The following is a 55,742-nucleotide window of genomic DNA, read 5'->3' on the forward strand; positions in this document are numbered from 1 at the left end:
CTTCGCATAGCTTTCATAAATCCCTTCGTTATGCTCCCACAATCGGGCTTCGATGCTCTGCTTGGTGAGACCGGTGTAATATGAACCGTCTGCGCAACGCAGAATGTAGACTGTTACTTCCATGACTTGCCCCCGCGCGTCTTTGGAAGCTAGATTTTGCGCCAAGCTCGTCTGTCTAACAAGTTGCGATGATCTTCTTGAGATCGCCGACGTTCAGAAAGTTGGAATCAGTGTCCGCAAAATCCCGCATTTCCATCACCTACTGTACCCAATGCAATTGGCTGTTGCGGGCGGCATGGATGGCGCAGGAACTGTTGCAGACATTCGGGCAGGACTTAGGCGAAGTGGCGTTGCGTCCGGGGACCGGCGGGGTCTTTGAAATCCGTGTTCAAATGCCGGACGGAACTGAAGAGCTGATCTGGGAACGCAAGCGCGATGGCGGCTTTCCGGAAGCCAAGGTGTTAAAGCAACGCGTCCGTGATCTGGTCTGGCCGGAACGCGATCTCGGTCATTCGGACAGGCCAGCCAATTCGTGAGCGGTTTCTTACCACTGATCCTTCGAGGCTACGCTTCGCTCCGCACCTCAGGATGAGGACGGCGGCAAGCTCGATGATGTGCCGCCAACGACGTTAAACATCAATGCAGACGATTAAGAAGGGCACTGATTTTCTGAACGAAAGCGGATACGCGTTTCCCTCATCCTGAGGAGGTGCGAAGCACCGTCTCGAAGGATCGAAGGACGAGGGAAGCAGAAGCATGGTCAATCCTCATCCACCACGCGCAAGCGCATTTGGGTCGGGGCGCTTTCCGTCTGCCGCGCTTGCGGGCGGGATGCTTCCTCAGCAGGGAGCGGGCCGAATTCCAGCGCCTCGATCTTCGCGCCGCGCTTCGTGACTTTGCTGGAAGACACAAGAATATCGTCAATATCCTTGTTGGCCTGCACGAAATGGGTTTGCAGCTTGCGCACACGCTCATCAAGACGCCCCACATCTTCCATCAGCCGGATCACTTCGCCCTGAATGACATGTGCCTGCTCGCGCATGCGGGCGTCTTTCAGGATCGCCTGAATAACCTGAATGGAGAGCATCAGCAGCGAGGGTGAGACGATGACCACCCGTGCCCGGTGCGCACGCTGGATCAGTGCTTCGAAATGCTCGTGAATATCGGCGAAGATCGACTCCGACGGCACGAACAGGAAGGCAGTGTCCTGTGTTTCGCCGGGGATCAGATATTTGTCGGAGACATCCTTGATATGGATTTCCATATCGCGGCGGAACTGTGCGGCGGCTGATTTTCTGGCTTCGGGTTGTTCTGTCTCGCGCATGGTGTTCCATGCTTCGAGCGGGAATTTCGCATCGATCACCAGCGAGGGCGCATTGTTGGGCATGCGCACGAGGCAATCGGGACGAGTGCTGTTGGAAAGCGTTGCCTGAAACTCGTAAGCGCCCTGCGGCAGGCCATCGGCAATGATTGCTTCCATTCGCGATTGGCCGAAAGCGCCGCGCGTCTGCTTGTTGGCGAGGATCGCCTGCAACTGCACCACCTGTCCGGCCAGCGACTGGATGTTGTTCTGCGCGGTGTCGATGACCGCGAGGCGCTCCTGCAATTTGGCGAGATTTTCATGCGTCGAGCGGGTCTGTTCGGTCATGGTCTGGCCGATGCGATGCGTCATGCCGTCGAGCCGTTCGCGGATCGACTGGTTGAGTTCCGCCTGCCGCGAGCCGAACACTTCCGCCATGGTCTGCATCCGGCCCTGCATCTCGGCCTGCGCCTTCAGGATTTCCGCCATGCGATATTCCGCGTCGCGGGCACGGTCCTCGGCCTGCGCTTCCGCAACCGCGCGAAGCCGGGCAGAGCGCGTCGCCGCGATCAGAAAAATGGCAAGACACAGCACCAGCACGACGATACCCGCCAGCAGGATATTCCCCAGCGTGAAGGATGTGGCACCGAGCTGCAGAAGCGGCTCATTCAGAAGATTCTGGTTTTCCATGAAGAGAGCTTAGCTGATTCGTATCGTCTTGATGAGATCAAAACGAGAACATTTTGCAAAGTGTAATTGACGATTCTCGCGTGAGCCATTACGTGAAAGCCCATGTCTGTAAAACCGCTTGTCATCCTTCCCGATCCCGTCCTGCGCCAGGTTTCCAAGCCGGTGGAGCGCTTTGACGATCAGTTGCGCAAATTTGCCGGCGATATGTTCGACACCATGTATGATGCGCCGGGCATTGGTCTTGCCGCCATTCAGGTGGGCGAACCGATCCGTTTGCTCGTCATCGACCTTGCCAAGGAAGGTGAACCGAAAGCGCCGCACGTCTTCATCAATCCCGAGATCATCGGCGTAACGGATGAAGCCAGCACCTATGAGGAAGGCTGCCTTTCGATCCCGGATTATTATGCCGAAGTGGAACGGCCAGCCGCCATCAAGGTCAATTACTTCGATGCTGACGGCAAGCCACATACGATTGAAGCCGACGGACTGATGGCCACTTGTCTGCAGCATGAGATCGACCATCTGAACGGCGTGCTCTTCATCGATCATATTTCCAAGCTGAAGCGCGATATGGTCATCAAGAAGTTCAAGAAGCTCGCCAGCCAGCGAGCATCGAAGAAAGTGCTTTAATGCGTGTCGTTTTCATGGGGACGCCGGAATTTTCCGTGCCGATCCTCACCGCCATCATCGGTCACGGTTATGAGGTTGTTGCCGTCTATACGCAGCCGCCGCGTCCGGCTGGCCGTCGCGGGCTGGAGCTGACCAAGTCGCCGGTGCACGAAAAGGCCGAACAGTTCGGCATTCCGGTGTTCACGCCGAAGAGCCTCAAGGGCGCGGAAGAGCAGGACGTTTTCGCAAGCCTCGAGGCCGATGTTGCGATTGTCGTTGCTTATGGTCTGCTGCTGCCGCAGGCCATTCTGGATGCGCCGCGTCTGGGTTGTTATAACGGCCATGCCTCGCTGCTGCCGCGCTGGCGCGGTGCTGCTCCGATTCAGCGCGCCATCATGGCGGGCGATGCGGAAACCGGCATGATGATCATGAAGATGGATGCAGGGCTCGATACCGGTCCCGTTGCCATGGCGGAAAAGGTTGCGATCACGCCTGACATGACGGCAGGCGAACTGCATGATCGTCTGAGCATGATCGGTGCCGACCTGATGATCCGCGCGCTGGGTGCGCTGGAGCGTGAAAGCCTTGCCTTGCAGCCACAGGCAGAGGAAGGCGTCACCTATGCCGCCAAGATCGACAAGGCCGAGGCACGCATCGACTGGTCGAAGCCTGCAAAGGATGTGCACAACACCATTCGCGGACTGTCGCCTTTTCCGGGTGCCTGGTGCGAGATGGAAATCAACGGCACTGTCGAGCGCGTGAAGCTTCAGCGCTCAACGCTGGGTGAGGGCAAGGGCGAGCCGGGTACGGTGCTGGATGATCGCCTGACGGTTGCCTGCGGCGGGGGTGCCGTGCGGCTCGTCACGCTGCAGCGCTCCGGTGGCAAGCCATTGCCTGCGCAAGAATTTCTGCGTGGGCAGCGCGTCACGAAGGTTCTGTAAGCGGTGCCGCGCTACAAGCTCACTGTCGAATATGACGGCACGCCCTATGTCGGCTGGCAGCGGCAGGAAAATGGCCATGCGGTGCAGAATGCCATCGAACTGGCTTTCAAGAAGTTCTGCGGCGAGGACCTGACGCTGAGCGCGGCAGGCCGCACCGATGCGGGCGTGCATGCAACCGCACAGGTGGTCCATGTCGATCTCACCAAAGATTGGGATGCAGGCAAGGTGCGCGATGCGGTCAATGCGCATCTGGTCATGGCGGATGAGCGCGTCAGCATTCTGAATGTCGAGAAGACAACGGACTCATTCGATGCGCGCTTTTCTGCGCGTGCGCGGCATTATCTCTACCGTATCCATAATCGCCGTGCGCCTCTGGCCATCGATTATCAGCGCGCGTGGTGGGTACAGAAGCGGCTTGATGCTGAAGCGATGCATGAAGCGGCGAAGCGGCTTCTGGGCGAGCACGACTTTACGACGTTCCGCGCCACGCAATGCCAGGCCAAGAGCCCGGTCAAGACGCTCGACCGGCTCGATGTCACCCGCAATGGTGACATGATAGAAATGCGCGTTTCGGCGCGGTCCTTCCTGCACAACCAGGTGCGTTCCTTTGCAGGCAGCCTGATGGAAGTGGGCGTTGGTCGCTGGACGGCGGATGATCTGCAGTCCGCTTTGGAAGCCAGAGATCGCAAGGCCTGCGGGCAGGTTGCCCCGCCCTATGGGCTCTATCTGGTCGGGGTGGACTACGCGTTTCCGTTCTAAGATCGAGGCATCCGAGCCATCTTGGCTCAATAAGCGCGGGCGTCGAAGCCGATCCCGAACAATTGCTGCAGCAGGACGGTCAAGAACAGCGAACCGAAGACGGTGCAAGCGAAGAATGGCGCCGTATAGGCATGCGGGCGCTGCAGCGCGACGAAAGTCAGCCGGTAACCCAGCACGATGGATATGCCGAACATGATGATGGCGAACAATGTCGTGATATCAAGCTGTCCGGGAAAGAACAATTGCAGCAACGTGATCGGTGCGAAGATCCACGAAATCAGGGCGCTGCCCCAGTTGGTCGCAATCACGAAGGCCGCATAACGTTTGGCAATGCCAATCCGCTTGGCGAGAAGGCCGATAATAACGAGCGGAATAATCCACGCCGCTATCTCAACCACCGCAGCGCGGGTGACGATGGCGAAGCGCAGGCCTGTCTCGTCACGGCCAGCCGTGAGATTCGCAGCATAGGACACCCAGTTCGCGAACATGGGGGGGAGCGCAATTGCTATCGCAAAAAAGGACGACCAGAAACCCTCGGCGGAAATGTCGAGATAGCCCAGTCCTTCCTTGCGCCCGAGCATCATTTTCCAGACGCCCCAGAAATATCTGAAAATATCATCCAGGCTTGGCATGAGATTCCCAATTTTCGCGTAATCCTGGCGGAAAAGTCATGCGACTTTTCGGGATTATGCGTTACCCAAAGAAATCGGCGATGAAGCGTTCATAAATCTGTGTCAGGCCTTCGAGGTCGGCAAGGGTCACGCGCTCGTCGACCATATGCATGGTCTGTCCGACAAGGCCGAACTCGACCACCGGACAGTAATCCTTGATGAAACGGGCATCGGATGTGCCGCCCGAAGTCGACAGTTCCGGGCGCTTGCCCGTTACCGCTTCGACGGAGGCCGTCAACGTGCCGATCAGTTTTTCGTCACAGGTCAGGAACACGTGGCTCGGATGTTCGCGCCAGGTGAGTTCATAATTGATCGGCGTGTCGCGAGCCGGACGAAGGCGATTGTCGCGAGCGGCTTTTTCCAGGCGCGCGACAATCTCGGCCTGCAAGGTCTCTGCCGTCCATGTGTCGTTGAAGCGGATGTTGAACGAGGCTGTCGCCTTGTTTGCAATGACATTGGTGGCCTTGTTGCCAACGTCGATGGTGGTGACTTCCAGATTGCTGGCCTGGAAATCGGCTGTGCCTTCATCAAAGGCGGGGTAAAGCAGACTGTCGACCAGCGTGGTGATGCCGCGCACCGGGTTCTCGGCCAGATGCGGATAGGCGGCATGGCCCTGTACACCGTGGACGGTGATCGTGCCAGAGAGTGAGCCCCGCCGCCCGATCTTGATCATGTCGCCGAGCGCATTGGGATTGGTCGGTTCGCCGACAATCGATGCGTCCCAGCTTTCGCCGCGTTGCCTCGCCCAGTCGAGCAGCTTGACCGTGCCATTGATGGCCGGGCCTTCCTCGTCTCCGGTGATGAGGAAGGAAACGCTGCCCTTGATACTGCCGTGTTTTTCGATGTGACGGGCGACTGCGGCCACGAAACAGGCGACGCCGCCCTTCATGTCCACAGCACCGCGGCCGTACATCACGCCGTTCTCGATTGCGGCGGAGAAGGGCGGGTGTTTCCAATCGGCTTCGTTGCCGGGAGGGACGACATCGGTATGTCCTGCGAACATGAGATGCGGGCCGTTGCCGGATTTGCGCGCATAGAGATTCTCGATATCCGGTGTGCCTTCGTCGCGGAAGAGGGGCCGTTCAACCGAGAATCCCATCGGCTTCAGCATTGCCTCCAGCGCCGTCAGCGCGCCGCCTTCGGCAGGCGTCACGGATGGGCAGCGGATCAGGGCGGCAAGGTTGTCGGCGGGATTGACAGCTAAACTCATGAGATCGGAACTTCTGAAAAGGGAATCGTTTGGTGACAAGATTATCGCGCATCCCGAAAAGTGCGAAGCGGTTTTCGGATTAAGATGCGCGTGAGAAACAAACTGCATCCCGAAAAGTGCGAAGCGGTTTTCGGAACAAGATACGCGTTGAAATAAACAGATAGATATCACCGGATGAAACAATAATCCGGCGGTTGCGCGCAGGATGCATTTTTCGCCTTTCACTTGTTTTTCTCAAGCGGTTTCAATTTGGGAACGAAATTTCCTTGACCGGAGGCCCCCTGTCATCGTTAGTTAAAAAAAAGTTGATAACGAGACCCGCAAAGGGCCGGTCAACGGGGACTCTTTAAAATGGGAAACTGCGCATGCGTTTTGTCACTTCTGCGATAGCAGGCATGATGGTGCTCTTCGGGGCGACGACAATACCGGCCAAGGCCGCGCAATGGAGTGAAGCAGGCGGGCTAACAAGCATTCCTTACGGACACAAGGAATACTGCGATCGCAATCGGCGCGATTGCGGCGCGCATCGCGTGTTGCCGCCGATGAAGATGACCCCGCAGCGCGCCAAGCTGCTGCAATCGGTCAGCAGTTCCGTCAATCATCGCATCAAGCCTGTTTCCGATCAGGATAATTATGGCAAGCGCGATCACTGGACCATGCCCGTCAACGGCAAGGGTGATTGCGAGGACTATGTTTTGATGAAACGCGCCCAGTTGATGGCGCGCGGCATCAGCCCGTCGCAACTTCTCATCACCATGGTGCAGGGCAGCGAGGCGCACGTCGTTCTGACGGCGCGTACCGATCACGGCGATTATATTCTCGACAATCTGCGCGATGAAGTGTTGCCGGTCGAGAAAACCTCTTATCGTTATATCAAGATGCAGTCGCCCGCCAATTCCGGCCAGTGGGTTTCCATCGCCGGGCGTTCGGTCGCGGTCGCAAACAACTGACAGGGTCACGGCGTTCGATTGAAGGCTGGCTGGTCATTTTGTAAAGCTTTATAAAGCCGCATCTCGATGCGGCTTTTTCTTTGCAGCATGGGCTGATTTGGCCGGCTGATTGATGTCAGCAGCAAATCAGGGTGTCATTTCGACGATGCTGGTTCCGTTTCTACAATGCCAATTTCGCGAAAAATCGTGCCATTGTTCACTCTTATTGGACAATATATTGGGACAGACTGTTCGCGCTTTTTGAACAAAGATGCCTTTGTAACAGTCATGTGATCGCTGGTATATCAAGTAAACAATTGTTATCGCTGAATTTTTTAAATCATCATTATCGTTTCCCAAAATATTGAGGGCACGAATGTGTGATTAAGAAAACATTTTCGTGACTGGAACTTTTACCCACTGTCACCCATTTCAGCAGCATCGGAACGACGAACAAAACGCCGCTCCACTTTCCAAGGAGATAGGAAAATGAAGAAGATTGTTCTTGCTGCCGCTGCCCTTGCTCTTAGCGCCGGTGCTGCCTTTGCTGAAAACCCACATGTCGGCGAACCTGCCGATCTTTATGCAAATGACCGCACGCCGGTTGCAACGCAGAGCGTCGACTATACGGCTCCTGCCTCGATCAACAAGGCAACGGTTTATCAGGATGGCTCGGCTCACCGCTTCGGTGATGCATCGCCTTCCTCTTACCAGAACTAAAAGTCCGTTCGGACTTTTAGCCTCTCCGGTTCATCTGGACCGGGCATGAATGAAATATCCGCATTGCATGTATTCCCGATGGTGTCGGGGCATTTCCTCCCAGATGTGCCGGACACCTTAGGGCGGGCCACGAAGGCCCAGTCAACCGAATGTCCCCGGCAAACTTGAGACGTGGTCTCGAGGTCTAGTCGGTGAAGCACCGATTTCGGGGACGCTATGGAGAAAAGGAATAAAGAAATGAAGAAGTTTGCTCTCGCCGCTCTTGCTGTCGCTCTTAGCGCCGGTGCTGCCTATGCTGAAAACCCGTATGTTGGTGAGCCGCCTGCAATGGCTGCCCAGGACAAGGCTTTCGTTCTTCCCGGCGAAACCCCGGTCGCTTCGACCCGCAGCAACCTCGACTACACGGCTCCGGCTGCTATTCGTCAGTCTGCGCCGGTTAATCAGGACGGTTCGGCTCATCGCTTCGGCGACGCCTCCCCATCCAGCTACCAGAACTAATTTGTTCTGATAGCGGATAGTCCACAGCATATCCCATGCGTTCCTCCCCCTCACGCATGGGATATGCGGGATGGCCCCAAAGCGGTTCGTATTTTTGCCGAAACTGCTCCAAGGCCAGATATTAGGAATCTCCCCGGAGGATGGCGTCAACGTCTCCCCGGATTGCCCGGATCAGAGGCGTTGCGCCATCCGAAGGGGCGACAAGTCTCAAATGAAAAAGGCGACGCCAAAAGCGTCGCCTTTTGTTTTCAGCACGTTGAATTGTCGGTCAATCGCGCAGCAATTCGTTGATGGAGGTCTTGGAGCGGGTCTTTTCGTCCACACGCTTGACGATGACGGCGCAATAGAGGCTTGGGCCCCAATTTTCACCGGGAACGTTCTTGCCCGGCATGGTGCCGGCAACGACAACCGAATAGGGCGGCACTTCGCCATAGAAGACTTCACCGGTTGCGCGATCCACGATCTTGGTAGACTTGCCGATGAAAACACCCATGCCGAGGACCGAGCCTTCGCGCACGATGCAGCCTTCAACGACTTCCGAACGGGCGCCGATGAAACAATTGTCCTCGATGATGGTTGGACCGGCCTGCATCGGTTCCAGAACGCCACCGATGCCGACGCCTCCGGAAAGATGAACGTTCTTGCCGATCTGTGCGCAGGAGCCGACAGTTGCCCAGGTGTCGACCATCGTGCCTTCATCGACATAGGCACCGAGATTGACGAAGGACGGCATCAGGATCGCGTTGGGCGCAATATAGGCCGAGTGGCGCACGATGCAGTTCGGCACGGCGCGGAAGCCGGCCTTTTCGAACTCATTGGCGGTCCAGCCGTCGAATTTCGAGGGCACCTTGTCCCACCAGGATGACTGGCCGGGGCCGCCCTTGATGACTTCCATCGGGTTGAGACGGAAGGAGAGCAGAACCGCTTTCTTCAGCCATTGGTTGACATGCCAGTTGCCGTCCGCCTGTTTTTCTGCGACACGGGCTTCACCGCGATCGAGCAGAATGAGTGATTGTTCGACGGCTTCGCGCACTTCGCCGCGCGTGGCCGTGTTGATACCGTCGCGCTCGTCAAAAGCCTTGTCGATTGTCTTCTCAAGGGAGGCGAGGTCTGGCTTGGTCATAGGGTGCGATCTCCATGGAGGGGCGGCGGATGGCAGGCGCGGACAAGTCCGGCCCGTTTGCTGGGAAATTGATTAAGCGAAGGCGCCATGAGGGTCAATGTTGTTCGTGATCCGATTGCAGTGCCACGTTTGAGACAGATTAAGCATTTAGCGCCAGAATGGATGCTGTTATGCGTTGAATGGCGATAATGAAAGAGCAGGTGAGAGCATGAACCCGATGGAGAAGTCCGGCTGGACGCCGTTCCCGAATTCAGAGGAAGCGGTCAAGCAGGCGCGAACCGTACCACAGACGCCGCAGACCGAAGCCCCTGCCTATCGCCTTGCTTTCACGGACGATGATTTTCTGACGCGGCGCGATCTGCGGCCGATCCGGCTGCAGCTTGAGCTGCTGAAACCTGAAATGATTCTGGCTGACCGGGGCATCAAGTCCACTGTCGTCATGTTTGGCGGTGCGCGCATTCCGGAGCCGGGCGGCGAAGCATGGGCAGCCAAGAACGAGGTTCAGAAGAAGAACCTCGAAGCCAATGCGCATTATTACGAGGAAGCGCGCAAATTCGCGCGACTTTGCTCCGAATATTCCGCGACGACCTATTATCGCGAGTTCATCGTGGTGACGGGTGGTGGCCCTGGCGTCATGGAAGCCGGTAATCGCGGTGCGGCCGATGTCGGTGCCCCGACGATCGGGCTCAACATTGTGCTGCCGCACGAACAGGCGCCCAACGTCTATGTCACGCCAGACCTTTGCTTCAACTTCCATTATTTCGCGATCCGCAAGATGCACTTCCTGATGCGGGCCAAGGCGATCTGCGTCTTCCCCGGTGGTTTTGGAACGATGGATGAGCTTTTCGAGGCAATGACGCTGATCCAGACCAACCGTATGGAGCGGATGCCGTTGATCCTGTTCGGAAAGGAATTCTGGACCAAGGCGATCAATATCGAGTTTCTGGCCGAGCAGGGCACGATTTCGCCTGCCGATATCGAGCTTCTTAACTTTGTCGAAACTGCCGACGAAGCCTGGGGCCAGATCAAAGATTTTTATAAGCTCTGATCGCTTCCGACATTCTGTTCGATACGCCCGGCCAAATGGTCGGGCGTTTCTTTTTGCGGCTCTTCTTCTGCTTGATAAGGCCGAGGGCGGTGAACGAGTGTCACCAGCACGACCGAGATAATCATCAGGAGATACCACGAGCCGAGCTTGCTCATTGATACCAGCTCCCAGCCATTGCGCTGGTTCGGATAAAGCCAGGCTTTCGACCATGTACCGATGTTCTCGGCAATCCAGATGAAGAGCGCGGTCAGCAGGAAGGCGATCAGCAGCGGCATTTTGTGTCGAAGGCGGAAGACGCGGTAATGCATGGTCGTGCGCCAGAAAAGGGCGAAGGTCGCGGCGAACAGCAGCCAGCGCATATCCCAGATGAAGTGGTGCGCGAAGAAATTGATATAGATTGCGGCGGCCAGAATGACGGTCATCCAGAGCGGCGGATAATGGTTCAGCCTTATATCGAAGATGCGGTTGATGCGCGCCATATAGGAGCCGACAGCCGCATACATGAAGCCGGAAAACAGCGGCACGCCGCCGATGCGAAAGAAATTCTCCTCCGGGTAGACCCACGAACCGGCATGGGTCTTGAACACTTCCATCGCTGTCCCGACAATATGGAAGATGACGATGACCTTGGCTTCCTCCCATGCTTCCAGCTTGAAGACCAGCATGGCAAGCTGGATCGCAAGTGCTGACAGGAACAGGAAATCGTAGCGCGTGATGAACCCGGCACCGCCATCCGGCCAGAACCAGCGGGTCATGATGATGAGCGCCAGCATCGCGCCGCCGAACAGGCAGGCCCAGGCCTGTTTCAAGCCGAAGACCAGAAACTCGATCAGCGCATCGGTGATCCGGTGACGGGGCAGGTTGTCGATAAGGCCGTGGGCGGCCTCGTCGATCTTCTGTTCAAGGCCGGTGAAATGCCTATCGGTTTGCAATTATGGTTTCCAGAAACTGGGTCAGGTTATCGGTCACATAGTCCACCTGATCGGTGAACTCGGGATCGCTTTCCCATATTTCGGAAAATGTAGGCTCAAAGTTGTTTGGCACGATCAACACGGTTTTCATGCCGAGAGCCTTGGGAACGACCAGATTGCGCGCCAGATCCTCGAACATGACTGCCTTGCCTGCATCGACGCCGAAGGCACCGAGGAAGCGGTCATAGGTGACCCGTTCCGGCTTCGGTGTCAGGCCTGCCGCTACAATGTCGAAGATATCGTCGAAATCATCAAGGATTCCGAGCTGGCTGGCGGCACGTTCGGCATGACTGCGATCACCATTGGTGAAGATGAAGCGACGGCCCGGCAGCGCCTTGATTGCCTGTCCGAGCGCCGGATCGGGCGCCAGCCACGTATAGTCGATATCATGGACTTGTCTCAGAAAGTCGTCCGGATCGATCTGATGGCACTCCATCAGACCTTTCAGCGTGGTGCCATATTCCAGATAGAACTGCTTCTGGATCTTGCGCGCTTCGTCACGCGGCAGTTTCAGAAGGGTCTCGACATAGCTCGTCATCTTCACGTCGATCTGCGAGAACAGATTGGCGGCGTGCGGGTAGAGCGTGTTGTCGAGGTCGAACACCCAGTCAGTGACATGGGCGAAAGCAGCTCTGTCCGGAATATCGGTCATGATCTATCCTTATGGCACGATCAGCGTGCTTCTTCTTATTACGGCACGATCAGCGTGCCGGCACCATGCTCGGTAAAAAGCTCCAGCAGCACGGCATGCGGGGTCTTGCCGTTGAGGATGACGACGCCTTCCACACCACGGCGGATTGCTTCGATGCAGGTTTCCACCTTGGGGATCATGCCGCCGGAAATCGTGCCGTCCTTGATGAGCGCTTGCGCATCGGCTACCGACAGTTCCTTGATGAGATTCTTGTCCTTGTCCAGAACGCCCGGAACGTCGGTCAGGAACAGGAGGCGCGTTGCGGCGAGCGCACCGGCAATCGCGCCCGCAAAAGTGTCGGCATTGATGTTATAGGTGTGGCCGTCGCGGCCCGGTGCCACTGGCGCAATGACCGGGATCATCTCGGAACGTGCCAGGAGATCAAGCAGGGTGCGGTCCACTTCCGCCGGTTCTCCGACGAAGCCGAGGTCCAGCACTTTCTCGATGTTGGAATCGGGATCGATGACGGTCTTGTGTGCCTTCTGCGCGAAGACCATGTTGCCGTCCTTGCCGCAAAGACCGATGGCCCACTCGCCTTCGGCATTGATGAGGGCGACGATTTCCTTGTTGATGGAACCGGCCAGAACCATTTCCACCACTTCGACGGTTTTTTCGTCGGTGACGCGCAAGCCGCCTTCGAAGCGGGATTCGATACCGAGCTTGGTCAGCATGGCCTGAATCTGCGGGCCGCCGCCATGAACGACGATCGGATTGATGCCCGATTGCTTCAAAAGCGCTATATCGCGCGCGAAAGCCTTGCCCAGTTCCGGATTGCCCATAGCGTGACCGCCATATTTCACGACGACATGCTTGTTCTCGTAACGCTGCATATAGGGCAGGGCCGCGGAGAGGAGTTGCGCTTGCATTTCGGGATTTTCAAGTGTCGTCATCGCGGGCTCCATGGCAGGCGACAGGGCAAAAGAGGCAGGTTCTTCTAGACCGGATTTATCGCAATTGGAATCCGCAGATGCTTATTTTTCGCTTGTCCGTTCGCGATTATTTGAATTTGCAGCCCGAAACATGCCCAACAAAAAGCTGGTCTGCCATCTATGCAGGTCTTTGAACCGGAATGATTTTCAGAGACCGCATCATGCGTAAAATATTCCTTGCCGTCCTCGTCTCCCTGCTTGGCACATCTGCATCCTATGCTGCACCGGCACCAACGACCGAAACGATCATCCTCATCCGTCACGGAGAAAAGCCGCAGGGCGGCATGGGGCAGCTTGGTTGTCGGGGGCTTAATCGCTCTTTGAAACTGCCCGCAGTCATTGCACAGGATTTCGGCAAGCCTGATGCCATTTTTGCGCCCGATCCTGCGAAGGAAAAGAAGGATAAAGGTATTTCCTATGCCTATAACCGTCCGCTGGCGACGGTGGAGCCGACTGCCATCCGTTTTGGAATGCCGGTCGATACGCGCTTTGGCTATGACGAGATCGGCAAGCTGCAGGCGGCGCTTGAGCAGCCGCAATACAGCAATGCGACGATACTGGTCGGCTGGGAACACAAGCAGCTTTTCAAGCTGGCCAGAAATCTGCTGAAGGACAATGGCGGCGACAAGGCCGCGGTGCCGAAATGGCGCGGCGATGATTTTGACAGTATCTACGTGCTGCACATCCGGCGCGGTGACGGGCATGTGAGTGCCCGTTTCGAACGATTGAACGAAGGGTTGGATGGGCAGCCGGAAAGCTGCCCGAGCTGATTATCAGTATTCTTTCAGCAGCAGTGCAATTGCTGCACGCAGCTCGTCGAAACCTTCGCCTTTTTCCGACGATGTCGCGATGATACCGGGAAAGCAGGCGGCGCGCTTGTAGGTCAGCTTGTGCGTTTCTTCTATCAGGCGCGGTACGCCCGCAGGCTTGATCTTGTCGATCTTGGTCAGCACGATCTGATAGGACACAGCCGCCTTGTCGAGAAGGTCGAGCACTTCCGCGTCGTTCTTCTTGATGCCATGGCGGGCATCGATCAGCACATAGACGCGTTTCAGCGTGGTGCGTCCTCGCAGATAATCGAACACCAGGCGCGTCCAGGCATCAACTTGTGCTTTCGGAGCCTCGGCAAAGCCGTAGCCCGGCATGTCGACCAATGCCAGCGGCGGCAGATCGCCGTTTTCGCCGGAATAGCCGTCTGGCACGAAATAGTTCAGTTCCTGCGTGCGGCCCGGTGTATTGGACGTACGCGCAAGGCCCTTTTTGTTGACGAGCGCGTTGATGAGCGAAGACTTGCCGACATTGGAGCGGCCTGCAAAGGCGATCTCCACCGGACCTTCGGGCGGCAGGAAATTCATCGACGGGACGCCGCGAATGAAAATCCATGATTTCTTGAAGAGCAGGCGTCCTTCCTCGGCGAGTGCCGCCTGGGCTTCCCGGACCGCGTCTGCCGCTGCCTGAGCGGCCTCGATCGCCGCCTGCTTCTTATCCTGCTCGCTCAATGGTTCTGTCCCGGTCGGTATGTTCTCTTGCGTACACGCATCAATGTTATGAGCTGCATTGTCAACATGACGGCACAAAAAACCCCGCCGAAGCGGGGTTCTTTCAAGTCTATTTCTTCGCTTCTTTCGGCTTTCGCTTGAAGAGGCCCTTGAGATTATCGAAGAGCTCGATCTTCACGCCCTGGCGCTTCATGATGACGCCCTGCTGGGTGATGGAGAGCAGGTTGTTCCACGCCCAGTAGATCACCAGACCGGCCGGGAACGAAGCCAGCATGAAAGTGAAGATCACTGGCATCCAGGTGAAGATGGCTGCCTGCGTCGGATCCGGCGGCGTCGGGTTCATGCGCATCTGCAGGAACATCGTGATGCCCATCAGGAGCGGCCAGACGCCGATCATCAGGAAGTGCGGCACGGTGTAAGGCAGAAGACCGAACAGGTTGAAGAGCGAGGTCGGATCGGGTGCGGCAAGATCATGAATCCAGCCAAAGAACGGCGCGTGACGCATTTCGATGGTGACATACAGAACCTTATACAAGGCGAAGAACACCGGAATCTGCACCACCACCGGCCAGCAACCGGCCAGAGGATTGATCTTCTCCTGCTTGTAGAGTTGCATCATCTCCTGCTGCTGCTTCATCTTGTCATCCGCATATTTTTCGCGGATTTCAGTCAGCTTCGGCTGCACCAGCTTCATGCGCGCCATCGACTTGTACGACTTGTTGGCAAGCGGGAAGAACAGACCCTTCAGCAGAACGGTGACGACCAGAATGGCGACGCCGAAATTGCCCGAGAATTTGTAGATCCAGTCGATGAGATAGAACATCGGCTTGGTGATGAAGTAGAACCAGCCCCAGTCGATCAGGAGTTCGAACTGCTTAATGCCAAGCTTTTCTTCATAGTTCTTGATGTTGGAAACCACTTTTGCACCGGCGAAGACGTGGTTTTTCAGCGTCTGTGCCTGGCCGGGTGCGATGGTCATCGGTGCGCCGAGGAAGTCGGTCTGATAGCGCGGACGATCATTGGTAAAGTGCGAGAAACGACCGGTGAACTTTTCGTCCTGTGGCGGTACGAGCGTTGCGGCCCAGTATTTGTCGGTGATGCCGAGCCAGCCGCCCATGACGTCCTTGAACGAGATGTCCTTGTCGTCTTCGACCTTGGAATATTTGATTTCCTGCAGGCCGTCCTGCCCCATGACGCCGATCAGGCCTTCATGAAGCACATAGGTCGCGCTTGCATGTTCCGGCTGATTGAAGCGGGTCACGCGGCCATAGGAAGCCAGCGAGATCGGTGCGCCGGTATTGTTGGTGATGGTGTCTTCAACGGCGAACATATAGGCGTCGTCAACCGAGATGACGCGCTTGAACGTGATGTTCTTCTCGTTGGTATAGGTCAGCGTGACCGGCGTGGCTTGGGTCAACTTGTTGTTGCCCTCCACGGTCCAGACAGTGTTCGGACCCGGAACCGGGCCGGTCGTGTCATTGCCGGTGAAGCCGAGTTCAACGAAATAGCCCTGCTTCAGCGCCGAGGGTGCGAGCAGTTCGATATTCGGAGAATTGTCGTCGACGGTCTCGTGATAATTCTTGAGGAAGAGATCATCGAGGCGCGCGCCGGTCAGGTTGATCGAACCGCGCAGCGAAGGCGTATCGATTTCGACGCGCTGCGTCTGGGCAATGGCTGCTTCACGGGTCAGCGTGCCGCCTGCGGCTGCAACATCGCCGTGGCCGGGTATGTTCCCGGAGGTGGCGGGCATCTGCGGCGTGTCGCCACTTTGAGCCTGCTGTTGCGTCGCCTGTTGTTTCTGTTGCTGCTGCTCCTCAATGCGCGCCTGCTCCCGCTGGGCTTCCGTTTTGGGACCCAGATAAAACACTTGCCACAGCGTTAGCACGAGGATGGACAGGGCAATGGTGATGAAGAAATTGCGATTATTTTCCATTGACGGGTCCTGATTCCGGTCTTTCCGTTCGGCGTTTCCCATCGCCCCGCCGTTCACCCTTTGCCTTGATGCGGCGGGAGAGTTCTTCGGTCAGTCGCGAAAAGGGCGCAGTGAGGGCTTGCTCGCGCGCTACGATCACATAGTCGGTCGAAGGCGCCATGTCACGCCCTGCGTGACAACGAACCGCTTCTCGCAGCCTGCGGCGGATGCGGTTTCGTATCACGGCGTTGCCGTTTTTCTTTGTTACGGTGAAACCGGCACGGGGTTTTTCGCCGATTTTGGCGGTTTGCGATTCTTCTTCGGTCCGCTCGCGGACTTCGAGAAGAAACAGTGGACCACGTCGCTTTTCACCATTCCTCAAAGCCAAAAACTCCGCTCTCTTGCGAAGGCGGAGTATTTGTTTCGGCTTGTTCATATCTTCATTCACCGCGCGACAGCGCGGGAAAAGATTAAGCGGAAAGCCGCTTACGGCCGCGCGAACGGCGAGCAGCAAGAACCTTGCGGCCGCCGGTGGTTGCCATGCGTGCACGGAAACCGTGGCGACGCTTGCGGACGATCTTGGATGGCTGGTAAGTGCGCTTCATTTATTTAATACCGCGGTGTGCGGCCCTTCTTAATTCTGTTTTTCCGTTGAACACGATCTTGTCCGAAACCATTTTTCACTTTTCGGGATCATGTTCTATTGAACAGGAGCTGGTTCTTGTCCCGGCAGTGGACAGCACAAAACCATCCGTAAACCGCGCGGGCGAACGTGACGCGGCTTATAGGGGGAGGGGGGCAAAGAGTCAATGGTGATGGGCGCTAAAGCTTGTCTCCCAAAAGTGGGAACCGGTTTTGGGATAAAGACATGCCTGATATGATCACAGTTGCGCTTCAATCGCTGCCTTGTCGATGACCGACCAGACATTCCTTATCAGTGTGTTCTCGAATTCATAGAAAACATTCTCGGCGAACTGGATTCGTTTGCCGTTGACCGGAAGCCCAAACAGCATCGCCTTCGGCGTACAGTCGAATTGAAGGCGGCTGGCGATATGGGGCGGTTCGCTGACAAGCAGCTCAATGTTGAAGCGCAGATCGGGAATCGCCTCGAAATCCTGTTCCAGCATCGTGCGGTAGCCGCCAAGTCCCAAAGGTCGGTCGTTATGCGTTGCCGCCTCGTGGACATAAAGCCCGAGGTTGTCCCAATCCTGCCGGTTCAGGCATGCAATATAGTCGCGATATATCTCTGCGAGTGGTTCCGACATGATCCTCCTCCTCTTTTTACTGAAATTGCATCATTCAGGCGGGTAATGGCATTGCCAAAGCAAACTAGGGCTTTAATAAGGATGCGCAACATTTTCACATGCGGGACCATTTCCGCAGAAGAGCATTATTGAGAGGAGTTCACCATGAGCATCCGTCGCATCGGAGTCGGCCCGCGCATGAGCCAGGCCGTTGTTCACGGTAACACCGTTTATCTCGCCGGTCAGGTGGGAAATCCGGGGGCCAGCGTCACCGAACAGACCAAGGCCGTTCTGGCCGAGGTGGACCGTCTTCTCAAGGAAGTGGGTTCCGACAAGACCAAAATCCTTCAAGCCATCATCTGGCTCGCCGACATGAAGGACTTTGCCGAAATGAACGCTGTCTGGGACGCATGGGTCGATCCGGCACACACACCAGCCCGCGCCACCGGCGAAGCAGCGCTGGCAACGCCTGACTACAAGGTTGAAATCATCATCACCGCTGCGGTGTAATTTCTTCATATCGATGCAAACCCCGTCGAAATTTCGGTTTCGGCGGGGGTTTCTAGAGCGGTTCCAGTTAAAACGGAATCAGTAGAACCGCTCTATCCTTTTGTTTTGACGCATTATCCTACGCAAAACCGCTTCGCACTTTTGCTGGAAATGCTCTATTTGCGGATTCGTTCCGAAAAGCCGTCGCGTCCGCCTGCCAGCGCTCTTGCATCGATCGACGCGCGTTCCCGTGTTTCCTCCAGCGTGCCGCCATTTTCGATCCAGCCGTGATCGTGCAGATAGCCGGGCAGGTAGCCCGACAGGAGAATGCGGTAATCGAACGGGAAAGTCGGGTCCAGCACGCGCGCCATGTGGAAGATGATCGTGGTGCAGTTCGCCGTCAGCGTATTGTAGAATTTCGGCTGTTCAGCCAGTTGATTGCCAAGCTCCACATAGGACAGGAAGAGTTCGCGCGCGCCTGCCTGCGGCAGTTTCACGCGATAGCGATAGACGTTTTCCTTGCGGACATTGGTGCGCAGATAGATGATGTCGCGCTCTTCGGCGGCAATCATCGCCAGCTCATATTTGCGGAAGAAACCGGCAATCGGCGAATAAACCTCATGGTGTTCGCGGCGGATCTCACCGGAAAAGACCACATGGCGACCATCCTCAAACCCGAATGACAGAAGCGTGTGGGCGATTGCAGGGCCTGACCAGTAGGAAAGAAAGACGTCCACGGACGTGATCTTGCTGAGGTCGTAGCTTTCCTCTTTCCAGTTGGGCGTAAAATCTTCCGTTGTCCGCCAGATGAAGTCGCGGACATTGGAAAGGGTGACAATGTCGCCATTGATCTGCCCCGTTACCGTGCGGGCGACATCGGGCGCCCATATACGGTTGAGGGATGGGCGCACCGTCGACCATGCCCCCAGCATCACCAGCGCCAGAAGGCAGAAGACCAGTCGCCTGCGCCAACAGCTATAATGTCTTTCGCCCGCAATCACCCCCAGCGCGATCAGAAGCCAGACGGCGATGACCGATCCGCGCACGGCGTCGCCGAAGGGCAACTGGAACCACATGGCAAAGCTGGCCCATATCGCAAAGATAAGGGCGAATAAAATGAAGACGAATTTGCCTGCGATGCGGACGGGAGCCGATTTCAGGAGAGAAGACATATGCATTCCGTATTCGTCGGTTGCCGCTGTCTGGAATTATTCAGCGTGCGGAAATCGTCGGGATACTGACATGATTTGCATCGTCATGTCATGGGGGTATCCCTTAGAATAGGAAATTTAAGTTTCTATATTAGAAACTGTAAAAAGTTGCTCTGCATTTCGGGATTATTTCTTGAGCGCCATTGCTTCGCCGCGCGGGCGGGCAACAGGCTTGCGGTTGCGGGCGTGCGGGCGCACCAGACGCCACAGAAGCAGCGCGCTGACGATCCCGGCATAGATAACCGGTTCGGCGGGCCAGCTCTTTACCGACATGATGAAATGGATGGCGCCGCCCGCTATCGCGACATAAACCAGTCTGTGCAGGCTGTTCCAGCGGCGACCGAGTTTACGAATCGACCAGTTGTTGGAGGTGAGCGCCAGCGGCACCAGCAGGACCAGACTGATCATGCCGATGGTGATGAAGGGCCGTCGCACGATATCGGTAATGATGGCGGAAATATTCAGGCCTTGATCCAGCACCATATAGGTGGCGAAGTGCATCAGCGCATAATAGAAGGCAAGCAGGCCGAGTGCCCGCCGGTAGCGTAAAAACGCGATGCCGGTCAGGTCACGGATCGGCGTGACCATGAGGGTCAGAATCAGAAAGCGCAGAGCCCAAAGGCCAAGCATGTGTTCGAAGGTCTTGACCGGATCGGCACCGAGATTGCCGCTTGCGCCCAGATAGAACGTCCAGACTGCCGGAACGAAACCAGCCGCATAGAGCAGCCAGATTTTCCATTCACCGGGCCGGGTTGTTTTCTTCCTAGCTGTCTGGTTGCTTGTCTGGGTCGCTGCTGCCATGTCAGTAATTCGCTTTCAGGTTCAGGCCCGCATAGAGCGACGCGACTTCGTCGCCATAACCGTTGAATGGCAATGTCGGGCGACGGCCCGAGCCGAGAAAGCTGCCTTCGCCGATACGCCGCTCGGTCGCCTGGCTCCAGCGCGGGTGATCGACCTCCGGGTTCACATTGGCGTAGAAGCCATATTCGTTGGCGGCCTGTTGCTGCCATGAGGTCGGTGGCTGCTTTTCGACAAAGCTGATCTTCGTGATCGCCTTGATCCCCTTGAAGCCGTATTTCCACGGCACCACGAGCCGGATGGGCGCGCCGTTTGCATTCGGCAGTGTCTCGCCGTAAAGGCCGACCGAAAGGATGGTCAGCGGATGGTTGGCCTCATCAAGACGCAGGCCCTCGATATAAGGCCAGTCGAGAACCTGAAAGAGACCGGTCTGGCCCGGCATTTCTTCCGGTCGCACGAGGCCGGTAAAGGCAATGTATTTGGCGGAACCAAGCGGCTCCACCTGCGACAGAAGACTTGCAAGCGGAAAGCCGATCCAGGGAATAACCATCGACCATGCCTCGACGCAACGCATCCGATAGATGCGTTCTTCGAGCGGCATCTTCGCAATCAGGTCCTGAATGTCGAATTCTTTTGGCTGTTTCACAAGGCCATCGACCGTGAGCTTCCACGGCAGCGGTTTATAACTGCCGGAGTTGGCGGACGGGTCGCTCTTGTCCGTGCCGAACTCGTAGAAGTTGTTATAGGTCGTCACCGCGTCCTGCGGGGTCAGTTTTTCATCGACCTTATAGGCGGAAGCCCTGGCCTTGAGCGGTTCAGCGAAGGCGGATGATGCGACACCGGCAGCGGCCAGCGCACCCGCTCCGACCATGAACGCGCGCCGGTTCAGGTAGAGGTTTTTGGGCGTCACCGCATCATAAGTGAGACGAGCGGATGAAAAACGCCCAGGTTTGAAGCTGCTCATGGTCACTCCCACTTCCAAAACAATCGACCCTCAACTTGTAGATACGATCCCACGTAAACGCGTCAAAAGCATGGATAATTTGCGAACATGATGTTGTTCACGCATTGTTGAAGCTGCGTGAAATTGTAACAGAATTGTAACACGATGTAACTTTTCGTGCGTTCTGCCATATTCTCGCTAAAACTCGGCTGTTAACGGCATTATATTCGTGCATCCCGAAAGAGCCTGAAGCAATTTCGAACAGATGTGTCGGGTCATGTGATTATCGCCGGCAGGGGTGGGGACGCACCCGGGAAGAGCTGCCTTCAAACCTTCGTTAACGTCTCATTGGCTATGTTGAGATCATGGTAAAGAAGATGTTTATTGCCGCTTTGGCGGCGGCTGCACTCACGGTGACGGCTGGCTCGGTTTTGGCCGAAGGACAGCCCGTTTCGACGAACGGTCAGGGCAAGGTTCTGAACGCTATTGCCGCGTCGATGAAGGAAGAGCAGGGTGCTCCGAAGCTTGGTGAAGGCGTGACAATGCGCGAGAAGAAGATGGATACGCAAACCACCCCTGAACAGAATTTCTCGCGCAGCAAGCAGTTCATCCACCGCTTCTACAAGCCGGAAAAGGCTTCGAATGAACTGGTGATTCTGCTGCATGGTTCGGGCGGGAATGAAACCAGCCTTGTACCACTGGCTTCCAGGATATGGCCGCGCGCCACATTGCTCGGCATTCGTGGCCGCGTGATGCAGGATGGCGGTACGCGCTGGTACAAGCGCATCTCGCCGGTCAAGTTCGACCAGAAGGACGTTAAGCTCGAAGCCAATGCCTTCGTGACTTTTCTCACCCGTCTGGCCGACGAAAAGGACCTTGATCTTACCCATGCAACTTTCGTGGGCTATTCGAATGGCGCCAATCTTCTGGCTGCAACCATGATACTTCACCCCGATCTGGTGAAACGCGCTATCCTGATGCGCTCGATGCCGGTTCTGGACAATGCTCCGGTCGCCAATCTGAGCAAGACGCGTGTTCTGACGATTACGGGCGACGAGGACAAACTCTATTCACCGTTTGCGCCAGCGCTTTCCGCACTGCTGCGCTCCGGCGGCGCGCGCGTCGATGCCCGCACGATCGACGCGGATCATATGCTGGGTGAAAAGGATATCGCTGCCATCAGTCAATGGGTAGCATCGCTGGGACCAGATGGAGCGCCAGCGGTTTCTATGAAAGCGAAGTGAGTTCAGTAGGGGAATAGGGGAATAGGGGAATAGGGGAATAGGGGAATAGGGGAATAGGGGAATAGGGTGCGGGCAGGTGGTGGACAAGGCAAGTAAAATATTTGCTTTGTCCGAGAATAAGCGGTCTTCTTCCCTTACTCCCTTACTCCCTTACTCCCTTACTCCCTTACTCCCTTACTCCCTTACTCCCTTACTCCCTTACTCCCTTCACATGAACGGTCTCCGGCACAGGCGTCAGCGCCGAACCAGTGTCGAACCACGCGATGAGATTGTCGATCACCAGATTGGCCATGTCGCGGCGGGTTTTGACCGAGGCAGAGCCGATATGAGGCAGCAAGACCGTGTTGGGGGCATTGAGCAATGCCTGTGGCACGTGCGGTTCGTTTGCAAAGACATCGAGACCGGCTGCGGCAATCGTTCCGTTCTGTAGCGCTTCGGCAAGCGCATCTTCATCCACCACAGAACCGCGCCCGATATTGATCAGTACGCCTTCCGGTCCGAGCGCCTTCAGCACTTCCGCATTCACGGCCTTGGCTGTTTCTGCGCCGCCCGGCGCGACCAGAATGAGTGTGTCTACGGCCTCGGCAAGTTCCTTGAGGCTCGGATGATATTCATAGGTGACATCAGCGGACTTGCGGCGATTATGATAGGCAATTGGCAGGCCAAATGCTTCGATCCGGTGGGCAACCGCCTTGCCGATGCGGCCGAGCCCGAAAATGCCGACCTTGCGTCCCCGCAATGAAAGCTTCGACAGCGGGTAGCGGCCTTCCTTGACCCAGTTGCCAGCGCGCAGGAAGTCCTGTGACTTCGACAGTTCGCGCACCGTGTCGATCAAAAGACCGATGGTCGTGTCCGCCACTTCATCCGTCAGGACGTCAGGCGTATTGGTGACCATGACATTCTTCGTACCGGCATGTTTTGCATCCACCGCATCGTAACCGACACCGAAATTGCCAACGATTTCAAGATCGGGCAATGCGTCGATCAGCGCTGCATCGACGGTCGACATGCTGGCAATGCCCTTTACGTCCTTCGCCCAGGCCGCATCCAGAAGTGCAGTGTCGCCGCGCGCAATACGCTGGACATTGAACTCACCCGAAAGCCTCTGCACGGCATAATCATCGAAGTTGCCGAGCACCAGTATAGTCGCGTCGCGTTTTGTCATGGCATTCCTCATGTCACGGAGCATTTCCGGCAAAAGTGCGTAGCGGTTTTGCCTGGGAGAATGCGTAAAGAAAACCGGTCCGCCAAGAGGCCACCGGTGCGGGGAAAATCAGCCGTGTTTTGGCTTGGATGTCGATTGCCGGATATGCAGTTCCGGCTTGATGAGTTCCTGCATCGAAGAAACCTCCACACCGTTCAACTGGTCGAGCAGCGCGCGGGCGGCACGGCGCCCCACTTCGCGCTGCCCGTTCCAGACGGTCGTGAGCGCAGGCGTCGCGATGGCCGCTTCCTCAAGATCGTCATAACCGGTCACGGAAATGTCCTCGCCCGGCACCAGCCCGGCACGGGCAATGCCGTTCATCAGGCCGATGGCCGTCAGGTCGTTCCAGCAGACCGCAGCCGTCGGCTTGTCCTTCAATGCCAGAAATTGTGGCGCGACTTCAAAGCCGCCTTGCTTCGTGCGCGGCCCGGCAATACGCCAGTCGGGACGAACCTCAAGGCCGGCCTTGTCCATGGCCTGCACATAGCCGCGATAACGATCACGGCCTGTCGAAGTCTGGTCCGTACCGCCGATCATGGCGATGCGCGTATGTCCGAGCGAAATCAGATGATTGGTGGCAAGGCCGATGCCGTAGGCATCGTCACCCCGGAAAACCGGCGCATGAACACCATCGACGCTACGCGCGATCAGCACGACCGGCAGGCCGTTATCTTCCGCAAGCTGGATATCTTCGGGCGGCGTGCCGATAGCCGGCGACATGATCACCCCATCCGCGCCGAGCTGCAAAAGCGTGTCCATGAAGGTACGCTGCTTTTCGAGCTGGTCGTAATGGTTGGACAGGATGAAGGTCTGCCGCGACCGGTCCAGTTCCGTTTCGATGGATTTGAGAATTTCCGCAAAGAACGGGTTCATGATGTCATGCACCACGACGCCGACGATGCCGGAGCGTGATGTGCGCAAGCTCGCGGCGCGACGGTTATAGATATAACCGATCGTGCGGGCATGCTCCTTGATCTTCTCGCGGGTCTGGTCGGCAACGAGGGGGCTGTCGCGCAAAGCGAGCGAAACTGTGGCTGTCGAAACACCAAGCGCATCAGCGATGGTCGATAGCTTTATTTTCTGGGCCAAGTCGCCTCCCCAAATTGGTCCGTGCCGCAACCGGAGACGCGGCCGCAACCTGACAAGGTGTGACGCGACCGTTCGTCCTGCGAACGGTTATGCCATTGCAATCCTTGAATTGGAAGCATTTTCGATAGCAGGCATCTTGAAAAGTGTTTAACGGTTTCCAGCCAAGATACGCATCAAAACAAATAGTTAGAGCCCGATAAACGGCAGGCTTATTCCACGTCGTCCTCTTCAGGCACGTCCGTTTCAGGCTCGTCGGGAAGGCGTGTGACACCGCGAAGCGCAAGATTGCTTTCCATCCGGCTCAACATCTTGAGGAAGGTCTTGCGGTCTTTTTTATCGAGGCTCTTCAGCATGTCCTTTTCGGTCTTGCGAATGGATTTCTCGATTGCCTTGATCGTCTCGAGACCGGTCTGTGTCAGATAGACATGCGACTGGCGCTGGTCGGTTTCCGAGGCGCGTTTTGCCACGAAACCTTGGCTCTGCAGGCGCGCAATGGTTTTGGTGATGGTGGGCGGGCGCACACCCAGCCGCTGTGCAAGAACACCCGGCGTCAGCCCGTCTTCCGCAGCCAGTTGCAGCATGACTGCATCCTGCCCTGCATAGAGCCCCTGTTCCAGAAGCCGCGTGGCCAGCACCGTCCGCGACAGTCGTGCCACGGATTGCAGCCGGTAAAGTACAACCGCCTTATTGTCCTTGCTCATCGCCACCTCGCCCTTGTTTTTTGACTTTAGAGCGCATCCCGAAAAGTGTGAAACAGTTTTCGGACGAGATGCGCGTTAAAATGAAATAGTTCCTGTCGCCTGATCGATAGTCCCATCCATCCATATATCGTAAAATATTGTCCGACTTATGAAACAACAAGGCCCGGTTGCTGTCATGGCTAACGAGCGTTAGGGTCTCAGGCTCGAAGAAAAGAATAAAGCGAGGAAAACATGACCGATCTGCGCGATCAAAACAGCGACATGATTGTCGTTCTGCCCCTTGGCGCTCACGAACAGCATGGGCCTCACCTGCCGTTTGAAACGGATACGATTATCGCCGAAGGCATTGTCGCGCGCGTTAGCGATGCGCTGCCTGCCGAGCTGAATGTCAACTTTCTGCCCGCCCAGCCGGTCGGCTATTCCATCGAGCACATGGATACCGAAGGAACACAGAGCCTCGCTTTCGCCGAGGCCGTGAACCAGTGGGTCGGCATCGGCGAAAACCTTCATGCAGGCGGTATTCGCAAACTGGTCATGCTGAACGCGCATGGCGGAAATTCGCCGCTGATGACGATTGTAGCGACAGAACTGCGCACACGGCTCGACATGCTTGCTGTCGCCACAAGCTGGACCCGCTTCGGCCTGCCGGAAGGCCTGATTACGCCAGAGGAAAAAGCACTCGACATTCATGGCGGCTTGATCGAGACATCGGTGATGCTGGCGCTGCGCCCTGATCTGGTGGATATGTCGAAGGCACGCAATTTCTCCAACGCCCAGTCACGTTATGCCGAGGAATTCAAGTTTCTGCGCGCCTATGGCCCTCATGCCTTCGGCTGGAAGATGCACGATCTCAACCCGGAAGGGGTTGCAGGCAACGCTGCTGCCGCAACGGCTGAGGCTGGAGAAAAACTGATCGCTAATGCGGTTGCAGGCTTTATCGACTTGCTGCGCGATGTCGACAGGTTCGATCTTGACCGGTTCAAGTCGCAGCGCCTCGCCAGTCAGGCGGGTTAAAGCGTGTTGCATCCCATTATATTCAGGGAACACGCTTTAAGCTTTGTTTTCACGCATGTCTTTATCCCATCGTAGCGGGACCAGAAATCAGTCCAGTGGACTGATTTCCCCGCGAAGGCGGTTCCCGCTTTTGGGAGACATGCTTTAACCCCGCAAAACCTGTGCACCAACTGGCGTGAATGTGATTGGGTGGATGTAATATTATAGCATTGCATATGGCATTCACGTTGCCCTTCCCTTATATGAATTGTCCTATCCGAGGTTTCGGTGCTGTGCCGCTTCATGCTGGCCACACCGGGCCACAACTTCAAGAGGCATGACCATGAGCCAGGCTGAAGCCCAAACCGAAGCTCCGTCTGAAAGCACGACGACCACTGAAGCTGGCCGCATTCCCGTGACCGTTCTGACCGGTTATCTGGGTTCGGGTAAAACCACTCTTCTCAACCGCATCCTGACTGAAAATCACGGCAAGCGTTATGCCGTCATCGTCAATGAATTCGGCGAGATCGGTATCGACAACGACCTGATCGTCGAGTCGGACGAAGAAATCTATGAAATGAACAATGGCTGCATCTGCTGCACCGTGCGCGGCGACCTGATCCGCGTGGTGGAGGGCCTGATGCGCCGTCCGGGTCGTTTCGACGCCATCGTGGTGGAAACCACCGGCCTGGCCGATCCCGTTCCGGTCGCGCAGACCTTCTTCATGGACGATGACGTGCGCGCCAAGACCGGCCTTGACGCGGTTGTCGCCCTTGTCGATGCCAAGCATCTGCCGCTGCGCCTGAAGGACAGCCGCGAGGCGGAAGACCAGATTGCCTTTGCCGATGTGGTGCTTATCAACAAGACAGACCTCGTGACGCCGCAGGAACTGGCTGCCATCGAGGCGACCGTGCGCGCCATCAACCCGCATGCCATCATCCATCGCACGGAGCGCGCCTCTATCCCGCTCGACCGCGTGCTGGATCGCGGCGCCTTCGACCTGAAGCGTGTTCTGGACAACGACCCGCACTTTCTCGACCACGATCATCCCGATCACGTATGCGGACCGGATTGCGACCACGACCACGACCACGACCACGATCACGATCGTGATAATGATCACCATGGGCACGACCACCATCATCATGACCATGATCATGTCTGCGGTCCTGATTGCGACCATGATCATCATCACGATCATGCATCACCGATCCATGATGTAACGGTGAAGTCGGTGTCGCTCAGGGCTGGTGAAATCGATCCGGCGAAATTCTTCCCGTGGATCCAGAATATCACCCAGACGCAGGGGCCGAACATTCTCCGCCTCAAGGGTATCATCGCTTTCAAGGACGATCCGGATCGCTATGTGGTGCAGGGCGTGCACATGATAATTGAGGGCGACCACCAGCGCGCGTGGAAGGAAGACGAAAAGCGTGAAAGCCGTCTCGTCTTCATCGGTCGTGAACTCGATCCTGCTGCCTTGAAAGCCGGCTTCGAAAACAGCCAAGTCAAGTAAACAAGAAATACCGGAAGCCGATGCCTACAGTAGCTCCGCTCGACCTCGAAGGTCATTGTCTTTATGCGCGCTTTGTCGGCGGCATTCCCTTCTTCGCCATGGCGGATGGTTCGATCCATCAGCTCAACAACGGAACCAAGACCTCGGCAGCTCATGATGGGCTGCTGAGCGCGACTGTGTCCGTTGATGGAAAGTCGCTCATCACCGGCGGCGAAGATGGTCGTGTCTGCCGTACGGACGCCGATGGAACAGTGAGCGAACTTGCGAAGATACCGCGCAAATGGATGACGGCGGTGGCAAGTGGTCCCGGCGGAACTGTCGGCTTTGCATCGGGTCGCACCGCCTGGGTGCGCACCTCCGACGGCAAAATTCAGGAATTTGTACAGGAACGCAGCGTCGAGGGCATCGCCTTTGCGCCGAAGGGCCAGCGACTGGCTATTGCGCGCTATAATGGTGCAACCCTGATCTGGACCGGAACGGCGGCGAAACCCGTTGAACTGGAATGGAAGGGCGCGCATATCGGCGTGATCTTTTCGCCTGACGGACGCTTCCTCGTCACCTCGATGCAGGAAAACGCCCTGCATGGCTGGCGTCTCGAAGACACCAAGCATATGCGCATGACCGGCTATCCGGCGAAGGTGAAAGACTGGTCGTGGAGCGCCAAGGCCAAGTGGCTCGCCACGTCCGGCGCGCCTGCGGCAATCGTCTGGCCCTTTGCAGGCAAGGACGGCCCGATGGGCAAGGCTCCTCTGGAGCTTGGCCTGCGTGGCGACAGTATGGTGACATCCGTCGCCTGCCATCCGGTCGAGGATATTGCAGCCATTGGTTATAATGACGGCATGATCCTGATCGCACGTTTCGCCGACAGCAAGGAAGTTCTGCTGCGCCGCCCGGGCAAGGGCGCAATCACCAGCATGGGCTGGGATGAACAGGGCCACCGCCTCGTCTTCGGCTCGGAAGCCGGGGATTGCGGTGTGGTTGCGATCGCTGAGTAAGGGAGTAAGGGAGTAAGGGAGTAAGGGAGTAAGCTGAAAATAACTTGCTTTAACTTATCCGATTCTTTCAAATTCCCCTATTCCCCTATTCCCCTATTCCCCTAAACTATACTTTCGCACGGCATCGCCGAACGCCTCGAAGATCTTGCGCGACGGGGCATCGGAATGCGCCCAATATTCCGGATGCCATTGGACGCCGACGACAAATCCCTTCGCGTTCTTCACCGATACGGCCTCTACCGTGCCGTCTTCGGCGATGGCTTCGACCTCAAGCTGCGGGGCAAGCTTGTCGATGGCCTGACGGTGAACGGAATTCACGCGCACGCTTTCTTCTTTCAGGATTTCCGCAAGGCATGAGTTCGGGTTGAGCTTGATCGGGTGCTGGATGGCGAAACGCTCGGCCTGACTTTCGGATTCAGGCGCGCGGTGGTCCATCCGGCCTTCGAGCTCCTGAATTTCGGTGGCGAGCGTACCGCCAAGCGCGACGTTCAGTTCCTGTATGCCGCGGCAGATGGCCAACACCGGAACACCCTTTTCAATGGCGGCGCGGATGAGCGGCAGTGAAGTCGCGTCGCGGGCATTGTCATAGGGTTCGAACGCGGCGCTCGGTTCGACGCCGTAGAGCGCCGGGTTAACGTTCGATTTGGAACCTGTGATGAGAACACCGTCGACGGCATCCAGAATGGCGTCGAGGTCCATCTTGTCGCCGAAGCTCGGCACCAGCAGCGGGGTTACTTTCGCAACATCGATTGCCGCTGCCAGATATTGCTGGGGCGCTGCATGCCAGGTGTAGTTTTCAAACGGCTTCACATCGGTCGGCACGGCGACGAGAGGGCGAGAAGTCTTGGGCATAATGTTCGTTTCCACCAGTCGGATTATGCGCTTAAAGCATTTCCAGCAAAAGTGCGAAGCGGTTTTGCGTAGGACAATGCGTAAGAACAAAGAATTAGAGCATTTCCAACGATGCAATTTAAACTGGAAATGCTCTACTTGCGTTGACACTTACTTCTCCGCAATAGCGCGCGCAATCACGAACAGGTGTCGCCTATCGGCTACGCCATAGGTCTTTCGTCGTGCCTTCTGTGTATTGTGTTGATTTGAACCGATTTTTACGGTCGAAGATGGTTCAAATGCTGCTCCCGATAATCTAGGAACAGATAAAGAGAGATTGGCAGTTGAGGGGACAAATGACTGACGATCAGCTGTTCTCCGTCAGGGGCAAGGTTATTGCCGTGACGGGAGGTTCTTCGGGGTTGGGCCTCAGAATGGTCCATGTGCTGGCGGGGCATGGTGCGCGGGTGATTTCGATCTCGCGCACACATGCGGGTGAAAGCATCTGCCCGTCGGGGGGCGAGGTTCTGGAAATCATGGCGGATGTAACCCATCCGGATGAAATCATACGTGCTTTCGATGAGGCGGAGGCGCGTTTCGGGCCGGTAACGACGCTCTTCAACAATGCCGGCGTCGCCCATATGGCGCGCGCGCTCGATACGACGCGCGATATGCTTGAGCATATATTCGAAGTCAATGTTGCCGGTGCCTTTTTCGTGGCGCAGGAGGCTGCCCGCCGCATGATCGAGCGCGGCGAGGGCGGTTCCATCGTCAATACGACCAGCATTCTGGGCGAGCGTCCACAGAAAGGGGCTGCAGCCTATTCGATGTCCAAGGCCTGTGTTACCCAGATGACGCGGGCACTGGCGCTGGAATGGGCTGCCCACGATATTCGCGTCAATGCGATTTCGCCGGGATGGTTTCCGACCCGAATCAACGAAGAGCAACTACAGGGTCCTGCGGGCGGCTACTTCAAAGGTCGAAACCCGATGCGGCGCCTTGGCGAGCCGGAGGATCTGGACGGGGTTGTGCTGATGCTGGCTTCCGATGCGAGCCGCTATATGACGGGCTCAATCATTACCATTGATGGGGGGCATCAACTCTGACAGAGTTGGAAAGTTTCTCGGGCGACTATTTCCCGCATCGTGACTTGTGGGACAGGTTTTTCCTCTAGCCGGTGGGGGTCTGGCAGTAGAATATCCACTTCGACTAATTTGGATTAATTCTCGGAAACAGGGAAACTAACCTGTTCCTGTTCTCCCATTATAGGCATTTCAGTAATATTGGGACGACTAAAAGATGAATGCCTATGGTTGTAATTGGCCTTTGAGGGTTGTGCGTCTGTGGGTTTCCTTAAAAAATATCTGAATACATCTTATGGTGGTTGCCATGACAGCTTGTGGTTTAATATCCCGAAAGATATTTTTAAGTCATTAGTGCGATATTGCCTCCCCGTGTAAGGGATTAATGCATCGAATGTGGCAAAGCCGTAAACCTGAGATACCTGCAGATGTGCGGCTATCTTTTCTCAGAGCGCTGTACGGCAATCGTACGACGCTTTGGTTCGGCTTGCTCGCGCACGTTGTAGCCTGCGTCGTTATCTATGTAAAAACTGACGACTGGCGCTATCTGGTCTTTGCCGGTGTCTTCGCCGTCATAGCCGTCGGTCGCATCTTCGACATGCACAAGTTCGATCAGGCAAAACAGCAATCGCTTTCCCATGCCGATCTCGACCGGTGGGAAACGCGTTATCTGATTGGCGCATCCGCCGTCTGCCTGACGCTTGGCATGTTGTGCTTTTTCTCAAGCTATGTGCTGCGGGATTCTTTCGCCGAGCTTGCCAGTTTGACCGTGCTGCTGGCCTCGGTCGTTTCCATTGTGGGCCGCAATTATGCTTCGGCGAAAGCCGTCGTCCTGATGTCGGCCTGCACGCTTATTCCGGTTCTGGCCGGGCTCATTCTGGCCGGAACGCCGTTTCACGTCATTATCGGTCTGCTGCTGATCCCGTATTTCCTGTCCAATATCCAGATGGCCAATGGCCTGCGCGAGTTTCTCTTCGCCGCGGTTATGGGCAAGCGGCGCCTCTCAATCGTGGCCGGGCGTTTCGATGCGGCGCTCAACAACATGCCGCAGGGCCTGCTGATGTTCGACAGCCAGCACCGTATCGCGGTCATCAACAACAAGGCCAAGGCGATGCTGCAGATCGCCGAACACACGAAGCTGCATGGCCGCAAGCTCGACGTTCTGCTGCGCTACTGCGCGAAGAAGGGGCTGTTTCCGCAGAAAGATTTGAAGAGCGTATATGTGCGCATGCAGGATCTTCTGCTCGGCAAACGTACCCGCGACATTTTCCAGCTTTCGAACCAGCGTTATATCGAATGTATCGGCAACCAGACCCTCAATGAGGGGGCGGTCCTGATGTTCGAGGATGTGACGCAGCGCGTGGAAGCGGAAGCGCGCATCCAGCATATGGCGCGCTACGACGGTCTGACCGGCCTGCCGAACCGCAATTATTTCGAGACCCTGGTACGAGCCATGCGTTCCCACCAGCAAATGGGTACGCGGGCTGCTCTCATCGTCATCGACATCAATCATTTCAAGCATGTCAACGATACGCTGGGACATCATACAGGTGACGTGCTGTTGCGCCTGTTTGCGGAGCGGCTCAGTTCGCTCGATCCGCAGCGTTTTATCACCTCGCGGTTCGGCGGCGACGAATTCGTGGTGTTTGTCTTCAACTTGCGCAGCGAGGCTGAAGCGGCAGGTGTGATGGATCACATCATGGCCGTTGTGACCGGGGTTTATGATCTCGACGGCGATCAGGTCCATATCGATATCAGTGCAGGCATCGCGATCGAGGATCTCGAAAGATGCGATGTCGGCAGCATGCACATCAATGCCGATCTGGCGCTCTACGAAGCCAAAAGCAGGGAAGACAAACCCTGGTCGATCTTTGTTGATGCGATGGATACCAAATATCGCGGACGCCAGAAACTCAAAGCCGATCTGCGACTTGCCATCGATCACGGCGAGATCAAGGTGGTCTACCAGCCCATTGTCAGCGCGCAGTCCTTGCGCGTTGTCGCATGTGAGGCGCTGGCGCGATGGGAGCATCCGGAACTTGGTTTCGTGCCGCCTGCCGAGTTCATTCCGCTTGCGGAAGAGATGGGCATCATTACCGATATTACGCGCTTCATGCTGGCCCAGGCCTGTGCCGATTGCCTGTCATGGGGGGACCGGATCGGCGTTTCCGTCAATCTGTCGGCCATTGATCTGAAAAGCAGCGACATTGCCCGCGACATTGCGAATGCTTTGCAGAAATCAGGGCTTCCGGCCCACCGTCTTGAGGTGGAAGTGACGGAAAGCGCCATCATCTCCGACCGTAACAAGACCTCGATGGTGCTACAGCGGCTCAAGAATGCCGGGATCAATATCGCGCTGGACGATTTCGGAACCGGTTATTCCAGCCTCAGCTATCTCAACACCTTGCCATTGACCAAGGTGAAGGTCGACCGCTCTTTCGTCCGCGACATCACCAGCGACCGGCGGTCATTGATGCTGCTTCGCGGTGTTACCCAGCTTTCGCATGAGCTTGGGCTGGGTGTGACGGTCGAGGGCGTGGAAACCGAGGAACAGCTTGCGCTGATCCGCGTGGCGGCGGGTGCTGATCTCGTTCAGGGCTATCTTCTCGGTATGCCCGTGCCGGTCGAAGCGATCACCGCCATGACCACGAAAGCCGCAGCACGACGCGACGGCGGGCGAACCGTGGCCTGATTTTTCCTGCATCTAACCCTTTGTAATCATCGCTATTTTCGCGAGTGCTCACGGCACTGCATGATACTCTAACGTGTCTCGACTGCGACGCTTTAGACATCTGCGACAGCTTGTCTAGCTCACTGGAATTTGAATATAAAACAAATAATAGGGATATTTTTATGTATTAGTATCATGCTCTTATTGTCTCAGGAGGAGATATATAAGTATTTCGTCATATTCTTATAAATTAGTGATCAATTTAATTTGGTGGTTAAAGGGGAGGCAATGAAAAGCTTTTTTCGTTACACTTTATATGCTCTGATCGGGCTTGTCGTTATAGCTGGTGTCGGTACGGCGGTCTTCTGGAAGAAGATTCATGAGACATGGGCCGTCTATCAATATGCCCAGATGTTCAAGGGACCTGAGATTTTCGAGAATTTCCGCAATGTTTACAAGCGGTATCCTTCCGTACGCATTCCGCATGAAGGCGAGGTCAGCCAGCTCGCCAAAGCGGAACGCCCTCTGCCGGAGACGTTTGTTTACAAGGGCGAGACCCGCAAGGTTTCCGACTGGCTGAAACGTGGTGGTACAACCGGCTTCATCGTTCTCAAGGATGGTGTCATCGTTCATGAGGAATATGATCACGGCAATACCGAAAACACGCAGGCGGTCGCGTTTTCCGTGTCGAAATCCTTCGTTTCCTTCCTTATGGGCAACGCCGTTCGTGATGGTCTGATTGACATCAACCAGACAGTCGACCACTACGCGCCGGTGCTGGCTCAGGGCGGCTACAAGGGCGTTACGGTCAAGAACGTGATGCAGATGGCTTCCGGGATCGGGTTCAGCGAGAATTACGGCGATCTCAACTCTGATATCGTTCGTTATTCCTCGGCTCTTTTGACCGGATCGATCATCGATTTCACGGCGCATCTGAAGAATGAACGTCCGCAGGGAACGGTCAGCCATTATGTGTCGGCGGATACGCAGGTGCTCGGCCTGGTTCTGGAGGGCGCGACCGGCATTCCGCTTCAAAAATACATGGAGGAAAAGCTGTGGTCGAAGCTCGGTGCGGAAGCTGATGCCTACTGGGTCACCGACCCGACCGGCGAGGCTGCGGCTGCCGTTGGTCTCAATGCCGTGCTTCGCGACTATGCGCGTTTCGGTCTGCTCTATCTCAATGAAGGACGCAACTTCAAGGGCGAGCAGCTTGTTCCGGCGCAGTGGGTGCATGATTCGGTGACGCCGGATGCGCCCTATCTCATGCCCGGTCGCAAGGATGCGCTCGGCAAGATCCCGTTCGGTTATGGCTATCAGTGGTGGACGCCGGTTGACTGGCAGGGTGACTATAGTGCTGTCGGCATCTATGGGCAGTTCATCTATGTCAATCCTGCCAAGGGTGTCGTCATTGCCAAGACCTCCGCGCATTCCAGTTTCAATGTCGACGGACAGGATATGAAGGACGAGTCGATGCACGCATTTCAGGCTATCGCCAATGCGCTTTGACGCCCCGTTTTCAAACTAAGGCAAAGTCGTGAAATGGCCCGTAATTGGGCCATTTTGCATTTCCAGCCTATTTGTCGTGCGCAAAAGCGCAATTCAATTGTGGCGACGGAGTGTTGATTGCAAGGCAATAAGAAGGCAGCGCACAAAGTTATATCTTTACACGCTGTTAAAGGTGCATATTCTGCGCACTGATTTGTGGGGTGCGGAAATCGATTGCATGACGAATACGGCTGTTACAGGCGAAAAACCGCCATTGTCCAATTTCGCGCGACAGCTGTTGCAATTTCTTGATCGGGTTGAATATCGCCGGATCGTCCATGCTGAGGATCTGGAGGAAATCGGTCGTCTGCGCTACCGTTCCTATCGCACCCGCAATGTCATGCATGAGGCGGAAGTGCCGTCCATCGTGGATGACATTGACCGTGACAGCCATGCCTTTGTCTATGGCGTGCATGTGGACGGGCAACTGGTGAGCACGCTGCGCATCCATCACATTACGCCCGATCATCGTCGCGGCACGAGCTATGCACTGTTTCCGGATATTCTCGATCCGCTGCTCAATAGCGGCATGCATTTTGTTGATCCGACGCGCTTTGCCGCTGATCCGGAGCTGTTGAGCGAATATCCGGCCATTCCTTATATCACCTTGCGCATTGCGGCGATGGCATCCGAATTTTTCGCGGCAGACCAATGCCTTGCCTCGGTAAAGCCGGAGCACATGGCCTTCTACAAGCGCATTTTCGGCACATCCATGATGGCCGATGCGCGCGAACATGAAGGCTATGGAATTAGAGTCGGGCTCGGTGCTGCTCCCATCCGCAATATCCGCGATGCGGTGGCCGTGCGCTTTCCGTTTTTCAAGTCGCAGCCGCATGAACGTCGCGCCATGTTTGCCGATATGCACGGCAGTTCCGTGCCGCTGACAATCCTGCCGACTGCAAAGTATACCGGTCTCGGCGTGTAAGTGTCTGATCCAAGGCCGCTGCTGTAGCCTAAGATTGGAAAAATCTTCCGCCAGATTAAACAATTAAATATAGCCAGAGGGGTGGTTTCGCTTTACGAAGATTGCGGAACCGCTTCTTGCGGAGAGAGGGTAGCTGCGACGAAAAGCCTTGCTGTCAATGCATGGGTTTAGTCGGTCGCACATTGAAGATTGCAGGTGTTTTCGCTTAACATCATCAATGTTGGGTGGAAAATCTGAATGGGTGGAACGAAAATGGCAGAACATCATACGACGGCTCCGGCTGAACTTGGCGCACCGATGGACTATGCTGAGCATGAGAAAACTTATGCCGGTTTTGCGGGCCTGGTGAAATGGGCCACGGTGGCGCTCGTTGCCCTTATGATTGCCATGGCGTTCGGCTTTTTTGCTGGTGGTTTCTTCTCCGCGACCGTTCTTTTCATTCTCGTCTGTGTCGCTGCCTGGTTCATCCTCTAGCGCATCCTGTCGCTGCCAGATGGTGACATCTGGTGGCGCGCCGATGCGGCTTCAGAACATCTGAACCCGGATTAACCCGCACAATTTGATCGAATGCCTTGGCATGGGGTACCGTGCCGAGGGTTTATGCATGTCTGTAGTTCATTTTTTTAAAAGGCTTCTTCCCGGAAGCCCGCAATTCTGCCCGACCGGTATCAAATCCGGAAGAACGCCACGAAAGGGAAACCAGCTTGGCCCAAACGTTATTTATCCCGAAAGAGAGTGATCCCAACGAGACACGCGTTGCGGCATCGGCGGAGACGGTGAAGAAATTCATCGCGCTCGGCTTTGATATCGTGGTGGAAAAAGGCGCTGGCGAGAAATCGCGCATTCCCGATGCCGAGTTTACGGCAGCCGGTGCCTGTATCGGCACGGCGACAGATGCCAAAACGGCAGACGTTATTCTCAAAGTACGCCGTCCCACGGATACGGAACTCAAAGGGTATAAATCGGGAGCAGCACTTTTCGCCATGCTTGATCCCTATGGTCATGAAGATGCGGTGGCGGCACTTGCCAAGGCCGGGATTTCGGCCTTCACCATGGAGTTCATGCCGCGTATCACTCGTGCGCAGGTGATGGACGTGCTGTCGTCGCAGGCGAACCTTGCCGGTTATCAGGCCGTGATCGATGCGGCGGAAGTTTATGATCGCGCCATGCCGATGATGATGACGGCGGCTGGTACGGTGCCCGCCGCCAAGGTTTTCGTCATGGGCGCAGGCGTTGCCGGTCTTCAGGCCATCGCCACGGCGCGCCGTCTTGGTGCCGTGGTGACGGCAACCGACGTTCGCCCGGCAGCCAAGGAGCAGGTCGCCTCGCTGGGCGCGAAGTTCATCGCCGTCGAGGATGACGAGTTCAAGGCCGCCGAAACATCCGGCGGTTATGCCAAGGAAATGTCGAAGGAATATCAGGCGAAACAGGCAGCGCTCGTTGCCGATCATATCGCCAAGCAGGATATCGTCATCACCACGGCACTCATTCCGGGCCGTCCGGCACCGCGTCTGGTTTCAAAGGAAATGGTCGCTTCCATGCGCCCCGGCTCGGTGCTGATCGACCTGGCTGTCGAACGCGGCGGCAATGTCGAAGGCGCTGTCGGCGGTCAGATCGCCGAAGTGAATGGTGTCAGGATTGTCGGCCATCTCAACGTGTCGGGCCGCATTGCTGCGAGCGCGTCGCAGCTTTATGCGCGCAACCTCATCGCTTTCCTCGAAACGCTGGTCGACAAGGAAACCAAGCTTCTCAAGATCGATCCGGAAGAAGAACTGGTCAAGGCGACGCTTCTGACCCATCAGGGCAAGATTCTGCACCCGGCCTTCGCCAAGGCCGATGCAGCGCCTGCCGCAGCCGCGCCTGCTGTCGAAAAGCCAGCGAAACCCGCTGCCAAGCCGAAAGCGGCACCTAAGCCGAAAGTGGAGAAGGCGGAAGTAGTCGGCGATGCCAAACCGGCACCGAAAGCAGCGAAAAAAGCGCCTGCAAAAGCACCGAAGACTGCTGCAAAGTCTTCGACTTCCCCCAAGTCTCCTGTTGATGGAGGAGAGGCATAATGGCCGAAACTAGTCTCGATAAAGCTCTTGAGAGCCTGAACCAGGCCGCAGATGCTGTCCGTCAGGCTGCGGAAAACGCAGGTGGTCTGGGTGACGCAGCAGCGGCTGCCGCGCATGCCGCATCGGGCGGCGTAATCGATCCGTTCGTGTTCCGCTTTGCGATTTTCATCCTGTCGATCTTCGTCGGCTATTACGTCGTGTGGTCGGTTACGCCTGCGCTGCACACCCCGCTGATGGCCGTTACCAACGCCATTTCATCGGTGATCGTGGTGGGTGCGCTTCTGGCCGTCGGCCTTTCGCTTTCGGGCTGGGCAACCGGCTTCGGTTTCATTGCGCTCATTCTGGCGAGCGTCAACATTTTTGGCGGCTTCCTGGTCACCCAGCGAATGCTCGCCATGTACAAGAAAAAAGAAAAGTGAGGCTGAACCATTATGAGCGTTAATCTCGCAGCCTTCCTTTACCTCGTCTCCGGCGTATTGTTCATTCTGGCGCTGCGCGGCCTGTCGCATCCGACGACCAGCCGTCAGGGCAATATGTACGGCATGATTGGTATGGCGATTTCCATCGTCACCACGCTTTTGCTGGCGCGTCCAAGCTTTGGCGGTCTGGCACTGATCGTCCTTGGCATCGCCATTGGTGGCGGTGTCGGTGCGGTCATTGCGCGCCGCATCGCCATGACGGCCATGCCGCAGCTCGTTGCCGCATTCCACTCGCTGATCGGTCTTGCCGCCGTTCTGGTGGCCGCTGCGGCAATTTACTCGCCGCATTCCTTCGGTATTGGCGAAGTGGGCCAGATCCACGGTCAGGCGCTGATTGAAATGTCGCTGGGTGTGGCCATTGGCGCAATTACCTTCACCGGCTCGATCATCGCCTTCCTCAAGCTTGACGGTCGCATGTCGGGCAAGCCGATCATGCTGCCGGGCCGCCATGTCATCAACGCCGTTCTTGCCGCAGCCATCGTGTTGCTGGTCGTTGTACTGGTGAATACCGAAAGCCATTTCGTTTTCTGGCTGATCGTGCTTCTGTCGCTGGTGTTCGGTGTGCTGATCATCGTGCCCATCGGCGGCGCAGACATGCCGGTCGTGGTCTCCATGCTCAATTCCTATTCGGGATGGGCAGCGGCAGGCATCGGCTTCACGCTTGGCAATCTGGCGCTGATCATCACCGGCGCGCTGGTTGGCTCGTCGGGTGCGATTCTGTCCTACATCATGTGTAAGGGCATGAACCGTTCGTTCATCTCGGTCATTCTCGGCGGCTTTGGCGGCGATACGTCTGGCGGTCCGGCTGGCGAGGTTGAACAGCGTCCGGTCAAGCAGGGTTCCGCTGACGATGCGGCCTTCATCATGAAGAACGCTTCCAAGGTCATCATCGTGCCGGGCTACGGTATGGCAGTGGCGCAGGCCCAGCACGCGCTGCGTGAAATGGCCGATAAGCTCAAGGCGGAAGGTGTGGAAGTCAAATACGCCATCCATCCGGTGGCCGGTCGTATGCCGGGTCATATGAACGTGCTGCTGGCCGAGGCCAATGTGCCTTATGATGAAGTGTTCGAGCTGGAAGACATCAATTCGGAATTCGCGCAGGCCGATGTGGCTTTCGTGATCGGCGCGAATGACGTCACCAATCCGGCTGCGAAGACCGATCCGAAGTCACCGATCTTCGGCATGCCGATCCTTGATGTCGATAAGGCAGGCACGGTTCTGTTCATCAAGCGCGGCATGGGCTCCGGCTATGCGGGCGTGGAAAACGAATTGTTCTTCCGCGACAACACCATGATGCTCTTCGCCGATGCGAAGAAGATGGTGGAGAGTATTGTGAAGGCCCTCGACCACTAGAGGAAGGCAATAGGGCAGTAAGGCATTAGGGCAGTATGTTTGACTTGCGGACATGCTGCCCGTCTTCGCCTTACTCCATTACTCCCCTAAACATACTGCCATATTGCCCTACTGCCTTACTGCCCTAACATGGCATCCTGCAACGCACGCAGTTCGGCGATCTTTGAGCCGGGCTGCGGGGTGGCGTTGGCATAGGTGATGAGCTCGCCTTTCTTGATCGACGCGATGACCGAGCCGTTCTGGAGCAGGCCGCAGGGAATAGCCTTGGCCAGACGGGCTTCAGGTGTCGTCATGATCCACGAGCGATAGCAATATTGGCCGATGGCATCGAGGCGGTCGCCGGGCTGCAAATCCTTCTTGGCAACTGCACAGACTTCCGCGACCGGCTTTGGCAGCGGCACCATATCGGTCTTGCCATGCAGCACGACGCGCGCCACCGTCAGCGGCACTTCCAGCGATGTGAGATGGAAGGGGCGGTGGAAGGTGAAATAAGGGCCCTTGCCCATCTTCAGATCTTCCAGGCGCTCGACAAGGCGGGGATGCTCCATCTTGGCGATAACGAAGACACCCGGCGATACGCCGCGCCCGATGGAATAATCGACCACGCCCGACTTGTTGAGAACGCCGCCGTCTTCCTTCGGGATCAGCGTGCGGTTCAGTTCGCCGATGGCAGCCTTGGGGCCGTGCATGCCCGCAATGTCCGGCACAAGCCCGGTGGCATTGGCTATAGCTGCCATTTCAACCATGGTCTTGGAACCGTCGACGAATTCCACCAGCAGGCGGACATTCATGTTCCGGCGGTCAGCCTCTTCCTGATAATCGTCGGGGATCGCGTCGAAATTGAGCGGATTGTTCTTGCCCTTGCCAGCGGCGACGACCTTGTGGCCCATGGCGGACACGAATTCGATCAGCTCCATGCAGGATGACGGCTCGTCGCCCGCGCCCAGCGAGTAGATCACGCCCTGCTTGTCGGCCTCGGCCTTGAGGTACGGACCGATGGTGACATCGGCTTCGACATTCATCATGACGAGATGCTTGCCGTTGCGGATCGCCTTGATGCCGGTTTCGGCTCCTACTTCTGGAATGCCGGTGGCATCGATGATGACATCAAGCAGCGGGTTGGTGAGGATCAGGTCATTGTCGCCGGTGACGGCGATCTTGCCATTCTCGATGGCGCGGGTCATCGCCGCTTCGCTGTTGGCTTCCTGTGCGTTCTCCTCGTCGCCATAGGCGGTGCGCACGGCTTTAAACGTGTTAGGCAGCCTGCGAGCCGAAAGTGCGCCGACTTCGATGCCTTGCATCCGTGCCACTTGCGTGACGATGTCGGTGCCCATTTCGCCAGCGCCAATCAGGCCGATGCGGATCGGCTTGCCGGTTTCAGCCCGCGCCGCGAGATCGCGCGCCAGTCCTACCAGTGCCACATTTGTCGTCATGAAACTCTCCGCAAAACGTCAGAACCGCACTGGCGAGATAAATTTGTCACGCTTGTGTTGATATAGATGCGTATTAGATGAACAGTCTCTATATCAACACTGACAGGCGCGCACCCCCAATCTGCGCGACAAAATATGCATGTCACTGGAGCCAAAATGAACAGCGTATCCCCTTTCGATCTTGTGATCTTCGATTGCGACGGCGTTCTCGTCGATAGCGAGCCGCTTTCCTGTCTTGCGTTCGAGCGGGTCTATGCCAATCACGGTATGGAATTGCCGCAGGGCACGGTCGCCAAGGGCATCGGCATGAAGCAGGCCGACATCATGAAAATGATCGAGGATATGACCGGGCATCGTCTGCCGGACGGCGTTGATGGCGAATTCTGGCCTGTCACCAGAACGCTGTTCGCGGAAGCCTTGCAGCCTACTGTCGGCATTGCCGACTTTCTGCGCGAGCTGCCGCAAAAGCGCTGCGTGGCTTCGTCTTCGCAGCCCGAGCGTATTGCCTTCAGTCTGGAGAAGACTGGCATCAGTCAGTATTTCGGCGATGCCGTTTATTCGTCTACCATGGTCAAGCGCGGCAAACCTGCACCGGATCTGTTCCTGTTTGCTGCGACCAAGATGGGTGTCGATCCGTCGCGCTGTGTGGTGATCGAGGATTCGCCCTTCGGTGTCGAAGGCGCGGTCGCAGCGGGGATGACCGCGTTTGGCTATACAGGCGGCGGACATACTTATGAAGGTCATGCCGCGCGGCTTTCGGCCAAAGGCGCACATCAGGTTTTCTCGCACTGGGATGATATTGCCCGGGAAATTCTGGTTGCCGCCTGAACTTTATGCGTTAAACACAAGGCAAATCACATCAGCAGGAATAGCCAGCGAATGAAAGACGCAATCACGCTCGACCAGTTGCGCGAGGCAATCGGCACGGAAATCGGATGTTCCGAGTGGCGCGAAGTCACGCAGGAAATGATCAACCAGTTCGCGGATGCAACCGACGATCATCAGTTCATTCACGTCGATCCGGAACGCGCTGCCAAGGAGACGCCTTTCGGCGGCACCATCGCACACGGCTTTCTGACGCTGTCACTGCTTTCGACGCTGGCTTATGAAGCATTGCCGATGCTGGAAGGTGCCACCATGGGCATCAATTACGGTTTCGACAAATTGCGCTTCCAATCGCCGGTCAAGACCGGGGCTCGCGTGCGTGCTCGCTTCAAGCTGGCGGATGCAGATATCCGCCCGTCAGGCCGGGTGGTCAATCATTATGATGTGACACTGGAGATCGAAAACTCGCTGAAGCCAGCACTGACCGCAACCTGGCTCACCATTGCCGTTGTGGCGCCACCGGAAGGTTAAGCCGCTTTGCGGTACTGAACCGGAAGCCGTCCTTCTTCATCGAGAGGGGCGGCTTTTTCTTTGTGCTCCGTCATCAGTTCGCGGAAGAAGAACGGGCCGTGCAGGAACATGCCGAAATCGTAGAAATTCTTCTTCTCCGCCCCGCGCATATAAAGCAGATGCATCAGGAAGAAATTGCCTTTCGAGCGCTTGTAGCGGTTTTCGCTATGCACGTTCTTGAAGCGTATGCGGTTGATGAGCGGCGGGTTGGCGGTCTTCAACTTGAGAACCTTGGCCGGGTCCGAGCCGTAGAAGTGAATGATGTCGGTCAGCACCTGAAATTCCGACCACAGGATGGGGCTTTCCTCGATCACCACGCGCGCGTCCTCGCGCAGCGACTTTGCCTTGGGGTGAAGCGCGATCATCATCAGACATGACCCGATGGCAAGCAGCGAAACCGGCTGCTTTGCCAGGAGGTCGGGACGCTCGCGCTGAAGGTCGGCAAGCGCCTCCACAGCCGGAACCGTGCCGAGACTATGCGCCACGATGACGACTTCATCCGCATTGCTGGCTTCGATTTTTTGCTTCAGGACTCTAGCAAAAGCCTTGCGCCGCTGGTTGAGCTTCTCGTTGCGACCGTGAATACGATCATAGGCCGCCGACCAGTCGTCGAGCAGATAGGACATGAAAAACCGGTCGCCGGGCTTGCGCACGAGCAGGGTTGCGACGATGGCTGCAAGCGGAACCGACCAGAGAAGATGCAAGGCCGAAAGGCCTGCAGCCACCGGTGCGAAGGCCAGCAGGGTCGCGATGCCCAGAATCGCCAGAGACAGCAGAAATGGCCACAGGAAAAACAGGACGAAACGCCAGCTCGTCGTCAGATAACGCCACAGCGTCCCTGTGAATAGAATGTTCAAGAATGCGTGAAAGCCGCTCAGCATACGTTTCGGCGTCGAGCGCGCGGCGTAATCGTCGAAAATATCCGCAGTGCCGAACTGGCAGAACTCCGTTTCCGTCTGCCAGCCATTGCCCATGGTGACAGCGGTGGTCGTGCCGCAATCGTCGGGCTCTTCCGTCATGGGCGGAAGCTTGGTCTTTGCTTTCCACAAGCGGTCGAAATCCTTCAGCGCCTGCGCGTGGCGCACGCGGACGGCCTTGGGGTGCAGGCCTTCATAGCCTGTGAACTGGATAACGAGTCGTTTGCGGAGGGGCATCAGGAGAATCGGATAAATTGAGAGGAAGTACTATCGGTTTTCTGGCGAAATGCTATGGGCAGTCATTGAGGCTGAATTATGCGAGAAACAGGTGCCGCTTAGCCTATTCGCGCAATTGCGACTATAGTAAATCGTGTGCAAGCCGGTATTTCGCGCAAGGCGGTGGGCAAAGTTGCATCTTGAGGTGGACAGGCTAGGCTCTTTCTGGTAATAGCCACGACCAATTTGCAGCGTATCCGTTGCGAAGCTTGGGAGCCTTTGGGCGTTGATCGGCCGGTCAGACCGGCTGAAATCGTTAAAAGACCCCCTAACGGCCTCAGGCTTAACCGAAATTCTAACTGATACGGGAATACACGTGCAGGTACTCGTCCGCGATAATAATGTTGATCAGGCTCTCCGCGCTCTCAAGAAAAAGATGCAGCGCGAAGGTATCTTCCGCGAAATGAAGATGCGCGGCCACTATGAAAAGCCGTCCGAAAAGCGCGCCCGCGAAAAGGCAGAAGCCGTTCGTCGTGCACGCAAGCTGGCCCGTAAGCGCGCACAGCGTGAAGGCCTCATCGGCGGCCGTCCTGGCGCTCGCTGATCGACTTTAAAAACAGGCGCTGTTGAACAGCGCCTTTTTGCTTTCCGGTGCTGGCCTTCGCTTGCGCCGGATTTTGCATGTTTTGACCTCAGATATTGTGATTGTTTCCCGCACCTTGCGAAGCGGTTTTAGGTCAGCAAGTGAATTGAATTCGACATTTGCTCGATGACTGCATCCGAAGCATGCAAATGTCGAAAATTAGACCAACACATATATTTTCATTTGTTCAGGCTTCCATTTTTAATGCGGCGTTACGAAAAGTTTCTGGACTCCTCGCGTACCAATATGTGTAAAAACAATAATTAGGATATCCAACTGTCAAGCGGGCTATCCAAAAGTAACCCAAGCTGAAGAAAATGCCGCCTTTTTGCTGTTTTTATCTGGTGGTTGAGGCCAGTATAGTACCGTAACAGACAGAATAATCCGGCAGAGGCGAGAATCCCCAAAGCGGATCTGGCTACGGGATGGAGAAGAAGCAGAAGGGCTTTGCGCCCCATATGCGAGCTGAAAGGAATGCAGTCGTTGCCCACACGCTTAAAGGTGATGCAATCGTCTGGAACGAAAGTTTCGGGAATCGGGGCATTGGGTGGAGCAGGTCGAAACGGCCTCATCATTGCCACCGCACTTCTGGCTTTGACCGTTGCGGGCTGCCAAAGCTCCACGACGACGGCGTTAAGCACGGTTGATCGTGCCCAGGGGTCGAGCGAGAACATCAGTTCGCTGACGAGCGTGATCCAGAGCAATCCGCGTGATCCGGAAGGCTACAACGTGCGTGGCTCCGCCTATGGAAAATCCGGGCGTTACAAGGAAGCCCTGCGCGATTTCGATCAGGCGATCGCGCTCAATCCGAATTTCTATCAGGCCTATGCCAATCGCGCGCTGGTTTATCGCTATATGGGCGACAGCACCAAGGCCGTGCAGGATTACAGCAAGGCCATCCAGCTCAATTCGCAATATGACGCCGCCTACATCGGGCGCGGCAATGTCTATCGTCAGGCCGGACGTCTCGATCAGGCGCTCAGCGACTTCAATCAGGCCATTTCCCTACAGACGACGGATGGTCGCGCCTATCACAATCGCGGCTTGATCTATCAGGCGAAAGGCCAGCATAAGCAGGCCATCGAGGATTTCTCCAAGGCAATTTCGCTTAATTCCACAGCGCCGGAGCCCTATAACGGTCGCGGCATTTCCTATGTGGCGCTCGGCGACTACGACAATGCCTTCGACGATTTCAACACGGCCATCACGCTCGACCAGGGCATAGCGGAAAGCTGGGCCAACCAGGCGCTCGTTTACGAACACAATGGTGACAAGGCCAAGGCTGCGAATTCCTATTCCCGGGCCGTACAGCTCGATCCGAAATACCAGCCGGCAAAGGATGGTTTGGCCCGCACACGCGGATAACCTCCCATATTATCAAGCATTGAAGATTGATAGCGGCGCTTTCCAAAATCGAAAGCGCCGCTTTTCTTTATAGTTGGCCGCGATATATTGAATCTCATGTCGCTCTTCGATCACATCGGATTCAAAGCCCGTAACGTCAATCGCAGCCTTTCTTTCTACGAAAGCTGCATGCCAGAACTCGGCCTGGAGGTCATTGCCCGTTCGGGCACCGGCTTCTTCGTCAGTGGGGGAGAGCGGGCGCCGGTACCGTTTCTGTGGATCCATGGCAGCCCGGATGGGACAGGTGATGGTGAGGACAAGCCCGGTGACCGCCTGCATCTGATGTTTACGGCAGGAAGCCGTGAGGCGGTCGAGGCTTTTCATCAAACCGCGCTGAAAGCGGGCGGCAAGGACAGCGGCGGCCCTGGCTATCAGGGGCCGGAGGAAATGGGCTATTACGCGGCATTGGTCTTCGACCCCGACGGAAACACGCTGGAAGCGGGTTTCCGCGAGAGGAAGAGATAGGCAGGCTTGCTGCTTAATTTAAACTGTTAGAGCACCTTCGTGCGCCCAATAAGGAGCGTGGCGCTCTAATCAAGCTCGAAGATTACGCTTGTCGAGGCGGCTCACCAGCCGGTCGCCGATCCACTGGATGCCGCAAACCATGATGATGAGAATGATCACGACCGCGATCATGATCTGCGTCTCGAAGCGCTGATAGCCGTAGCGAATGGCAAGATCGCCGAGGCCGCCTGCGCCGATGGCGCCCGCCATCGCCGATGCGCCGACCAGAGTGATGATCGTGACCGTAAAGCCCGCGACGATGCCCGGCAGGGCTTCGGGAACCAGCACTTCGCGCACGATTGTCCAGCGGTTTGCGCCCATGGAGCGCGCGGCTTCGATCAGGCCGTGATCCACTTCACGCAACGATACTTCCGCAATGCGCGCATAGTAGGGGATGGCGGCAATGGACAAAGGCACGATGGACGCCCATGTGCCGATGGATGTGCCGACGATGAAGCGCGTGACGGGAATGAGCGCAACCAGCAGAATGATGAACGGAACCGAGCGGAAGCCATTGATGATGGCGCCAAGGATCGTGTTCAGCGTCAGGTTCTGTGCAAGGCCGCCACGCTCCGTCAGGATCATGATGAGTGCCAGCGGCAGACCGACGACGAGCGAGATCAGGCTCGAAAAGCCGGTCATGATGATGGTCTCCCAGAAGGAGCGCCAGAGAAGATCAAGCATTGCCTGAGACATAGCCGAGTACCTCCGTGGCGTCTGCATGGGTGTTGAGATAGGTGATTGCGGCGTCGAGTTTCGCCTTGTCCTCTGCGGGCAGGCCGATGAAGAGCGTGCCGACCGGCTCACCCTGGATCGTATCCATACCGCCATGGATGAGCTGCGGCGCCACGCCGGTGGCAGCAGCGACATCGTTGAAGAACGCGCCTTTTGCGGCTGCGCCCGACAGTTTGACCTTCAGCACGGCGAGATCGCCGGATTTTTCCAGGCGATCGCGCCAGACGGCAGGCAGTTCCGGCGTCAGCACCTGCAACATGCTTTGCGTTACCGGCGATTGCGGGTTGGCGAAGACTTTCCAGACCGGACCTTCCTCGGCGATTGCACCGTGGTCGAGCACGATGACGCGGTCGGCAATGCGACGGATCACTTCCATCTCATGCGTGATGAGCAGGATGGTGAGGCCGAGCTTGGTGTTGATATCTTTCAGCAGCGCCAGAATAGACTGCGTGGTTTCCGGGTCGAGCGCGGATGTCGCCTCGTCCGAAAGCAGCACGGCAGGTTCAGCGGCAAGAGCGCGGGCAATGCCGACACGCTGTTTCTGGCCGCCGGAAAGCTGGGCGGGGTATTGCTTTGCCTTGTCGGAAAGGCCGACCAGTTCCAGAAGTTCCGCAACACGCCTGGCGCGTTCTGCCTTCGGCTTGCCAGCGATCTTCAGGGGCAGGGCGATGTTTTCAGCAACGGTCTTGGCCGACAGCAGGTTGAAATGCTGGAACACCATGCCGATGCGGCGGCGCACGGGGCGCAGTGCGTCTTCGCCAAGGCCGGTGATTTCGCGCCCTTCGATCAGGATCGAACCGGCATCCGGCTTTTCAAGGCCGTTGACGCAACGGATCAGCGTTGATTTGCCCGCGCCGCTGCGACCGATGATGCCAAGGATTTCACCGCGCGCGACGGAAAGCGAAACGCCGTTGATGGCAGCCGTATCGCCGAACATTCGGCGCACGTCTTTCATTTCGACGATAGGCGCTGATGCGGCGGGTGGCTTTTCAATGGTCACGGTCGTTTCTTCTATGTCTGGATAGGCCGCTGCGGGCAGCGGCTTGTTGTATTCGATAAGGCTTCAAGGAAGGATGATGCCTGGCTCAAGCCATCAGCTTTTGCTGTGGCGATGCTTTAGGGCAATTTTTGTCGGTACGTCAATAAAGTCCGCGCCGGAAACGGCTCCGACGCGGACTTTCAAGCTTCAAAAGCAATTAATTCCAGGCTGGGATGCCGGTGCCTTTGTAAACGCGGTCCAGTTCGGCCTTCACGGCGTCGTTCTGGAAAGAAGCCACGAGGTTCTTCACCCACTCTGCATTTTCATCTTCGGTGCGGACCGCGATGAAGTTGTTGTATGGGTTGTTTTCCTTGGATTCCCAGCCGATCGCTTCTTCCTTCTTCAGACCAGCTTTCGCAGCCCAGTCGTTGTTGACGATCGCTGCATCGAGGTCATCGATAGAACGGCCGACGACACCGGCGTCGAGTTCCTTGATTTCGATCTTCTTCGGGTTTTCAACGATATCGATTGGCGTTGCGAGAATGCCCGCATCCGGCTTCAGCTTGATGAGACCGTGGGCTTCCAGAACGCGAAGCGCACGGCCTTCATTGGTCGGGTCGTTCGGCACGCCGACGACGGCGCCTTCCTTCAGCTCGTCAAGGCTCTTCACCTTGCGGGAATAGATGCCGATCGGCCAGACGGCGGTGTAGCCGGCGACGGAAATCTTGTAGCCGTGTTGCTTGATCTGTTCGTCAAGGTAAGGCTTGTGCTGGAAGGCATTGGCGTCGATTTCCTTGCGTTCCAGAGCTTCATTCGGCTGGTTGTAATCGTTGAAGGTCACGCGCTCGATGTTGAGGCCGTGCTTCTTGCCTTCTTCGGCAACGACTTTCCAGACGTCTTCGTCTTCGCCGCCCATGATGCCAACCTTGATGGTCTTGTCTTCTGCGTGGCTCGGTGCGGAAGCGAAGCCGACGGTCAGTGCGGCTGCGGTGAAGAGAAGGGCTTTCAGACCGGCGCGACGGGTCAGCGTGTAGCGGGAAAGGACTGACGACATTTTGTTTTCCTTGTTCAAAGACTGTGGAGAGCCGGTCCTGGAAAACGATCTTTTGAGATGATCTTTCTCCCCCTGCCCACCTTGTTGCCGATAATTCCCTTTTGTCGGGCAATAAACAAGGAAAATTATTTCAGAATTTGCCGAACCCATGATGCCGAAATTGCGTTCACGAGACGGTGAGCGGATTGCCATTTCCGCCCATCTGGCTTGCTTATCGGTTATCCGCAATAATCATCTGAGCGGCCTTCTCGGCGATCATGAGAGTCGGCGAGTTGGTGTTGCCGGAAGTGATCGTCGGCATGACCGAGGCGTCGGCGACGCGCAGCCCCGCAATACCGTTCAAGCGCAGGCGGGGATCGACGATTGCTTCCACGTCCTGTCCCATGCGGCAGGTACCGACCGGATGGAAAATCGTCGTGCCGATATCGCCGGCGGCCATTTCCAACTGTTCCTGCGTTTCGTAAGCAGGACCCGGCTTGAACTCCTCGGGGCTGAACTTTTGTAACGGTGCCTGCGCCACGATATGGCGCGTGATGCGGATAGCGTCGGCGGCAACGCGACGGTCGCTCTCGGCGGCGAGATAATTCGGTCTGATTGCCGGTTGGGCGCGATGATCCGGCGACTTGATGTGGATCGAACCGCGGCTGTCGGGGCGCAGATTGCACACGCTTGCCGTGAAGGCAGGGAAGGGGTGGACGTTTTCGCCGAATTTTTCCAGGCTCAGCGGCTGCACGTGATATTGCAGGTTGGCGGTCTCAAAGGACGGGTCCGAACGGGTGAAAACGCCGAGCTGGCTTGGCGCCATCGACATGGGGCCGGATTGACGCAGCAGATATTCCAGCCCGATCATCGCCTTGCCAAACAGCTTGTTGGCTTTTTCGTTGAGGGTCGGAATGCCTGTAACCTTATATGCGCAGCGTAGCTGGAGATGATCCTGCAGGTTTTCGCCAAGCTGCTTGCGCTCCAGCTTCACAGGGATGCCCGCCTGCTGCAGCACGTCGCCGCGCCCGATGCCCGACAATTCGAGAATTTGCGGCGATCCGACCGCACCGGCAGCCAGAATGACTTCGCGCTTTGCCTTTACCGTGCGGGTGGTGCCGTTCTGGTCGAAAGTGACGCCGGTGGCGCGCAGATCCTCGATCTCGATGCGGCGCACATGCGCGCCGGTTTCGACCGTCAGATTGTTGCGACCCAGAGCGGGACGCAGAAAGGCCTTGGCGGTATTCCAGCGAATGCCACGCTTCTGATTGACCTTGAAATAGGATACGCCTTCATTGTCGCCGCCATTGAAATCGTCGGTGGCGGGGATGCCCGCAGAGACTGCTGCATCGCGAAAGGCATCCAGAATATCCCAGTGCAGGCGGGCGTTTTCGACGCGCCATTCGCCGCCCGCGCCGTGCAGATCGCTGGCGCCTGTAAAATAGTCTTCCGATTTTTTGAAGAGGGGCAGGACATCATCCCAGCCCCAGCCTTCGCATCCGGCTTGACGCCACAGGTCGTAGTCGCGGGCCTGACCGCGCATATAGATCATGCCATTGATGGAGGAGCAGCCGCCCAGCACCTTGCCGCGCGGATAGCCAAGCGAACGACCGTTCAGCCCCGGTTCGGCTTCCGTGGTGAAGCACCAGTCGGTGCGTGGATTACCGATGCAATAGAGATAGCCAACCGGGATGTGAATCCAGGCGTAATTGTCCTTTCCGCCTGCCTCCAGCAGCAGCACGGAACGGTTCTGGTCTGCGGAAAGCCGGTTCGCAAGGGCGCAACCTGCCGTGCCCGCGCCAACCACGATGTAATCGTAGGTGTCGGTCATGATCTCATATCCAGTAAAAGACGGAGCCGCTATCGAACGAGCGTGCGGCTCCCGAAATGTTGGTTAGCCGAAGAGTTTCTTTCCAATCCGCGATGCATAGAATTCGCCCACGATTCCCTTACGGAAGAGGAGGACGCATGCCATGAAGATGACGCCCGTTACGATTGTGACCGGGAAGTCGGATGTTGCGAGATAGTTCTGCAGTGCGACGACGAAGGCTGCGCCGACGATGGGGCCGATAAGCGTTCCGATGCCGCCGAGAAGCGTCATCAGGATCACTTCGCCCGACATCTGCCAGCCGACATCGGTCAGCGTTGCAAACTGGAAGACGAGCGCCTTCAAGCCGCCCGCAAGTCCTGCAAGCCCTGCCGACATGACGAAGGCTGCAAGCTTGTAGCGGTTGACGGAATAGCCGAGCGAGACGGCACGGTTTTCGTTTTCGCGCACCGACTTCAGGATCATGCCGAAGGGCGAGTTGATGATGCGCCAGATAACGAACACACCGAGGACGAACACGGCCAGCACGAAATAATACATGTTCATGGGCTGGTTGAGATCGATGATGCCGAAGAGATAACCGCGCGGCACACCCTGCAAGCCATCTTCGCCATGGGTGAAGGATGCCTGCAGGCAGAAGAAGAAGAACATCTGCGCCAATGCCAGCGTAATCATCGTCGAATAGATGCCCTGACGGCGAATGGCGAGATAGCCGATGACGAGGCCAAGGGCTGCTGCGGCGAGAACGCCGAGCACCAGCCCCAGTTCCGGTGTCACACCCCAGACTTTCACGGTATGAGCCGTGATATAGGCCGCGCCGCCGAAGAAGGCCGCATGGCCGAAGGAGAGAATGCCTGTATAGCCAAGCAGGAGGTTGAAGGCGGAAGCGAACAGCGCAAAGCACAGCATCTTCATCAGGAAGATGGGGTAGACCATGAAGGGGGCAGCCAGCAGTCCGACCAGCGCGATGCTGAGGACGATGATCGAGAGGCTTTTGACGGCAGGTGCCTTGCTGTCGCGCGGGGCCGCAGTTGCCTTGGGAGTAGCCTTGAGAGCGGTATCAGCCATGTCAGGCCTCCTTCCCGAACAGTCCGGCGGGTCGAACCAGAAGGACGATAGCCATGATGACGAAGATGACGATGCTGGAGGCTTCCGGATAGAAGACCTTGGTCAGACCTTCCGCCAGCCCCAGCACATAGCCGGTGATGATGGCGCCAAGGATCGAGCCCATGCCGCCGACAACCACCACGGCAAAGACCACGATGATGATGTTGGAGCCCATCAGTGGACTGACCTGATAGATCGGGGCCGCCATGATGCCTGCAACACCGGCAAGGGCAGCACCCAGCGCATAGGTGAAGGTGAGGAGCAACGGCACATTGATGCCGAAGGCTTTGACCAGCGTGGGGTTTTCAGTCGCGGCTCGCAGATAGGCGCCGAGTTTGGTCTTTTCGACCAGAAGCCAGGTGCCGAGACAGACAAAAAGCGAGGCAACGACTACCCAGGCGCGATAGTTCGGCAGGAACATGAAGCCGAGATTATGCCCGCCTGCAAGCGATGGCGGTACAGCATAAGGCTGCCCGGCAGCGCCATAATAATAGCGGAACGTGCCTTCGATCACCAGCGCAAGGCCGAAGGTGAAGAGCAGGCCATAAAGCGGATCGAGATTGTAGAGCCGCGACAGGGCCACGCGCTCGATGATCGCACCGCCAAGTCCGACGGTGAGGGGCGCTAGAACAAGCGCTGGCCAGTAGCCGATGCCGAGCCAGCTCAACAGCAGATAGCCGACGAAAGCGCCAAGCATATATTGCGCGCCATGGGCGAAGTTGATGATGCGCAAAAGCCCGAAGATGATCGCAAGGCCGAGGCTCAGCATAGCGTAGAACGAGCCGTTGATGAGGCCGACCAGCAGTTGCCCGAGAAGTGCCTGCAGAGGTATTCCGAAGATCATGGTCATTGTCTCAGACTCCCAGCGCGTGCGTGAGCGCCGCCATGCGGGCGGGCAGTTCGGCGGTCGGGAAGTTTTCCGTCACCACGCCATGATCCATGAGGTAGAAGCGGTCGGCGACCTTGGCGGCAAAGCGGAAGTTCTGCTCGACCAGAAGCACGGTCATGCCGCGCTTCTTCAGCTCCACCAGCACGTCGCCGATGCGCTGCACGATGACGGGCGCCAGACCTTCGGTCGGCTCGTCGAGCAGCAGCACCTTGACCCCGGTGCGCAGGATGCGTGCAATCGCCAGCATCTGCTGTTCGCCGCCCGACAGCTTGGTGCCGGGGCTGTTGCGGCGCTCATGCAGATTGGGAAAGAGTTCGTAGATCTCATCCAGAGACATGATGCTCTGGCTGCCCCCTTGATCGCCCTTGGCGACGACGGGCGGCAAAAGCAGGTTTTCATGCACGCTGAGCGTGGCGAAGATACCGCGCTCTTCCGGCACGAAACCGAGACCAGCATGGGCAATGCGATGCAGCGGCACGCGCATGATGTCCTTGCCGTCCAGTGTGATGGTGCCGGTGCGCTTGCGGATGATGCCCATGATTGCGCGCAATGTGGTGGTCTTGCCGACGCCGTTACGGCCCAGAAGCGTGATGGTTTCTCCCGGCCAAATGTCGAGGTCGACGCCATGCAGGGCGTGGCTTTCGCCATACCAGGCATTCAGCCCGCGCACGGACAGGAGCGGTTGGCCTTTATTCATGTTCGGTTCCCATATAGGCGGTGCGCACGCGCTCGTCCTTTGAGACGTCGGCATAGCTGCCGGAGGCGAGAATCTCGCCGCGTTGCAACACCGTGACATGGTGAGCGATATCGGCCACCACCTTGAGATTGTGCTCGACCATCAGCACCGCACGATCCTTCGCCACATCGGCAATGAGGGCGGCAATGGTGTGGACGTCTTCATGGCCCATGCCCGCCATCGGCTCGTCGAGCAGCAGCACTTTGGGGTCAAGCGCCAGCGTGGTGGCGATCTCGAGCGCGCGTTTGCGGCCGTAGGACAGATCGGCGGCCTGTGCATAACGGGCATCGGCAAGGCCGACGCGTTCCAGAAGCTCGGTCGCCTGTGCATCAAGCCGGTCGAGTGCTGACAATGAACGCCAGAACTGCGTGGCAAGTCCGTTGGGGCGCTGCAGCGCGACCTTCACATTCTCCAGCACCGTCAGATGCGGGAAGGTGGCCGAAATCTGGAATGAGCGCACCAGCCCCATGCGGGCCACTTTGGCCGGATCGGTTTTGGTGATGGTTTCGCCAAGAAGTGTGATCTCACCGCTCGATGGCTGCAAGAACTTGGTCAGGAGGTTGAAAACCGTGGTTTTGCCTGCGCCATTCGGGCCGATCAGCGCGTGAACGCGAGCATGTTCCACGTCGAGATCGACATTCTTGACCGCGTGAAAGCCGCCAAAAGACTTGCCCAGTCCGCGCGCCGACAGAACGGTCCGACCGCCGGATGAGCCTCCACCGTTCGGCCCTGCTTCATGCAGGGCCGCCATATTGCCAGTTGCTGCGTTCATTCAACCAGCCTCTTACTGCGTTACCAGCGGGCAGCCGCTTTCTTCCGGCTTCATGTAAGCCTGATCGCCGGGAATGGTGTCCAGCACCTTATAGTAATCCCAAGGCGCCTTGCTTTCATCCGGCTTCTTCACTTCCATCAGATACATGTCGTAGATCATGCGACCGTTGGGGCCGACCTTGCCATGACGGGCAAAGACATCTTCGACCGGCATTTCATGCAGCTTCTTGGCGACGGCTTCAGTTTCGTCCGTGCCTGCTTCCTTGATCGCCTTCAAATACTGGGTGACGGCGGAATAGGTGCCTGCCTGGATCATGTTTGGCATACGGCCGGTCCGCTCGAAGAAACGCTTGCCGAATTCACGCGATTCATCGTCGCGATCCCAGTAAAAGCCTTCCGTCAGTGTCAACCCTTGAGCGGCTTCGAGACCGAGACCGTGCACTTCCGACAGGGTAAAGAGCAGAGCCGCGAGGCGCTGCCCACCGGCAACGATACCGAATTCAGCCGCCTGCTTGATAGCATTCGATGTGTCGAGACCAGCATTGGCGAGGCCGACCACCTTGGCACCGGAGGCCTGTGCCTGCAGCAGGAAGGAGGAATAATCAGTGGTTGCCAGCGGGTGGCGCACGGAACCAAGCACCTTGCCGCCCTTGGATTCGACGAATTTGGTCGTCTGCTCTTCCAGCGAATAGCCGAAGGCATAGTCGGCGGTGAGGAAGAACCAGGTATCGCCGCCCTGCTGCACGAGCGAGCCGCCGGTGCCGACTGCAAGCGCATGAGTGTCATAGGCCCAGTGGAAGCCATAAGGCGTGCACTGCTTGCCCGTCAGTTCCGATGTGGCAGCGCCTGTGTTGATGGTGATCTTCTTCTTGTCTTTCGACAGGGCCTGCACGGCGAGGCCGACTGACGAGGTCGTCAGTTCCATGATGGAATCGACCTGTTCGGTGTCGTACCATTGGCGCGCAATGTTCGAGGCGACGTCCGGCTTGTTCTGGTGATCGGCGGTGATGATTTCAATCGGCGCATCGAGCACTTTGCCGCCGAAATCTTCGGCAGCCATCTTGGCAGCCTCGAACGACCATTTGCCGCCGAAATCGGCATAGACGCCGGATTGATCGTTCAGAATGCCAATCTTGACCTTGCCGTCGGAAATTTCCGCTGCCGACGAGATAGCCGTGGCGGCGAACAGCGCTGCCGTTGCAAGTGCGAGACATTTCATGAAGTGCTCCTCCCAATAACACTATAAACCGTAACGGGAAAACCGCACGGCATTCTCCTTCAAGTA

Annotated in this window: 58 protein-coding genes (1 of these 58 only partly in view); 27 read left to right on the forward strand and 31 right to left on the reverse strand. The window is 56.9% G+C overall.

What is annotated here, in order from left to right:
• Positions 1-123 carry the start of a GIY-YIG nuclease family protein gene (locus FIB18_RS15235; RefSeq protein WP_140021514.1) on the reverse strand. 159 nt of this gene lie to the left of the window's left edge, so 123 of the gene's 282 nt are visible here — the first part of the coding sequence; the start codon lies at positions 121-123; its stop codon lies beyond the left edge, outside the window.
• 107 nt (positions 124-230) lie between these two features.
• Here FIB18_RS15235 and FIB18_RS15240 point away from each other — a divergent pair, with 107 nt between their 5' ends.
• Entirely contained in the window at positions 231-536 is a 306-nt protein-coding gene (locus tag FIB18_RS15240; RefSeq protein WP_140021515.1) for a SelT/SelW/SelH family protein, read from the forward strand.
• Positions 537-760: 224 nt separating this feature from the next.
• Here the strand turns inward: FIB18_RS15240 and FIB18_RS15245 are convergent, their stop codons facing one another.
• Positions 761-1,990: a DNA recombination protein RmuC gene (locus tag FIB18_RS15245; RefSeq protein WP_140021516.1), complete on the reverse strand. Its 1,230-nt coding sequence runs from the start codon at positions 1,988-1,990 to the stop codon at positions 761-763.
• A 102-nt stretch (positions 1,991-2,092) separates the two neighbouring features.
• Between FIB18_RS15245 and def the strand changes: the two genes are divergently transcribed.
• From def to truA, 3 genes are read left to right on the forward strand one after another with little or no spacing between them, the layout of a single operon-like run.
• Entirely contained in the window at positions 2,093-2,620 is a 528-nt protein-coding gene (gene def / locus FIB18_RS15250) for a peptide deformylase (RefSeq protein ID WP_140021517.1), read from the forward strand.
• On the forward strand, positions 2,620-3,540 hold the full coding sequence (fmt, locus tag FIB18_RS15255; protein WP_140021518.1) for a methionyl-tRNA formyltransferase: 921 nt from the start codon (positions 2,620-2,622) through the stop codon (positions 3,538-3,540). Before def ends, fmt begins: the two co-directional genes overlap by 1 nt.
• Positions 3,541-3,543: 3 nt before the next feature.
• The gene (truA, locus tag FIB18_RS15260; RefSeq protein ID WP_140021519.1) at positions 3,544-4,299 is read left to right on the forward strand and encodes a tRNA pseudouridine(38-40) synthase TruA; all 756 of its coding nucleotides are present in this window, start codon (positions 3,544-3,546) and stop codon (positions 4,297-4,299) included.
• Positions 4,300-4,325: 26 nt separating this feature from the next.
• Here the strand turns inward: truA and FIB18_RS15265 are convergent, their stop codons facing one another.
• Both FIB18_RS15265 and dapE read right to left on the reverse strand, forming a co-directional pair.
• Positions 4,326-4,931, reverse strand: coding sequence for a hypothetical protein (locus FIB18_RS15265; protein ID WP_140021520.1), 606 nt, complete (start codon positions 4,929-4,931; stop codon positions 4,326-4,328).
• Positions 4,932-4,992: 61 nt separating this feature from the next.
• A complete protein-coding gene (gene dapE / locus FIB18_RS15270; protein WP_140021521.1) occupies positions 4,993-6,180 on the reverse strand; it encodes a succinyl-diaminopimelate desuccinylase in 1,188 nt (395 codons plus the stop codon).
• A gap of 398 nt (positions 6,181-6,578) precedes the next feature.
• On the opposite strand from dapE, the gene FIB18_RS15275 reads away from it, so the two are divergent.
• The 3 genes from FIB18_RS15275 to FIB18_RS15285 all read left to right on the forward strand — a co-directional run bounded on the left by FIB18_RS15275 (position 6,579) and on the right by FIB18_RS15285 (position 8,327).
• The gene (locus FIB18_RS15275) at positions 6,579-7,130 is read left to right on the forward strand and encodes a transglutaminase-like cysteine peptidase (protein WP_140021663.1); all 552 of its coding nucleotides are present in this window, start codon (positions 6,579-6,581) and stop codon (positions 7,128-7,130) included.
• A 468-nt stretch (positions 7,131-7,598) separates the two neighbouring features.
• A complete protein-coding gene (locus tag FIB18_RS15280) occupies positions 7,599-7,829 on the forward strand; it encodes a hypothetical protein (protein ID WP_140021522.1) in 231 nt (76 codons plus the stop codon).
• 237 nt (positions 7,830-8,066) lie between these two features.
• Positions 8,067-8,327, forward strand: a complete 261-nt coding sequence (locus FIB18_RS15285) for a hypothetical protein (RefSeq protein ID WP_140021523.1) — start codon at positions 8,067-8,069, stop codon at positions 8,325-8,327.
• A 268-nt stretch (positions 8,328-8,595) separates the two neighbouring features.
• On the opposite strand, the gene dapD is transcribed toward FIB18_RS15285, so the two are convergent.
• On the reverse strand, positions 8,596-9,450 hold the full coding sequence (dapD, locus tag FIB18_RS15290) for a 2,3,4,5-tetrahydropyridine-2,6-dicarboxylate N-succinyltransferase (protein ID WP_140021524.1): 855 nt from the start codon (positions 9,448-9,450) through the stop codon (positions 8,596-8,598).
• Positions 9,451-9,658: 208 nt separating this feature from the next.
• Here dapD and FIB18_RS15295 point away from each other — a divergent pair, with 208 nt between their 5' ends.
• On the forward strand, positions 9,659-10,498 hold the full coding sequence (locus FIB18_RS15295) for an LOG family protein (protein WP_140021525.1): 840 nt from the start codon (positions 9,659-9,661) through the stop codon (positions 10,496-10,498).
• Here FIB18_RS15295 and FIB18_RS15300 read toward each other — a convergent pair.
• Genes FIB18_RS15300 through argB form a run of 3 tightly spaced genes read right to left on the reverse strand, consistent with a single transcriptional unit; the run spans position 10,486 to position 13,050 of the window.
• Entirely contained in the window at positions 10,486-11,430 is a 945-nt protein-coding gene (locus FIB18_RS15300; protein ID WP_140021526.1) for a DUF817 domain-containing protein, read from the reverse strand. The two genes, FIB18_RS15295 and FIB18_RS15300, sit on opposite strands and share 13 nt — an antisense overlap.
• Complete coding sequence (locus FIB18_RS15305; RefSeq protein ID WP_140021527.1) at positions 11,417-12,121, reverse strand: pyrimidine 5'-nucleotidase; 705 nt, start codon at positions 12,119-12,121, stop codon at positions 11,417-11,419. Before FIB18_RS15305 ends, FIB18_RS15300 begins: the two co-directional genes overlap by 14 nt.
• Positions 12,122-12,159: 38 nt before the next feature.
• Positions 12,160-13,050: an acetylglutamate kinase gene (gene argB, locus FIB18_RS15310; protein WP_061345605.1), complete on the reverse strand. Its 891-nt coding sequence runs from the start codon at positions 13,048-13,050 to the stop codon at positions 12,160-12,162.
• A 200-nt stretch (positions 13,051-13,250) separates the two neighbouring features.
• Between argB and FIB18_RS15315 the strand changes: the two genes are divergently transcribed.
• A complete protein-coding gene (locus tag FIB18_RS15315; RefSeq protein ID WP_235894903.1) occupies positions 13,251-13,859 on the forward strand; it encodes a hypothetical protein in 609 nt (202 codons plus the stop codon).
• Positions 13,860-13,862: 3 nt separating this feature from the next.
• Here FIB18_RS15315 and yihA read toward each other — a convergent pair whose 3' ends face one another.
• From yihA to FIB18_RS15345, 5 genes are all read right to left on the reverse strand, one after another.
• Entirely contained in the window at positions 13,863-14,666 is an 804-nt protein-coding gene (gene yihA / locus FIB18_RS15320; RefSeq protein ID WP_140021529.1) for a ribosome biogenesis GTP-binding protein YihA/YsxC, read from the reverse strand.
• A gap of 31 nt (positions 14,667-14,697) precedes the next feature.
• A complete protein-coding gene (gene yidC, locus FIB18_RS15325; RefSeq protein WP_140021530.1) occupies positions 14,698-16,521 on the reverse strand; it encodes a membrane protein insertase YidC in 1,824 nt (607 codons plus the stop codon).
• Positions 16,511-16,936, reverse strand: a complete 426-nt coding sequence (rnpA, locus tag FIB18_RS15330) for a ribonuclease P protein component (protein ID WP_010659430.1) — start codon at positions 16,934-16,936, stop codon at positions 16,511-16,513. The genes yidC and rnpA overlap by 11 nt, the downstream gene beginning before the upstream one ends.
• A 34-nt stretch (positions 16,937-16,970) precedes the next feature.
• Positions 16,971-17,105, reverse strand: coding sequence for a 50S ribosomal protein L34 (rpmH, locus tag FIB18_RS15335; RefSeq protein WP_006467565.1), 135 nt, complete (start codon positions 17,103-17,105; stop codon positions 16,971-16,973).
• A 276-nt stretch (positions 17,106-17,381) separates the two neighbouring features.
• A complete protein-coding gene (locus FIB18_RS15345; protein ID WP_140021531.1) occupies positions 17,382-17,765 on the reverse strand; it encodes an ester cyclase in 384 nt (127 codons plus the stop codon).
• 144 nt (positions 17,766-17,909) lie between these two features.
• Between FIB18_RS15345 and FIB18_RS15350 the strand changes: the two genes are divergently transcribed.
• Positions 17,910-18,254 (forward strand): RidA family protein, encoded by a 345-nt coding sequence (locus FIB18_RS15350; protein WP_105542498.1) that lies wholly within the window; start codon positions 17,910-17,912, stop codon positions 18,252-18,254.
• A gap of 155 nt (positions 18,255-18,409) precedes the next feature.
• Here FIB18_RS15350 and FIB18_RS15355 read toward each other — a convergent pair whose 3' ends face one another.
• The 3 genes from FIB18_RS15355 to msrP form a co-directional block, all read right to left on the reverse strand.
• Positions 18,410-19,405, reverse strand: coding sequence for an Lnb N-terminal periplasmic domain-containing protein (locus FIB18_RS15355; RefSeq protein ID WP_174977438.1), 996 nt, complete (start codon positions 19,403-19,405; stop codon positions 18,410-18,412).
• A gap of 165 nt (positions 19,406-19,570) precedes the next feature.
• Positions 19,571-20,245: a protein-methionine-sulfoxide reductase heme-binding subunit MsrQ gene (msrQ, locus tag FIB18_RS15360; RefSeq protein ID WP_140021533.1), complete on the reverse strand. Its 675-nt coding sequence runs from the start codon at positions 20,243-20,245 to the stop codon at positions 19,571-19,573.
• A 1-nt stretch (position 20,246) separates the two neighbouring features.
• On the reverse strand, positions 20,247-21,206 hold the full coding sequence (gene msrP / locus FIB18_RS15365) for a protein-methionine-sulfoxide reductase catalytic subunit MsrP (protein ID WP_140021534.1): 960 nt from the start codon (positions 21,204-21,206) through the stop codon (positions 20,247-20,249).
• A gap of 344 nt (positions 21,207-21,550) precedes the next feature.
• Here msrP and FIB18_RS15370 point away from each other — a divergent pair, with 344 nt between their 5' ends.
• Positions 21,551-22,429, forward strand: coding sequence for an alpha/beta hydrolase (locus tag FIB18_RS15370; protein WP_140021535.1), 879 nt, complete (start codon positions 21,551-21,553; stop codon positions 22,427-22,429).
• Positions 22,430-22,619: 190 nt separating this feature from the next.
• Here the strand turns inward: FIB18_RS15370 and FIB18_RS15375 are convergent, their stop codons facing one another.
• From FIB18_RS15375 to FIB18_RS15390, 3 genes are all read right to left on the reverse strand, one after another.
• A complete protein-coding gene (locus tag FIB18_RS15375) occupies positions 22,620-23,594 on the reverse strand; it encodes a 2-hydroxyacid dehydrogenase (protein ID WP_140021536.1) in 975 nt (324 codons plus the stop codon).
• Between the two features lie 108 nt (positions 23,595-23,702).
• On the reverse strand, positions 23,703-24,722 hold the full coding sequence (locus FIB18_RS15380; RefSeq protein WP_140021537.1) for a LacI family DNA-binding transcriptional regulator: 1,020 nt from the start codon (positions 24,720-24,722) through the stop codon (positions 23,703-23,705).
• A 209-nt stretch (positions 24,723-24,931) separates the two neighbouring features.
• On the reverse strand, positions 24,932-25,423 hold the full coding sequence (locus FIB18_RS15390) for a MarR family winged helix-turn-helix transcriptional regulator (RefSeq protein ID WP_140021539.1): 492 nt from the start codon (positions 25,421-25,423) through the stop codon (positions 24,932-24,934).
• A 231-nt stretch (positions 25,424-25,654) separates the two neighbouring features.
• Between FIB18_RS15390 and FIB18_RS15395 the strand changes: the two genes are divergently transcribed.
• The 3 genes from FIB18_RS15395 (at position 25,655) to FIB18_RS15405 (ending at position 28,927) form a co-directional block, all read left to right on the forward strand.
• Complete coding sequence (locus FIB18_RS15395) at positions 25,655-26,437, forward strand: creatininase family protein (RefSeq protein WP_140021540.1); 783 nt, start codon at positions 25,655-25,657, stop codon at positions 26,435-26,437.
• A gap of 322 nt (positions 26,438-26,759) precedes the next feature.
• Positions 26,760-27,932: a CobW family GTP-binding protein gene (locus FIB18_RS15400; protein WP_174977439.1), complete on the forward strand. Its 1,173-nt coding sequence runs from the start codon at positions 26,760-26,762 to the stop codon at positions 27,930-27,932.
• Between the two features lie 20 nt (positions 27,933-27,952).
• Positions 27,953-28,927 carry a WD40 repeat domain-containing protein gene (locus FIB18_RS15405; protein ID WP_140021542.1) on the forward strand — a complete coding sequence of 325 codons (975 nt, stop codon included), beginning with the start codon at positions 27,953-27,955 and terminating at the stop codon, positions 28,925-28,927.
• Between the two features lie 93 nt (positions 28,928-29,020).
• On the opposite strand, the gene FIB18_RS15410 is transcribed toward FIB18_RS15405, so the two are convergent.
• Complete coding sequence (locus tag FIB18_RS15410) at positions 29,021-29,779, reverse strand: gamma-glutamyl-gamma-aminobutyrate hydrolase family protein (RefSeq protein ID WP_140021543.1); 759 nt, start codon at positions 29,777-29,779, stop codon at positions 29,021-29,023.
• Between the two features lie 335 nt (positions 29,780-30,114).
• On the opposite strand from FIB18_RS15410, the gene FIB18_RS15415 reads away from it, so the two are divergent.
• The 8 genes from FIB18_RS15415 to FIB18_RS15450 all read left to right on the forward strand — a co-directional run bounded on the left by FIB18_RS15415 (position 30,115) and on the right by FIB18_RS15450 (position 39,867).
• Positions 30,115-30,864 carry an SDR family NAD(P)-dependent oxidoreductase gene (locus FIB18_RS15415; RefSeq protein WP_140021544.1) on the forward strand — a complete coding sequence of 250 codons (750 nt, stop codon included), beginning with the start codon at positions 30,115-30,117 and terminating at the stop codon, positions 30,862-30,864.
• Between the two features lie 370 nt (positions 30,865-31,234).
• Positions 31,235-33,532: a putative bifunctional diguanylate cyclase/phosphodiesterase gene (locus FIB18_RS15420; RefSeq protein ID WP_140021545.1), complete on the forward strand. Its 2,298-nt coding sequence runs from the start codon at positions 31,235-31,237 to the stop codon at positions 33,530-33,532.
• A 267-nt stretch (positions 33,533-33,799) separates the two neighbouring features.
• Complete coding sequence (locus tag FIB18_RS15425; protein WP_140021546.1) at positions 33,800-35,017, forward strand: serine hydrolase domain-containing protein; 1,218 nt, start codon at positions 33,800-33,802, stop codon at positions 35,015-35,017.
• Positions 35,018-35,234: 217 nt separating this feature from the next.
• Positions 35,235-35,981, forward strand: coding sequence for an N-acyl amino acid synthase FeeM domain-containing protein (locus FIB18_RS15430; protein ID WP_140021547.1), 747 nt, complete (start codon positions 35,235-35,237; stop codon positions 35,979-35,981).
• 252 nt (positions 35,982-36,233) lie between these two features.
• Positions 36,234-36,455, forward strand: a complete 222-nt coding sequence (locus FIB18_RS15435) for an aa3-type cytochrome c oxidase subunit IV (RefSeq protein ID WP_061345780.1) — start codon at positions 36,234-36,236, stop codon at positions 36,453-36,455.
• A gap of 230 nt (positions 36,456-36,685) precedes the next feature.
• The gene (locus tag FIB18_RS15440) at positions 36,686-38,035 is read left to right on the forward strand and encodes a Re/Si-specific NAD(P)(+) transhydrogenase subunit alpha (RefSeq protein WP_140021548.1); all 1,350 of its coding nucleotides are present in this window, start codon (positions 36,686-36,688) and stop codon (positions 38,033-38,035) included.
• Positions 38,035-38,454, forward strand: coding sequence for a proton-translocating transhydrogenase family protein (locus FIB18_RS15445; protein WP_140021549.1), 420 nt, complete (start codon positions 38,035-38,037; stop codon positions 38,452-38,454). Before FIB18_RS15440 ends, FIB18_RS15445 begins: the two co-directional genes overlap by 1 nt.
• A 12-nt stretch (positions 38,455-38,466) precedes the next feature.
• Complete coding sequence (locus tag FIB18_RS15450; protein WP_140021550.1) at positions 38,467-39,867, forward strand: NAD(P)(+) transhydrogenase (Re/Si-specific) subunit beta; 1,401 nt, start codon at positions 38,467-38,469, stop codon at positions 39,865-39,867.
• A gap of 116 nt (positions 39,868-39,983) precedes the next feature.
• On the opposite strand, the gene FIB18_RS15455 is transcribed toward FIB18_RS15450, so the two are convergent.
• Positions 39,984-41,300, reverse strand: coding sequence for a 1-deoxy-D-ribulose 5-phosphate reductoisomerase (locus FIB18_RS15455; RefSeq protein WP_140021551.1), 1,317 nt, complete (start codon positions 41,298-41,300; stop codon positions 39,984-39,986).
• A 156-nt stretch (positions 41,301-41,456) separates the two neighbouring features.
• Between FIB18_RS15455 and FIB18_RS15460 the strand changes: the two genes are divergently transcribed.
• Positions 41,457-42,128, forward strand: a complete 672-nt coding sequence (locus FIB18_RS15460) for an HAD family hydrolase (protein WP_140021552.1) — start codon at positions 41,457-41,459, stop codon at positions 42,126-42,128.
• A gap of 51 nt (positions 42,129-42,179) precedes the next feature.
• A complete protein-coding gene (locus tag FIB18_RS15465) occupies positions 42,180-42,656 on the forward strand; it encodes a MaoC family dehydratase (protein WP_140021553.1) in 477 nt (158 codons plus the stop codon).
• Here the strand turns inward: FIB18_RS15465 and FIB18_RS15470 are convergent.
• The gene (locus tag FIB18_RS15470; protein WP_140021554.1) at positions 42,653-43,849 is read right to left on the reverse strand and encodes an alpha/beta hydrolase; all 1,197 of its coding nucleotides are present in this window, start codon (positions 43,847-43,849) and stop codon (positions 42,653-42,655) included. The two genes, FIB18_RS15465 and FIB18_RS15470, sit on opposite strands and share 4 nt — an antisense overlap.
• 355 nt (positions 43,850-44,204) lie before the next feature.
• On the opposite strand from FIB18_RS15470, the gene rpsU reads away from it, so the two are divergent.
• From rpsU to FIB18_RS15485, 3 genes are all read left to right on the forward strand, one after another.
• On the forward strand, positions 44,205-44,432 hold the full coding sequence (rpsU, locus tag FIB18_RS15475) for a 30S ribosomal protein S21 (RefSeq protein ID WP_010659458.1): 228 nt from the start codon (positions 44,205-44,207) through the stop codon (positions 44,430-44,432).
• A 513-nt stretch (positions 44,433-44,945) separates the two neighbouring features.
• The gene (locus FIB18_RS15480) at positions 44,946-45,836 is read left to right on the forward strand and encodes a tetratricopeptide repeat protein (RefSeq protein WP_140021555.1); all 891 of its coding nucleotides are present in this window, start codon (positions 44,946-44,948) and stop codon (positions 45,834-45,836) included.
• Between the two features lie 96 nt (positions 45,837-45,932).
• On the forward strand, positions 45,933-46,340 hold the full coding sequence (locus FIB18_RS15485; protein WP_140021556.1) for a VOC family protein: 408 nt from the start codon (positions 45,933-45,935) through the stop codon (positions 46,338-46,340).
• 69 nt (positions 46,341-46,409) lie between these two features.
• Here FIB18_RS15485 and FIB18_RS15490 read toward each other — a convergent pair whose 3' ends face one another.
• From FIB18_RS15490 to FIB18_RS15530, 9 genes are all read right to left on the reverse strand, one after another.
• Entirely contained in the window at positions 46,410-47,075 is a 666-nt protein-coding gene (locus FIB18_RS15490) for a methionine ABC transporter permease (RefSeq protein ID WP_140021557.1), read from the reverse strand.
• Positions 47,056-48,114, reverse strand: a complete 1,059-nt coding sequence (locus tag FIB18_RS15495) for a methionine ABC transporter ATP-binding protein (RefSeq protein ID WP_140021558.1) — start codon at positions 48,112-48,114, stop codon at positions 47,056-47,058. Before FIB18_RS15495 ends, FIB18_RS15490 begins: the two co-directional genes overlap by 20 nt.
• A gap of 196 nt (positions 48,115-48,310) precedes the next feature.
• Complete coding sequence (locus FIB18_RS15500; protein WP_140021559.1) at positions 48,311-49,147, reverse strand: MetQ/NlpA family ABC transporter substrate-binding protein; 837 nt, start codon at positions 49,145-49,147, stop codon at positions 48,311-48,313.
• 211 nt (positions 49,148-49,358) lie between these two features.
• Entirely contained in the window at positions 49,359-50,957 is a 1,599-nt protein-coding gene (locus FIB18_RS15505; protein ID WP_140021560.1) for a GMC family oxidoreductase, read from the reverse strand.
• Between the two features lie 63 nt (positions 50,958-51,020).
• Positions 51,021-52,022 carry a branched-chain amino acid ABC transporter permease gene (locus tag FIB18_RS15510; RefSeq protein WP_140021561.1) on the reverse strand — a complete coding sequence of 334 codons (1,002 nt, stop codon included), beginning with the start codon at positions 52,020-52,022 and terminating at the stop codon, positions 51,021-51,023.
• A 1-nt stretch (position 52,023) separates the two neighbouring features.
• Positions 52,024-52,911 carry a branched-chain amino acid ABC transporter permease gene (locus FIB18_RS15515; protein ID WP_140021562.1) on the reverse strand — a complete coding sequence of 296 codons (888 nt, stop codon included), beginning with the start codon at positions 52,909-52,911 and terminating at the stop codon, positions 52,024-52,026.
• Between the two features lie 4 nt (positions 52,912-52,915).
• Positions 52,916-53,647 carry an ABC transporter ATP-binding protein gene (locus FIB18_RS15520; protein ID WP_140021563.1) on the reverse strand — a complete coding sequence of 244 codons (732 nt, stop codon included), beginning with the start codon at positions 53,645-53,647 and terminating at the stop codon, positions 52,916-52,918.
• A complete protein-coding gene (locus FIB18_RS15525; protein WP_140021564.1) occupies positions 53,640-54,458 on the reverse strand; it encodes an ABC transporter ATP-binding protein in 819 nt (272 codons plus the stop codon). Before FIB18_RS15525 ends, FIB18_RS15520 begins: the two co-directional genes overlap by 8 nt.
• A 12-nt stretch (positions 54,459-54,470) precedes the next feature.
• Positions 54,471-55,676, reverse strand: a complete 1,206-nt coding sequence (locus FIB18_RS15530) for an ABC transporter substrate-binding protein (protein WP_109987344.1) — start codon at positions 55,674-55,676, stop codon at positions 54,471-54,473.
• Positions 55,677-55,742: the final 66 nt, after the last annotated feature.

It is taken from the genome of Brucella pecoris, assembly GCF_006376675.1.
Taxonomy (GTDB): Bacteria; Pseudomonadota; Alphaproteobacteria; order Rhizobiales; family Rhizobiaceae; genus Brucella; species Brucella pecoris.

Excerpts from the sequence above, each read along its gene's own strand:
- FIB18_RS15245 (WP_140021516.1), bottom strand. The coding sequence starts at position 1,990 with ATGGAAAACCAGAATCTTCTGAATGAGCCGCTTCTGCAGCTCGGTGCC.
- def (WP_140021517.1), top strand. The coding sequence starts at position 2,093 with ATGTCTGTAAAACCGCTTGTCATCCTTCCCGATCCCGTCCTGCGCCAG.
- fmt (WP_140021518.1), top strand. The coding sequence starts at position 2,620 with ATGCGTGTCGTTTTCATGGGGACGCCGGAATTTTCCGTGCCGATCCTC.
- FIB18_RS15265 (WP_140021520.1), bottom strand. The coding sequence starts at position 4,931 with ATGCCAAGCCTGGATGATATTTTCAGATATTTCTGGGGCGTCTGGAAA.
- dapE (WP_140021521.1), bottom strand. The coding sequence starts at position 6,180 with ATGAGTTTAGCTGTCAATCCCGCCGACAACCTTGCCGCCCTGATCCGC.
- FIB18_RS15275 (WP_140021663.1), top strand. The coding sequence starts at position 6,579 with ATGGTGCTCTTCGGGGCGACGACAATACCGGCCAAGGCCGCGCAATGG.
- FIB18_RS15280 (WP_140021522.1), top strand. The coding sequence starts at position 7,599 with ATGAAGAAGATTGTTCTTGCTGCCGCTGCCCTTGCTCTTAGCGCCGGT.
- FIB18_RS15285 (WP_140021523.1), top strand. The coding sequence starts at position 8,067 with ATGAAGAAGTTTGCTCTCGCCGCTCTTGCTGTCGCTCTTAGCGCCGGT.
- dapD (WP_140021524.1), bottom strand. The coding sequence starts at position 9,450 with ATGACCAAGCCAGACCTCGCCTCCCTTGAGAAGACAATCGACAAGGCT.
- FIB18_RS15295 (WP_140021525.1), top strand. The coding sequence starts at position 9,659 with ATGAACCCGATGGAGAAGTCCGGCTGGACGCCGTTCCCGAATTCAGAG.
- FIB18_RS15305 (WP_140021527.1), bottom strand. The coding sequence starts at position 12,121 with ATGACCGATATTCCGGACAGAGCTGCTTTCGCCCATGTCACTGACTGG.
- argB (WP_061345605.1), bottom strand. The coding sequence starts at position 13,050 with ATGACGACACTTGAAAATCCCGAAATGCAAGCGCAACTCCTCTCCGCG.
- FIB18_RS15315 (WP_235894903.1), top strand. The coding sequence starts at position 13,251 with ATGCGTAAAATATTCCTTGCCGTCCTCGTCTCCCTGCTTGGCACATCT.
- yidC (WP_140021530.1), bottom strand. The coding sequence starts at position 16,521 with ATGGAAAATAATCGCAATTTCTTCATCACCATTGCCCTGTCCATCCTC.
- rnpA (WP_010659430.1), bottom strand. The coding sequence starts at position 16,936 with ATGAACAAGCCGAAACAAATACTCCGCCTTCGCAAGAGAGCGGAGTTT.
- rpmH (WP_006467565.1), bottom strand. The coding sequence starts at position 17,105 with ATGAAGCGCACTTACCAGCCATCCAAGATCGTCCGCAAGCGTCGCCAC.
- FIB18_RS15345 (WP_140021531.1), bottom strand. The coding sequence starts at position 17,765 with ATGTCGGAACCACTCGCAGAGATATATCGCGACTATATTGCATGCCTG.
- FIB18_RS15350 (WP_105542498.1), top strand. The coding sequence starts at position 17,910 with ATGAGCATCCGTCGCATCGGAGTCGGCCCGCGCATGAGCCAGGCCGTT.
- FIB18_RS15355 (WP_174977438.1), bottom strand. The coding sequence starts at position 19,405 with ATGTCTTCTCTCCTGAAATCGGCTCCCGTCCGCATCGCAGGCAAATTC.
- msrQ (WP_140021533.1), bottom strand. The coding sequence starts at position 20,245 with ATGGCAGCAGCGACCCAGACAAGCAACCAGACAGCTAGGAAGAAAACA.
- msrP (WP_140021534.1), bottom strand. The coding sequence starts at position 21,206 with ATGAGCAGCTTCAAACCTGGGCGTTTTTCATCCGCTCGTCTCACTTAT.
- FIB18_RS15370 (WP_140021535.1), top strand. The coding sequence starts at position 21,551 with ATGGTAAAGAAGATGTTTATTGCCGCTTTGGCGGCGGCTGCACTCACG.
- FIB18_RS15375 (WP_140021536.1), bottom strand. The coding sequence starts at position 23,594 with ATGACAAAACGCGACGCGACTATACTGGTGCTCGGCAACTTCGATGAT.
- FIB18_RS15390 (WP_140021539.1), bottom strand. The coding sequence starts at position 25,423 with ATGAGCAAGGACAATAAGGCGGTTGTACTTTACCGGCTGCAATCCGTG.
- FIB18_RS15395 (WP_140021540.1), top strand. The coding sequence starts at position 25,655 with ATGACCGATCTGCGCGATCAAAACAGCGACATGATTGTCGTTCTGCCC.
- FIB18_RS15400 (WP_174977439.1), top strand. The coding sequence starts at position 26,760 with ATGAGCCAGGCTGAAGCCCAAACCGAAGCTCCGTCTGAAAGCACGACG.
- FIB18_RS15405 (WP_140021542.1), top strand. The coding sequence starts at position 27,953 with ATGCCTACAGTAGCTCCGCTCGACCTCGAAGGTCATTGTCTTTATGCG.
- FIB18_RS15410 (WP_140021543.1), bottom strand. The coding sequence starts at position 29,779 with ATGCCCAAGACTTCTCGCCCTCTCGTCGCCGTGCCGACCGATGTGAAG.
- FIB18_RS15415 (WP_140021544.1), top strand. The coding sequence starts at position 30,115 with ATGACTGACGATCAGCTGTTCTCCGTCAGGGGCAAGGTTATTGCCGTG.
- FIB18_RS15420 (WP_140021545.1), top strand. The coding sequence starts at position 31,235 with ATGTGGCAAAGCCGTAAACCTGAGATACCTGCAGATGTGCGGCTATCT.
- FIB18_RS15425 (WP_140021546.1), top strand. The coding sequence starts at position 33,800 with ATGAAAAGCTTTTTTCGTTACACTTTATATGCTCTGATCGGGCTTGTC.
- FIB18_RS15430 (WP_140021547.1), top strand. The coding sequence starts at position 35,235 with ATGACGAATACGGCTGTTACAGGCGAAAAACCGCCATTGTCCAATTTC.
- FIB18_RS15435 (WP_061345780.1), top strand. The coding sequence starts at position 36,234 with ATGGCAGAACATCATACGACGGCTCCGGCTGAACTTGGCGCACCGATG.
- FIB18_RS15445 (WP_140021549.1), top strand. The coding sequence starts at position 38,035 with ATGGCCGAAACTAGTCTCGATAAAGCTCTTGAGAGCCTGAACCAGGCC.
- FIB18_RS15450 (WP_140021550.1), top strand. The coding sequence starts at position 38,467 with ATGAGCGTTAATCTCGCAGCCTTCCTTTACCTCGTCTCCGGCGTATTG.
- FIB18_RS15455 (WP_140021551.1), bottom strand. The coding sequence starts at position 41,300 with ATGACGACAAATGTGGCACTGGTAGGACTGGCGCGCGATCTCGCGGCG.
- FIB18_RS15460 (WP_140021552.1), top strand. The coding sequence starts at position 41,457 with ATGAACAGCGTATCCCCTTTCGATCTTGTGATCTTCGATTGCGACGGC.
- FIB18_RS15465 (WP_140021553.1), top strand. The coding sequence starts at position 42,180 with ATGAAAGACGCAATCACGCTCGACCAGTTGCGCGAGGCAATCGGCACG.
- FIB18_RS15470 (WP_140021554.1), bottom strand. The coding sequence starts at position 43,849 with ATGCCCCTCCGCAAACGACTCGTTATCCAGTTCACAGGCTATGAAGGC.
- FIB18_RS15480 (WP_140021555.1), top strand. The coding sequence starts at position 44,946 with ATGCAGTCGTTGCCCACACGCTTAAAGGTGATGCAATCGTCTGGAACG.
- FIB18_RS15485 (WP_140021556.1), top strand. The coding sequence starts at position 45,933 with ATGTCGCTCTTCGATCACATCGGATTCAAAGCCCGTAACGTCAATCGC.
- FIB18_RS15490 (WP_140021557.1), bottom strand. The coding sequence starts at position 47,075 with ATGTCTCAGGCAATGCTTGATCTTCTCTGGCGCTCCTTCTGGGAGACC.
- FIB18_RS15500 (WP_140021559.1), bottom strand. The coding sequence starts at position 49,147 with ATGTCGTCAGTCCTTTCCCGCTACACGCTGACCCGTCGCGCCGGTCTG.
- FIB18_RS15505 (WP_140021560.1), bottom strand. The coding sequence starts at position 50,957 with ATGACCGACACCTACGATTACATCGTGGTTGGCGCGGGCACGGCAGGT.
- FIB18_RS15510 (WP_140021561.1), bottom strand. The coding sequence starts at position 52,022 with ATGGCTGATACCGCTCTCAAGGCTACTCCCAAGGCAACTGCGGCCCCG.
- FIB18_RS15515 (WP_140021562.1), bottom strand. The coding sequence starts at position 52,911 with ATGACCATGATCTTCGGAATACCTCTGCAGGCACTTCTCGGGCAACTG.
- FIB18_RS15520 (WP_140021563.1), bottom strand. The coding sequence starts at position 53,647 with ATGAATAAAGGCCAACCGCTCCTGTCCGTGCGCGGGCTGAATGCCTGG.
- FIB18_RS15525 (WP_140021564.1), bottom strand. The coding sequence starts at position 54,458 with ATGAACGCAGCAACTGGCAATATGGCGGCCCTGCATGAAGCAGGGCCG.
- FIB18_RS15530 (WP_109987344.1), bottom strand. The coding sequence starts at position 55,676 with ATGAAATGTCTCGCACTTGCAACGGCAGCGCTGTTCGCCGCCACGGCT.